Source organism: Candidatus Zixiibacteriota bacterium, from assembly GCA_017999435.1.
GTDB lineage: Bacteria > Zixibacteria > MSB-5A5 > GN15 > FEB-12 > JAGNLV01.
In genome coordinates, this window is the sequence record JAGNLV010000006.1 from 1 (window position 1) to 57,671 (window position 57,671).

Consider the following 57,671-nt stretch of genomic DNA (forward strand, 5'->3'; position numbering starts at 1 on the left):
CTCCACCAAATCCCGCGACCGGGCCCGGCGACAAATCCGGGCCCGGTCTTTTTTTGTGCACGGGGAGAAAAAGATCGAGTTTTCCGCTCAAGTCGGCGCCCCGGGGCGCCGATACTTCTTATGGAGAATGACCAGGGCCCGCTGGTCGGGCCGCGCGGGAAGTGCCCCGGAGCCGCAAGGCGCCGGGCGCGGAGCGAAATGGGCATTCTCTACCGTAGGGGCGGATTCATATCCGCCCTTCTTTTTTTGCCCATCGGAGGCAGTGCTGTGGGGGGCTCAGCGGCGCCTGAGCATCTCGCGGACAAAGCGGTTGTCGGGAAACCGTTCCGCCATCTCTTTCAGCAGCGCCCCGGCTTCGGCCGTCCGTCCGGCGGCCGTCAGACCCGAATACAGATTCAAGTATCCCTCGGCCTGGTGCGGCGCCAGCTCGACGGCCCTGCGGGCAAAGGCGATGGCCGACTCGATGTCGTTGCCGTTGCCGGCGATGTAGGCCAGTTGAACAGCGGCCGCGGCGCGCTGGCTGTTGAGTTTGTCGCGGCTGTTGCGGAAGTCGTGGCGAAACGCCTCGTGGTCCATTTCGATCGGGGGGCCCTCCGCCTCGAGCGCGCGGCGGGCGAAACGGCTGGCGGGCGCGAGTGCGCCCCGGTTCAAAAGCAGCTCCGCCCCCATCTGCAGCAGGTAGATGTCGTCCCGGGCGCGCTGCGCGGCGCGGGCGATTTCCCCCGCCAGCGAGTCATCGGACACGGCCGTGTCGGCGGCGAGGGCGCGCACCAGAACGAGGTTGGGACCGGCGGCATAGGGGGCGCGGGCGAGCGCCTGCCGGGCCATACCGATCGCGCCGCGGAGATCGCCGCGCGCCATGGCCACGTGCGCCAGGCTCGTCCAGCCGGGAGCGTACCACGGGTTGAAACGCACCTCCCGCTGGAAGTACACCTCGGCGGAGTCCGCCTGCTCGAGGGCCAGGAGCACGGACCCGATGTTGGTGTTGACGCCGGGGTAGACCGAGTCGACAGCCGCCGCCATCTGGTAGTGCCGCCAGGCCTGGACATAATTCCCCTTCTGATACTCATACCCGCCCGCCTCGACCAGCGGGTGGATGGAGTAGCCGGTGACCGGCGGCCCGGGCAGGGCGAACGAAACCAGGGCCGCGAGGATGCCGCCTCCGAGAGCGGCGCCGCAGCGGAGACGGCTCTCGCGCCAGAGGTCGGGCAGTCGGGCGAGGGCGAACCCGGCCAGCGCGAAGTACACCGGTTCCAGCGGCAGGCGGAACCGGGTCGCGTAGAAGAAGACCGCGCCGCTGAGGATCGACAGGGCGACAAACAGGAGTATCCAGCGCAGCGGCCGCGACGCAAGCGCGCCGGCGGCGAGGCCGGCCACGGCCAGACCGAAGACGAGCGCGAAGCGGACCGGGTTGAGACGGAGGACGGCGATCCGACTGATGAACGGTTCGAGGTCGCGATTATTGGAGACCGGAGCGTTGCTGAAGAAGAGGAAGAATTTCCGCGCGTAGAGGCGGAGGAAGGCGCCCGGGTTGTCTTTCATCCAGGCCAGTGCCCGATCGGTCCAGTAGGCGGACACCTCGCCCGGAGTGAGGTCGCGGCCGAGGTCGCTTTCGGCGATATACTCGGTCTGTTCGAGCCGCCAGTAGGGACCCATGGGCGGCGGCAGCACCGCCGCCGCACCGTCGGCCTCGGGGTTGTTCCCGATGTAGAGGTTGATGCCGCCCGAGGTGGCGATGAGAGCGGGATCATCGGCCTTGAGGTAGTTCCGGAGCGTGATCGGGCCGATGACGAGGAGCAAACCGAGGGCGAGCGCCCCGAGGTGGGGGACCGGGGCGGCGATGCGGCGCCACCGGACCGCCAGCACGAGAACCGCCACCGGAACCATCACGAGGGCGTTGGGCCGGGTGATGGCGGCGAGGCCGAGGAGGACGGCGAACGTGAGGGCATCGCGGACGGCGCGCGAGTCATACCAGGTCACGAAGCCGTGCAACGCCGCCAGCAGGAGAAGGGTGTAGAGCGGATCGACCAGCAGTTCCGGCTCGAAATAGACGGCCATCATACAGAGAGCATGAACCAGGCCGGCGAAAAAGCCGGCTTTCGCGCCGAAGAGCCGGCGCGCCAGCAGACTGGTGAGAGCGACCGAGGCCAGGCCGATCGCCAGGCCGAAGAGCCGCCCGATCCAGAGAGAGTCGCCCAAGACCGCATACAGGAGGGCGAGGCAGAACACATAGAAGGGGGCGCGGAAATAGGTGGTGTCGCCGAAGACATCGCCGGCGGCAATATCCTGCGCCCAGTGGTGATGGTAGTTGGCGTCGACCGTGAGCTGCGACCAGTCGCCGGTGGCGTGGTACTGGAAGAGATAGACCACGCGCACCAGGAGGGCGACAGCGAGGACGACGAGAAGCCCCCAGCGGTCGAAAAATCCTCGCGACCGATCAACCATGCCGCAATATAGGCCGGTTGTTAAAGGAACGCATGCATCAAATTCGGCGCGGCCCGGACCGCCCCTGCGGCCGGGGCCGCAGGCGGCGGCCGCCGGCTCTATTCACCGGCCGCTGGCCCGCCGGAAAGCCAGGGGCGGAAAAGGGGGTGGCTGGTGACGACCCCGAACGCCGGCAAGAGGCGGGAGGCGACCAGTTCCCGGTTCCACAGGAAGACGCCGAACGCGAGTGCCTGGAGAAAGTACTGGTTGAGGCCGAGGCCATGGGCGATCCCGCCGGCGTCCCCCCCGTACAAGAAGGGCCCGACCGCAATATTCAGCGGATCGGCCAGCAGAAAAATGAGAGTCGCCCAGTAGGCGAGGGAACGCCCGGCCAGCGGCGCGATTCGGGCGAATACGCTCCGCCCGGTCAGCAGCAGGTAGCCCAGTAGCACGGTCACGAGGTTGGGCAGGCCGGCGATGAGCGCCCAGTGAATTCCCGCGCGCAATTCGACCGCGGTCCGGTAAATCACTTCAAAGCCATACCAGTGCACACGAAACGATCCGTATTCGCCAAACAGCGCCGCCGTGGCCGCATGGAGGCTTTCGTGGACGAAGGCGAGCAGGGCAACGGCAATCACGAGACCGATGAGATTCACCGTGAGACCTCCTCCAGCGAGTAGTTGTCGTTTAAAAAGTCCGCTCAATGATCATGTACGCGGATGAAGCCGAGATGTTCAAATGGGGGAGGCAATCGGCGGTAATTGGGGCGGAGGACAGGGGGAAGGTTGACGAGGCGATCCCGTCATCGCCGGCAGTGATGCCGGGCCGGCCGCCCCTGTTCACTCTTCCAGCGTGTACCGGGTGATTCGGTCGAGGCGGAACGTGCGGTCGGCTCTGGCTTTCTCGCACCAGCCCTCGATGTAGTAAGCGTTGCGCAGCCTGTGAATGCGGCGCGGCTGAATCGTGCGGCGCTGCGGCGCATTCGGCCGCGCTTCGTAAACGATCGTGATCCGCTGATTGAGGCGGACCGCCCGGTCAAGAGCGGCGAACTCCTCGGGGAGGCGGATGCTGTCGTCGTGCCACTCAGCCATGCGATAGGCCGCGAGGTTTCTTCCCCAGTCTTCCTTCTTGCCGATCCCCTCGAGACCGGGCGCCGCCAGACGGAACAACGCGGCAACCAGAAGGGCATCGGCCAGCGCCCGGTGCTCCTGAACCTGCGCAAAGCGAAACCGGCGGGCGAGCGCCTCGAGTGAGTAGGAGGGAAGGCCCGGGACCGTGCGGTGGAGGATGTCGACCGTGTCGACAATGATATTCTCCGGGTAACTGATCCCGGCGCGGCTGAACTCCATGCCGAGAAAGGAGATGTCGAACGGGGCGTTGTGGGCGATCAGGACCGTGTCGCTCCCGCAGAATTCCTTGAATTGCTTGAGGATATCGGCCGCCAGGGGCGCCTCGGCGACCATCTGATCAGTGATCCCGTGCACCCGGATGACATCGAGCGGCATAGTCCGCTCGGGATTGATGAGCGACTCGAAGGACCGGCCCCCCTCGACCTCGAGCTCGAACCTCACCGCCCCGATCTCGACGACCCGGTTGACCGGGGCCCAGAGACCGGTGGTTTCGGTATCGAACGCGACAAACACCTGGCGGCGCAGGTATTCATTCAGGTCTGACTTGTCGAACATCCGGTCCCTTTCACCTGGAGGTCGCTCCCGCAGTATAGACCATGCGAATCAGGTTGACAATGCCGTTTCTGCATCTATCTTGGAGGCGCCAGAGGCGGAATTCACTCCCTGGCGGCGAGAGTATGAGCTACCAGACGGCAAACATCACGCTGCGGACTCCCGATCCGCGCCCGGTCACGACCATCATGACCCGGTACCAGCCGACCTCCGCCTCGGGTCTCCCCGACACCTGAGCGGACAATTCACGCACAATTGAGGATCGAGTCGCCGATCCGCCGAAGCGGCGGGCGTGGCGTGAGTCAATCAGTTCGCCTCCGCATGGGCGCCGGTCTGGAGCGCCCGGCGGGGAAGCGAATGTGTCGGGACCGCGGGAGTCCCGGCCTGCAGAAGATGAGACCGCGAATCAATGATGTTTGGGAAGCAGAGGTTTCGATATGCCGATTGTGTTGAATGGGTCCGGGTTGACCATTGAGAAGCTGGTGCGGATCGCCCGGCACAATGAAGCGGTGGAACTGGCGCCGGAGGCGCTCGAGCGCATCAAGGCCTGCCGGGCAATGCTGGAGCGCAAGATCGAGGCGCGCGAGATCATGTACGGCATCAACACGGGAATCGGGGAGTTTTCGGAAGTTGTGCTGTCCGACGACCAGGTGCAGGATTTTCAGAAGTACCTGATTTACAACCATGCCGCAGGGATCGGGGAACCGATGGGGCTGGAGGCGGTGCGCGGGGCGATGGCGTCGCGGGTCAATGTCCACGCCCACGGCAACTCGGGCTGCCGGCCGGAAATCACCCAGACCCTCGTGGCCATGCTCAACCGGGGAGTCACCCCCTATGTCTGTCTCAAGGGATCGGTCGGGGCGTGCGGCGATCTCGCGCCGATGGCGCAGATCGCCCTGCTCATGATGGGAGAAGGGAAAGCCTACTACCGCGGCGAACTGCTTCCGGGGCGGACGGCGCTGGAGCGGGCGGGGATCCCGATCCCGGGGCTGAAAGCGCGCGACGGGCTGGCGACGATCAACGGGTCGAACGTGATGACGGCCAAGGCGGCGCTGTTTCTGCACGACGCCAACCGGTGGCTGAAGCAGGCGGAGATCGCCTGCGCGATGTCGCTGGAGGCGCTGCGGGCGAACATGAAGCCGTACACGCCCAAGCTGCACGAGATCCGCGGATTCGCGGGCGCCGTGCGGTCGGCGAAAGCGATTCGCAAAGTGGTGGAAGGGGGCGACCTGGCCGAGGGACGGGTTCCCTGCAAGGTGCAGGACGCCTACTCGATGCGGTCGACGCCGCAGGTGATCGGCGCGGCTCACGACGCCCTCGCCTACGCCCGCGCACAGGTCGAGATCGAACTCAACGGGGTCGGCGACAACCCCATTTTCTGGCCGGAGGAGAATCTCCAGCTCTCGGGCGCAAATTTCCAGGGGACGCCCGTTTCGGTGCCCATGGACATGGCCGGATACTGCATCACCATGGTGTCGGTCCTCTCGGAGCGCCGGATGAACCGTCTGAACAACCCGGCCCTGTCGGTCGGACTGCCCCCCTTCCTCACCAAAGGGGCGGGGATGTTCTCCGGGCTGATGCTCTCCCAGTACACGGCCGACAGCCTGATTGTCGAGCAGCGAATACTCTCGATGCCGGCGTCGGTGCAGTCGATCCCGGCCGCCGCCGATCAGGAGGATTTCGTCTCGATGGGGATGAACACCGCGATCAAGAACGACCAGATCCTGGAGAACGCCTACGGGGTGCTGGGGATCGAGTTCATGGCGGCGGCCCAGGCGCTCGATTTCCGCGACTACAAGTTCGGCGTCGGCACCCGGACCGTGCATGACATCGTACGCCGCCACGTCGCGTTCCTCGACATCGACCGGCCGCTCTACCCGGACCACACGGCGATGCGGGAGGTGGTCCGGTCGTGCGAGATTCTGGACGGTGTGGAGGCCGCGGTCGGAAGTCTCGGATAGCGGCGCCGCCGGGACGGGCTTATGCCTCACCGGGCGCGGCAGGCTCAGGCCGGGCCTGCCGCGCGCGGGGGTGAGGCCCTTGCGGCAACCGCCGCTAGTGGCTCTCGTGGAAAGCGCGGATTTGGTCGAGGGTGAACTTGTTCAGCTCAATCGCCCGCGCCTTGGACCGGTGTGAAGCCGGCACCATTTTCAGCGCCTCCGCTTTGCCGGCCGCCTGCACCCGGGCGTAACCGGTGTGGTCGCCCGCCATGCACCCCCAGTCGAATTGCTGCAGCACCGCAGCGCCTTCGGCGGCCACGCTGTCGAGCGCCGCGAGACAACCCTCCTGGGTGTGCGGAGAAATCACGAGATACCACGTTTTCCCCTCGGCAGCGGCCGGCGCCGCCGCCGGGGCGGCCGATGCCCCCTCGTCTTTGCTCATGACGCCCGGGGCCGCCGCCAATGACACCAGCGCGGCGCCGAGGGTGAGTGCTGCAAACCTCCGGGTGAACATGACGTCCTCCTTGGTTAGGGTTCTCATACGAATGACAACCGATGTCGGGCAGTTTTGCCGATGAATCCGCCTGGCGCATCGCCATCCTGTCTTGCGCCCATACTCGCTCCCGGGCCGGCCTGGACAGCGGCCCATATCTCCGCATGCAAAAGACACTGACGGTGTGAGTGCGCCGGACGCAGGACGGTTGACCGTGCCGGCGATACTGGATAGAATTAGTCTCTGTTGGCGGATTTTGTCAAGCGATATTTTGGGGGGCTCCCCCGGCGGGGTGGCCCGGTGCGGGCGCCGCCGGAGTCGGCCCGCCGACTGCCGTCCGTTCGGAGGGCGCCCCTCGCTGTGCCGCAAGAGGTTGCGGTGGCTCCGGCGCACCCTCCCCGTAGGTCTCCGTCAGCAGCGGTTAAACATTGCGGAGGTCTGCGGCCAATGTCAAATTGAGGGGGTGAACCAGTGAATGACGTGGATTGGGAGACGGAGCAGACTATGGCGAACCGATGCGCATGGGTGTTCGGCGCGGCGTTGGCGGCGGCGGTGACGGCTGCCGGGTGCGGGGGAGGCGGGACCCTGGCTATCGTGGCCGACCGCAGCGACGGCTTGGCGGCCGATGGCGCGGCGCGGGACTGGGATGCGCTCAGCGCGCGGTACATCGAAGCCGACCGCGTCGTCGTGGGGGCGGCCACCGACGGCGAACGCCTGTTCGTGCTGCTGCGGTTCCGCGACCCCCAGTACGCGGCCCAGATCAGGAGCGAGGGGCTGACGCTCGCGCTGGATCCGACGGGGGGGTTCGGCGAGCGGTTCGTGCTTCACTATCGGGGAATGCCGGCGGGCACCGACGGCGTGCCGGCGGCGTTGCAGGCCGAGCTTCGCCGCCTGCGGTCAGCGGCGCCCGGCGACACGCTCCGGGCGGAAGAACTTCGGATTGCCATCCGCGATGAAATTGAGACCAAACCGATTCCGGCCACCGGGGAGGAGGGACCATCGGCCGCCGCCGGTTTCGACCAGGGTTTCTTCGTCTACGAGTTCCAGGTGCCGCTGGGGAAGTCGGCCGTTCGGCAGTACCGGGTGCCCGCGGCGCCGGATGCGGAAGTCGGGGTGGTGCTGGAGTGGGGCGGGCGGGCTGAGGCGGATCTGCTGAACGAAATTGCGGGCGGCGGGCTCATGGTGGACGGTCCGCTGTTTCCGACCGCCGACGAGCCGCCGCGCCGCGACGGGGCGGAGGATCCGGGCAAATCGCGTCTCGGCCGGCATGAGATTCGATTGCGGGTCAGCCTGGGCGGGCGCTAAAGCCCGCGCCGCTGCGCCTCCGGGAGGGTCGCCTGCTCGGCGGCCTGCAGGTAGTAGTGCAGCCGCCTCTGCAGACGCCGGAGAACATCGGGGTACTGCTCGTTCACCATGGCCTCTTCCTGTCCGAGAAAGTCGGGGTCGAACAGGCCGGGCTTGCCGCCGAGGTGTTCCAGCAGAAAGAAGTCGGGGACGAGATACCCTATCCGATACGAGCTGTTGAATATGGCGAAGCCGGAGTCGGCGGGGGGGACTCGGAGGATGTCCCGTCCCCAGCTCTCGTGCGTGTAGTCCCCTCCGAGGAGTCCCATGAGGGTGGGGAGCAGGTCGCACTGCCCCGAGTAGGTGGCGATCGTGCGCCCCGAGTCGCCCAGCAGCGCCGGGCCGTAGATGAGCAGGGGAATGTGGAGGTTCACGGGGCTCAGGGAGTTGCTCGCCACGCCCCAGAGAGCATGGTCGGCGGTGAAGACGAAGATGGTGCTGTCGAAGACCGGCCGGTCGGCCGCCTCTGCCATGAACCGGCCGATCGCCCAGTCGGCATAGATCTGCGCATTGTAGATCCGCGAGAGCCGGTCGTCCCCCTGATAGCGGCGCACGGAGGAGTCGGGCAATTCAAACGGACTGTGATTGGAGAGCGTCAGGATGGTCAGTTGAAACGGCCGGGGGAGGGTGTCGGCCAGCTCGAGCGCGCTGCGGAGCAGGAGGTGGTCCGGAATCCCCCACTTGGAGAACGACCGCTCCCGCCCAAGATCCTCCTCGCCGAGGATGCGGTCGTACGCTTTCGTCCGCAGAAATCCCCCCATGTTGTCGAAGACAAGGTCGCCGCCGTAAATGAAGGCATTGACGTAGCCGCGGCGGCGGAGAATCTCCGACAGCATCACGAAGGGGTGGCGCGCTTCATAGCGCTTGAGGATTGACCGGCCGGGGACCGAAGGAAAGGAACCGATGGCGCCGGCGATGCCGTACGAGGTCCGCGTGCCGGTCGCGAAGAAATTCGAAAAGAGGATCCCCCGGCGGGCAAGCGAATCGAAACAGGGCGTGAGGTTCTCCGGGGAGCCGAGCACGCCGGTATTGCGGCCGGAGAAACTCTCCATGAGGACAAGGACGATGTTGGGCCGGAAGCCGAATTTCGGTTCCGGCTGATGCGTGGTCCGCCGGAGCGACCGGCCCGGCTCCAGCCAGGTGTCGCCGGGCAGGTCGAGCATGGCCCGGACGGTGTCGATGGCCTCGGAGAACTCGGTGAACTCCCAGCGGTCGGGCGGCCGGAGGGCGGAGAGCCGGCCGTCGTGCTCGGTCGCGGTGCGCCCGAGGGTGTACACGCCGTTGAGGGCGAGCTGGTTGATGAAGTGATTGTGGCTGAAGTAGGCCACTCCCCAGTCGATGGGGGCGAGATCCACCCGGCCGCGAATACCCAGCGCCGCCAGCAGCACGAGCAGCACCGTGTAGCCGGTGGCGACCGGCCAGCGGCGCACCAGCGGGAGCGGCCGGACCAGCCGCCGGACGACGAGCAGGCCGAGCGTGAGCAGCCCGGCCAGGGCGACCCACACCCCGGTCAGCGACCAGAACGAGGAATCGAACAAGACAAGGTTCCAGGCCGTTCGCCCCTCGGTGAGGTAGTCGATGACGTGGAAATTCAGGTGGTTATCGAATTCCTCGAAGAAGCGGATGTCGCCGAGCAGGAGGAGGAAGAGGACGCTGCAGACGGCCACCAGGTAAATGATGGCGAGGCCGAGGCGCGGGCGGCGCATGAGAAAGGGGAGTCCTGCCACCAGCGGCAGGAGAACGGCAGCAATGACCACCGTGTCAAAGCGCAGGCCGACGGCGAAAGCGAGGAGGAGGGGACCGAGGCCGGCGGCGCGCACCTCGTGCGGGAAATGCAGAAGGAAGACCAGGCGCGCGGCCGCGAACACGATCAGACCGACCAGGTAGGCGCCGAAAAGAAACGCCACGGCCCGGGGCGGCGCGAGCGGGGAACGCGGGGTGTCGGTCGGGCTATCGGCCATGACGCAATTAACGGCGCACGGGCGTCATGTCAAGCCGCCGCGCGGCCGGCCCCGGCAAAGAGGCGACTACTCGTCCTCAAGAACGACCGCGGTTCCATAGGCGACGATCTCGGCGGCGCCGGCCATTATCTCGGCCGTGGCAAAGCGGGCGGCGACGATGCCGTTGGCGCCCAGGCCGCGGGCTTCCTCAATCATCCGGTCCAGCGCCTGTTCCCGGGCCTCCGCGATCAGCTTCGTGTAGTTGTTGACTTCGCCGCCGATGATGTTGCGAAAGAGGGCGGCGATGTCGTGGCCGAGGTGGCGGGCGCGGATCGTGTTCCCCCGCACCAGCCCGAGCGTCTTGGCAATGCGCTTGTGCGCAATGAACTCCGAGGTAGTAACTATCACCTGAGGACCCTCCGATACCGGTCGCGCGTGAACGCGAAATAGCGCTCCCGTCCGTACGACACCAGCAGGATGACGACGCCGGCCGCGCCGACGGAGACGCCCACCTTGACCCACAGCGGGATCAGGGGATCATAATACATCCCCCGGAAGGCTTCGTAAAGGCCAAAGCCCAGGAGAACGATGGCACCGAGCGAGAGGAATATCCACCCCGCCCCGCGCTCGAGTTTGCGGTAGAGCGATTCCCAATACTGCTCCCAGACCTGCGGCGGCAGGTCGGCATACTGAGCCATACCGGTCACCTCTTTGAGTTTGCGGAATTCCTCCAGCTCGGCCCGAAGATCGGGGTCTTCGGCAAGGGCTGCCTCGACCGCTGTCCGCTCCTCATCGGACAGCTCGCCGTCGAGATAGCCGACCAGGAGCTCTCGGATCTCGTTACGCATGGCAGTGCCTCATTTCGGTGGCGAGTTTCTTTCGGGCGTAGTACAACCGCGACATGACCGTGCCGCGCGGGATTCCCAGCAGCTCCGCGATCTCGTCGTACGACATGTTGCGGAAGTGCTGGAGGACGATGATCTCGCGGTCGTTGTAGGGCAGCCGCATGAGCGCCGCGCGCAGTTGCCCCACCAGCGCCTTGCGGGCGTACTCCTGTTCGGGCGTGCTCTCGGTGGTGAGCAGGTAGGAGACGTCGTCCAGGTCAACCGAGCGACGGTTCTGCAGCGCGCGGCGCCGCAGCCAGGATCGGGACAGGTTGGCGACAATGGCGTAAAACCACGGCGCGAACGGCCGAGTCCGGTCGAAACGGTCGAGCGACCGGTAGGCCCGCAGAAAGGCCTCCTGCGAAATGTCGTAGGCGTCATCCTTGTTGCCGACCAACCCCAGCGCCCAGAGGTAGGCCTGCTTTTTGTGCCGCTCCACGAGCTGCCCGAAAGCTTTCTTATCTCCGGCGACACATGCCGAAATCAGGGTAGTGTCCGTACGCATGGCGACCATGTCTCGTTTCAACCGTGCGATTGTTCCTTCCAGATCATTACGAACTGGGGGGCGGGAATATTCGAAAATCGCGCCGCAAAGGAGCGACCGGCGCGCGGGGGGGCCGATAGGCCCCGGGGAAGCTCGCGGTAACGTGCGGTAACGCAATGGGTTGGCCGGCCGAACAAGAAAACGGGGCGAAACCGCCCCGTGAGACAACGGATTGGCTGACGCGCCCTATTCCTCGGCCCCGTCACCCGCGACCGCCATGATCTCCACCAGCTTCAGATCAAACAGAAGGGTCTTGCCGGCGAGGTGGTGATTGGCATCGACCGTAACATTGCTGTCCCGATCGATGGCGGTGATGACGAGAGTCACCGGCTGGCCGTCGGGCGTCTGCATCTGGAGCTGCATCCCGAGCTCCGGCTGGATGTTGTCGGGGAAGCTGTCGGCCGGGTAGGTGTGGGTGAGTTCGGGCCGGTGGGGTCCGTAAGCCTCTTCCGGCGGGATGGAGACGGACTTGGTCTCGCCGACAGCCATTCCGACGACGGCGTTTTCAAAGCCGGGGATCACCTGCCGTTGGCCGATGACGAAATCGATGCCCTGGCCGGCCGTCGTGCTGTCAAACACCACGCCGTCATCGGTCTTTCCCACATATTCGATTTTCACGCGATCGCCGATCTTGGCGGTCTGCGGGCTGCTGCAGCCGATGACGAGCGCGAGCGCGCCTGCGAGAACGCATGCCGACAGGAAAACTCTCACAAGAACCTCCTCAGGAGTGTGACCGGTTCGAGGCCCGCCGACTGCGGGAATGCCGCCGGCGCCGATTTCTCCAAAACTACGGTACGGACCGCCATCGGGCAAGAAGATTTCCGGCGCCGGCACACGGCGGAGCGCCGGCCGATTCCGCGGCCGCGAAAAAGCTGCGGCGCCGCCCCGGCCGGAGCGGCGCCGTGCGGTATCGAGCCGAGGTGCGCAATCAGACCTTGTCGGCCTGCACCTGCGACGTGCAGTGCGGGCAGCGCGTCGCGGCCTTAGGAATGGTCGACAGACAGAACGGACACTCCCGGGTGGTCGGGACCGCCGCCGGAGCCGGCGTCTCCATCTTGCTCTTGAGACGGTTGACATTCTTCACGAGCAGGAAGACGGCGAAAGCGACGATGAGGAAGCTGATGATGCTGTTGATGAAGAGGCCGTAGTTGAGGGTGACCGCCCCGGCCGCCTTGGCGAGGGCGGGAGTGGCGTAGGGTCCGGCTGTCGCACCCTCCTTGAGCGTGACAAAGAGGCTGGAGAAATCGACATTGCCGAGCAGCAAGCCGATCGGGGGCATGATGACGTCATCGACAAGCGACTTGACTATCGAGCCGAACGCGGCGCCGATAATGATACCGACCGCCATGTCGACGACATTGCCGCGCATGGCGAATTCTTTGAATTCTTTGATCATGGCCATGAACTGTTCTCTCCTTCACATAAAGGGCCAAAGAACACAGGCAACGGTGAGCCAAGAGAAATATCCGGAGCCGCTCCTCGGCGATGCAACTGAAAACTTGTCTCCGGCCGTCCATAAAGCTCTCCGGCCGGCGGGCGCCGGGACGGGAGCGCTTAGCGGCCCGGCGGTTCGGGGAGGGCGACCATGCGGTCGATTTCCTGCCGGATGGCGGCGCCGTCGAGCCGCCGCACCGTGATCACGGTCCGCTTTCCCTTGCCCCGGGCGACGGTCTTCTCCGCGACGAAGTGCTGGTCGGCCAGGCGGGCGATCTGGTGCAGGTGCGTGATCACCAGGACCTGGCACGAGACCGACAGTTTCTTCAATTTGCGGGCCACCTCGTTGGCCGTCCGGCCGCCGATGCCGGCGTCCACCTCGTCGAACACGAGCAGACCGGGTCCCAGCCGGCCATGGCGAAGTTCGGCGGACTTGAGGGCCAAAAGGACCCGCGAGATCTCGCCGCCGGAAGCGGTCTTGACGAGCGACCGGAGGGGTTCGCCGGGATTGGCCGAAAACAGGAAGCGGACCAGTTCCAGGCCGGTTTCGTGCGGCCGCACGGCGCGATCGCCGAGGATCACGCCCCCCTCGTCCTCTTCGTATGCGAAGTCGCACAGGAAACTGGCGTGGTCGACGGCGAGCTCCGCGAGTTCCTCAATGACGAGGGTGCGCAGATCGGCCGCCGCTTGGCGGCGGGCGGCCGTGAGCCGGAGGGCGTGGTCGGCGTATGTTGCGGCGCACTGTTCAGCCTGCCGTTCCAGCGCCGCGATGAGCGAATCGGTGTCGGGACGTTCCTTGAGTTGTTCACGAATGCGCTCGAGCGCGGCCAGCACCGCCTCCTCCGACCCGCCGTATTTCCTCTTAAGGCCGTAGAGCTCATCGAGGCGGAAGTTGATTTCCTCGAGCCGCGCCGGGTTGTCCTCGATCGAAGCGCCGTACTGCTCGAGGTGGCGGCGAAGGTCCTCGAGCTGGAAGTCGATCTCGGCGAGCGTCTCGGCCTGCTTTTCCAGGGCGGGGTCGACCGCGGCCATCTTATCCAGCTCCCGGCGCGCCAGTTGGAGGCGGTCGAGGATGCTTTCGTCGTCGCCCCCGATCGCGTCGGTGATCCTGGTTGCCGATTCCATGAGGCTGCGGCCGGCATCAAGGATGCGGCGTTCGCGCTCAAGTCCTTCTTCCTCGCCGGCCCGCACCTGCGCCTTCTCGATCTCCGCCTGCTGGAACATCAGGAGCTCGCGCTCGGCGGCCAGTTGGTCGCGGCGGCTGCGCACGCGGCGCAGTTCCTCGGCCGTCTCGCGCCACTCGCGGAACAGCCGCCCCGCCTCGCCGCGCCCGGGCTCGAGGCCGGCGAAGCGATCGAGGAACAACAGGTGGTTGTCCTCGTTCATGAGCATCTGCCCGGCGTGCTGGCCGAGGATTTCCGCCATCGGCGCGGCCCGCTCGCGGAGCTGGGCCACAGCGGCCGGGGCGCCGTCGATCGTCAGCTTCGAGGTCCCCGCCGTCTCCGCGATCTCGCGGAAGACCTCACACCGGGTGCGGGTCGCGGGATCTTCGAACACCGCCCGGATGGCGGCGGTGGGGGAGCCGTGGCGGATGAATTCGCGGTCGGCCCGGCCGCCCAGGGCGAGGGCGAGGGCGGTGACGATGACCGATTTGCCGGCCCCCGTTTCGCCGGTCAGGGCGATCAGACCGGGGCCGAACTCTAGCTCGGCGTCGTCGATCAGCGCGACATTGCGGATGGTCAGCGAGCGCAGCATCATTGCACCCGGCGGTGAATCTCCGCCATCAGCCGCGCGATCGCCTCCCGGTCCCCGGCCGCTTCCGCCTCGGCGAGCTGCCGTTTCAGTTCGGGAAGGCTCGCGCGGCTTCTCTGCGTGAGGAACTCCTTCAGCATCTTGCGGGCCTCGGCCTCCACTTTGTCGGGCTCCCATTCGATGGCGGCGACCGCAGCGATGAGCGACTGAAAGGCCTCGTCCTGCGCGGTGTCGACCAGTCCGCGGGCGTCGATCTCGCCGGTCACGCGGTACTGCCGGGCCATGGCGGCATAGAGCCGGGTCAGTTCGGGGGCCTCGAAATCCTCCGGGGCCACGCGTTCGAAAACCGCGTCAATGGCGCCCGGGTTATGGAGCATGAGGGAGAGCAGGTGGAGGGCGAGTGGATCGTATTTCCGCGCCCGCTTGGCCGGCGCGGTCTCGGCGGCAGCCGCCTCCCGCGGAGCCGCCGAAATGAGCAGGTCGGGATTGAGGCCGAGCACCGTGGCCGCCTCCTCCCAGAAGAGGCTGCGGCGGGTGGGATCGGCGATGCGCGCTCCGAGGGCGGCGAATTCTTTGACCAGCTTCTCCCGCCCGATGATGCCCGCGCGGCGCACGTCGATATCCTGCGTTCGATATGTGATGTATCCAACCGCGGCGCGGCGGAGCTGCTCGATTTTCTCGCGGCCGTGCGCGCGCGCCACCGAATCGGGGTCCTCGCCCGGCGGCGCCACCACAACCTTCACCTCCAGCCCCGCGTCGTAGAGCACGTCGACCGAGCGGAGGGCCGCAGCCCGGCCGGCCGAGTCGGCGTCGAAAAAGAGATAGACGCTCTCCGCAAAGCGGGCCAAAAGCCGGGCCTGCGGCAAGCTGAAAGCGGTTCCCGACGAGGCCACGACGTTCTTCACGCCCGCCTGCCAGAGGGAGATGACGTCGAAGTAGCCCTCGACTACGAAGACGGCGTTTTCGCTGCGAATGGGATCGCGGGCGAAATTGAGATTGTACAGGACACTGCCCTTGGAGTAGAGCGCCGTCTCCGGCGAATTCATGTACTTGACCGTCTCGCCCTTCTTCAGCGTTCGCCCGCCGAACGCAATCGGCTTCTGGCTCAGGTTGAAAATGGGGATCATGAGGCGCTGGCGAAAACGGTCGTAGTGCTGGCGGGACTTGTCGGAATACAGGGCCAGTCCGCATTCGACGAGATCCTCGGGGGAGAGGCCTTTGGGACGGGCGAAACGGAGGAGGCTGTCCCACTCTTCGCCGGCCAGGCCGAGCTGGAACTCGCGGATGGTATCGCGCGTGATGCCGCGGCGCTTCATCAGATAGTCCTCGAGCGCCGCCCGGTACCGCGGATTAAACAACTGCTTCTGGAAGAACTCGAGGGCGACGCTGTTGGCGTAGGCGATCTTCTCGCTCGCCTCCCGGCGGCCGTCGCGCTCGCGGTCCTCGCGGATGTGAATGTTGGCTTTCTGGGCGAGGAACTGTACGGCCTCGACGAACGACATCCCCTCGTGCTCCTGGAGAAAGGTGAACACCGTCCCCCCCCGCTGGCAGCCGAAGCAGTAGTACATCTGCCGGTCGGGGGAGACGGAGAAGGAGGGGGTTTTCTCGGTGTGGAAGGGGCAGACGGCGACCAGGCGCCGTCCCTGGCGCTTGAGGCGGACGTACTGGCCGATGAGAGCGACGATATCGGTGGCCTGGCGGACCTGCTCGATTGTGTCGGGCGCAATCATGGGCTACTCTTTGAGCTTGACGATGGTGACCCCGGCGCCGCCTTCGTTCCAGTTGCCGAGCCGCACGGAAGCGACCTCCGGATGTTCCCGGAGATACTCGGTGATGCGTTTGCGCAGGGCGCCGGTCCCCTTGCCGTGCACGACATACACCTGGTGCAGTCCGGCCACGACCGCCCGGTCGAGGTAGCGTTCGAGTTCTTCGATGGCCTCGTCGCCGGTCAGGCCGCGCAGGTGGATCTCGGGGGACTCGACCGGCCGGGCCGACACCCGCGCGCCCGTCGCCTCCGGCCGCGCCGGCGCACCGCCCTCTTCGAGCCGGCGGAGATGGCGGATCTCGACGGTGGTGAAGACATTCCGCACCTTCACCCGGGCCCGGTCGTCGCCGAGGAGTTCGTCAATCTCGCCGGCCTGGCCGAGGGAGACAATCTCGACGCGGTCGCCCTTTTCGAACCGGCCCGGCTCCGGCGCCGGGGTCTCCGAGGCTTTCTTCAGCGACGAAAGTTCCTTGGCCCGCTCGCGCAGGGAGCGGTGAAAGTTCTTGACCTGTTGCGGCTCGGCCTGCGAGCGGCGGATATCGGCCACCAGCTGCTCGACCTCGCGGCGGGTTTGCTCGATGAAAGCCTCCGTCTCGGCGAGCGCCCTGCGGCGCGTTTCCTCCACATTGGTCGTGAGTTCATCCACGCGGCTCCTGTAGGTGTCCTCGAGGCGGCGGGCCTCGGCGAGCCGGTCGGTCAGTTCGGCGCGGTCTTTGCGGACGACGGCCAGCTCGCTCTCCAGCGAGGAGATGAGCGCGGCCAGCGATTTTTCCCCCGACCCGACGAGCCGGGAGGCGCGCTCGGTGATCTCCTCGGACATGCCCAGCCGGCTGGCGATTTCGATGGCGTAGGACGACCCCGGCGTGCCGAGCTGGAGGCGGTAGGTCGGGGCGAGCGTCGTGCGGTCGAACTCGAACGAGGCGTTCTCGATTTCAGGGTTGTCCATCGGGAGCGTCTTGAGTTGCGAGAAGTGGGTGGTGACGATCATGCGGGCCCCCTTGCGGATCGCGTGCAGGATGATCGCCTCGGCCAGGGCGGCCCCCTCCTTGGGGTCCGTGCCGGCGCCGATTTCATCGAACAGCAGCAGCGTGCGTGGCGAGGCCTTGCGGACGCCGTCGATGAGGTTGCGGACGTGGGAGGAGAAGGTCGACAGGGACAGCTCGATGGACTGCTCGTCGCCGATGTCGGCGCAGACATATTCGAAAATGCCGACCGAGGATTTATCCGCGGCGGCAATGTGGAGCCCCGATTGCGCCATGAGCACGGCCAACCCGACCGTCTTCAGGCAAATTGTCTTTCCGCCCGTGTTGGGCCCGGTCACGAGGATTGCCTGGCGGAGGTCATCGAGGGCCAGGCTGTTGGCGACCACGGCCTCGGGCTTGCCGAACTGGACCGCGAGGAGCGGGTGGCGGGCATCGACGAGACTCAACGAGGACTCCGGCCCGAGCGCGGGCTTGTTCCCGCCGACCGCTTTCGAATATTTGGCGCAGGCGTACAGACTGTCGAGCCGTCCGATCAGCCGCGTGTTCTCCAGGAGCGCCTCGCCCCGGCGGGCGATCTCGGCGGTGATGGCCCGCAGGATGCGGTCGATCTCCAGCCGCTCCTCCTGCTGCAGCAGGTTGAGCCGGTTGTTCAGTTCGACGGTCTCCGGCGGTTCGATGTACAGCGTGGCCCCCGTCTGCGAACGGTCGTGGAGAATCCCCATGTTGGCCCGGTAGGAGCTCGACGGCACGGTGATGACGTAGCGGCCGTTGCGCATCGTCACGATGTCGTCCTGCACGCCGGCCTGGTGGGGGCGGTCGGCCTGAATGGCGGTGAGGCGGGCGACGAGGCGCCGCTTGGCGTCGCCGAATTCCGCCCGCACCTGCTTGAGCTTGGGCGACGCTGAGTCCTTCACCTCGCCGTTCTCGTCAATGGCGCGCCGGATCTCCGCCTTCAGCTCGGGGAAAGCGCGGACCTGCTCGAGGTAGGCGGCGATGAGCGGGAACTTCGGGCGCCCCTCCCGGTCGTACCCGTTCAGGGCGATCGAGACCTCGACCAGTTCGAGGACGCGGAGGATCTGCTCGGGATCGAGGAATACCCCTTCCACCTGGGCGCGGAGAAGTTCGGGGCGGCAGTTTTCCATGCGGGCGAGGGGGAAGGCCATGCCGAAGCTGACGATATCCCTCATCTGCGAGATTTCGCTGCCGCGGCGCTCGATCTCAGCCGGGTCGTACAGAGGCCGTATGCGGTTGACTTCATCCGCACCATAGGGGGTGAGGCACCGGCCGGCGACCTGGGCGATCACCTTCGGATATTCCAGTATGTCAAGAGTATGCTGGTCAATCATTTCGCGTTCTCGACGGCGGCGGCAGGCAAAGAAAAAGCCGACCGTCGGTCGGCTTAAATATACCGCTCGGACCGCGAAAGAAAAGCCAAATCACGGCTGGGCGGGGTCCGAGGTGGCAAAGAAGCGGCGCATCTGGTGAAGCACCTCGTAGACCTCGGACCGCTGGGCATCGGTCGTCTTCTTGTTGCTCGTCTGCGCCGTCAGCAGAGCCGTCTCTATCTTGGCGATGAAGGTGCGGTTGCGCGGGTGCACCGGCGCGGTGCCTTCGAATACCAGGGGAACGGTCTTGGCGACCATCGGCCCGAAGAATGACTGCTCAAAGGCGGTATAGAACGAGGCCGGCATGGGCAGGAGGAACAGCAGGAGTGTGACAAACCCGACCAGCAGCCACCCGCGGAGGAAGCCGATGAGCGCGCCGCCCATCTGGTCCTTCTTCCCGATCGATTTGATGTTGGCGACTTTGTAGAAGACCATCCCCATCAGCTTGAAGGCGGCGTAGGAGAGAGCGATGAGCACGGCAAACGACAGAAAAGCCGCAACCAGAGGCGACCCCCCGACTTTCTCATAGACCCAGACAGCGAAGCGGTCGATGTAGTTGACGGAAACGACAATGGCGATCAGGAATACCAGGAACGCCATCAGCTCCCGGACGAGCCCTTTTTTCGAGCCGACGATGACCATCGCCAGCAAGAGCACGAAGAGCACAATATCAACCCAGTTCATCCACTGCGACTCCTGTCAAGAAGTGGGTGCGATGTAACCTGGGAATAGCGTAGGGGATTTTTAAATCACTTGGCAAGCATTTTCGCGGCCAGCTGGTTGACCAGCTTGCCGTCGGCCTGCCCCCGCACCTTGGGCATGAGCGCTTTCATCACGCGCCCGAGGTCGGCCGCCGACTGGGCCCCGGTCTCCCGGATCGCCTCGGCGATGAGGGTGCGCAGATCGTCTTCGGATAATTGTCTGGGAAGGTATGCGGTGATGAGGTCAAGCTCCCGCTGCTCCTGCTCGACCAAGTCCATGCGGTTGCCGCGCTGAAACTGCTCTATCGACTCGCGGCGTTTCTTGGCGGCGGTGGAGAGGACCGCGATGATATCCTCGTGGGTCAGCTCCGCGCCCTTGTCGATCTTCTTGTACTTCAGGTCCGACTTCAGACCCCGAAGGACGGTGGCTTTGTGGCGGTCACCGGCCTTCAGGGCCGAAGTCAGATCCTTGTCTATCGTTTCAAGCAGACTCATCGATGACTTAGTACCTCGATAGTCTTCTCAACCGTCTCTGTTTGCGTCGCGCGGCAGCCATTTTGCGTTTCTTGGCTTCCGACGGCTTCTCGTAGTGCTGATGCTTCTTGATGTCGCTCAGTACTCCGGTCTTTTCGCAAAACTTGTTGAAGCGGCGAAGGGCTCTCTCAAAAGACTCATCGTCTCGAACTCTGACGCCCGGCAATTAGATACACCTCCTTTTTGGTGCCTGTTAAAGATTACCGCCGGCACAACGGTCGGCGAGCTATCCCCGCATCCGGGCATAGTACCACTCTATATCGGTAAGATACACACACTTATACAGTTGTCAACGACAATCGCAGAATAAAAGGCCCGATTCAACCGGTTTGTTCCGGCCAAAGGAAACAATCGGAGGCCGATGTCGATAGAAGAACTACGATGCCGTTTACTGTCGCCCATGCCGCCGCCGGCCTGCCGCTGAAAGCGGTCCTCCCGCGCCGACTCTCCCTGTCCGGCCTGATGGCCGGGGCTATGGCCCCGGATCTCCTGTATTTCCTTGTGATGACGACGGTTGACCGGGGGCTGTCGCACTCCTGGCCGGGGCTGTTCCTGTTCTGCCTCCCGGCCGGGACAGCGTTCGCCCTGGCCTTCCACGGTTTGATCAAGTACCCGCTCCTGACCAATCTGCCCTCCCCCTGGGACCGCCGATTTTCGGGGCTGGCCACGGCCCGGTTCCACCCGCACGGGGTGCGTGGGTGGAGTGTTGTTGTCCTCTCGGTCGGCATAGGCGCGCTCACCCACTTTTTCTGGGACTCTTTCACACACCCCGGGGGGGAGCTGGCGCGGGCGTTGCCGTTTCTCCAGGCGCAGGTTCGGGCATTCGGACAGGTGATCCCCGTGAGCCGGATCGCCCAGCATACGAGCACACTGCTTGGGATATCAGCCCTCCTGTCTGGGTCTTGGCGGGGGTGGCTGCTGCCGGCGCCCGCGACCGGGGCGCGCTTTCGGACAGCTCGCGATAAATGGCGTTTCTGGCTGGGCAGCGGTCTTTTCGCGACCTTGTTCGCCCTGGCCGTCACCTGGGCGTACCGGACCTACTGGCCCGACCGGGTGGCCACGACATTCACGACTTTCGGCCTGGCCGGCTGGGCCGGGTTTTTCTGGGTGGTGGCGGTGTGCGGGGCGATCTCTCGCTTTCTTCCGGGGCGAGGTCGATCAGGCCCGGCCGGAGACCGGGCCCGCCAGCCAGTTGGAGCGTGGCGCAGTCAAAGCTGAGTTCTTCCACTTCATTGGGCGGGCGTATCGCGCGGGAACTCGATTTCTCATTCGTCAGGGCGCCCGGTCGTCTTATTCCTCCACAAAGTGCACCCGCTCGCTTCCCTCGTTCGAGAGGAAATGGTAGTGGAGGTGGGGAATCTCCTGGCCGTAGCCGTTGTTGATCTGGATGCGGAAGTGGTTTTCCAGCCCGAGCCGGCGCGCCACCAGCTTGGTTTTCTCATCGAGCATGGCGAGCACCTCCGGCGGAGCTTCAAAGAACGACGGCGTTTCCGTTTTGGGGATTATGAGCAGGTGCACGCGGTCTTTCGGGCGGTGATCGGCGATGACAATGCAGTCGTCATCCTCGTAGAACACCTTGGCGGGAATTTCGCGTCTGATGATTCTATTGAAGATTGAGGCCATCGTTGTCATGATCCTTGTAACTTGTTGACTGTTAGTCGGTTGCTATTGTCGGCGCAACCCAGCGGGCAGCGCGGCCACCCTAAAGTATTATACGGGGCGGACGGAGCAAGCGCCGATCGGAGCGGGGGCAGGCAAATGATGGTTTGGCCGATTTCCGCCTCTTGCGGAGTTTGCGGGCATCATATATTTTAGTAAATGGGAGATTATATATGAGAATAGTAACGCCTTAATATACAAGGAGGATGGCCATGTCAGGTCATTCAAAGTGGGCGACCATCAAACGCAAAAAAGGCAAACTCGACGCCGAGCGAGGCAAGATTTTCACTCGGCACATCAAAGAAATCGTGACCGCGGCGCGCGAGGGAGGAGGGGATCCGGACGGCAACCCGCGTCTGCGCACCGCGATTCAGGCCGCCAAGGCCTCGAACATGCCCGCTGACAATATCAAGCGAGCCATCATGAAAGGCACCGGCGAACTGCCGGGCGTGAGCTACGAGTCGGTGGTGTACGAGGGGTATGGTCCGGCGGGGGTAGCGATTTATCTCGAAGTCCTCACCGACAACCGCAACCGCACGGTCAGCGAGATTCGCCACTTCCTCACCAAGTACGGCGGGAACCTGGGCGAGAACGGCTGCGTCGGTTGGATGTTCCATAAGAAGGGCGTGATCGAGATCGACAAGACCGCGGCCGATGAGGACACCGTCATGGAAATCGCGCTGGAAAACGGGGCCGAGGACGTGCGCACCGACAGCGGCTCGTTCGAGGTGGTCACGCCCGCGGAGGCGCTCGAGACCGTCCGCGCCGCCTTCGAAAAGAAGGGAGTCCCGATGGCGTCGGTCGAGGTGACCATGATTCCTGAAACCACGGTGAGACTGGAGAAAGAGGGAGAGGCGTCGTCGATGCTGAAGCTCTACGAGCTGTTGGAGGAGCACGACGATATTCAGAAAGTGTACTCGAACTTCGATATCGACGAGAGGCTGATGGAGCAGCTGGCGTAGCCGGGCGGAGAGGAGAGTTTGCAGCGCGCCGGGCAGCAGGCCGAAGAGGGTCTGCGGCCCGGCGCGTTCTTTTGTGCGTCGGCGCCGCCAGGCCGCCACGATCCCGGGAGCACGGGCACAGTGGGGGATCTGCGACAGCGCGGGAGGGAGATTGTCGCCGCGCCGCGACAGCGCCCGGAGGCGGGTCGCCGGATCGGCCGACGCAGCCGCGCACAGCGGACCATGCGACGTCTCGACGGTCCGGAAGAACCGCCGACCTATTTCTGCGGCATTCACGAGCCTGAGCGGCCGCCCGGACGCCGGCCGCGGGAAGCGGCGAGCTCTTCCATGCGCAGACTTCCCCCGGTGCGTGCGATCCGGCACAATCGTTGCTTTGGCGGAAGGCGAAAGAGGCAACCAAACGGCCGGCGCTGGTCCGGCTGTGCCGACAACACTAACTCCGGTTTGGGAGGTTCTGATGAAGACATACTCGTGCAATGCAACTCGCCGCGCGGCAGCGAACTCCCCACCGACCTCTCGAGCGTCGGCGAGAGGTACGTTTTGGAGGCTGACTCCAGCGGGCTGTGTTCGAGCAAGGACGGCTTGCTCCATGTCGACTTCACGTTCTCCACGAAGCCGAATTCCCTCACCTTCACCCAGGGGATTGCGCACCCCACGTACTGGCACTCGGTGACCACGAGCACTCTCACGCTCAAGACTCTCGACGGGACGGGGTATTTCGCGGTGCAGTTTCTCCTCGCCCGTCAGTAGCGACGGGGCTCTTCGGCGGACTCCGGCACAGGCCGGGGTCCGCGCGGCGACGAGGGCCGGGTGGAACCGATCTTGACGGCGCCGGTCGAATCGGCGTACCTTAGCCTCGCTGTGACAAGAGGAAGACTGCAAGGAATCAGCGGCATCCTGTGCGATATCGATGGCGTCCTTTGGGACAGCCAGGATCGCAAGAGGCCGACGCCGGGGGCGCACGAGGCTATCCGCTGCATCAAGGAAGAACGGCGTCTCCCGGTGCGCTTCGTCACCAACACCACCACCCGCAGCCGCGACACGCTCTACCGGGAAATCCGCCAGCGGGGCTACCCGATTGAGCGGGACGAGATTGTCGCGCCGACCACGCTGGGTGCCGAGTGGCTTCGCAGGAAAGGACGCCCCAGCGTCTTCCTGGTCATGCGCGAGGACACGCAGGAGGAATTCGCCGAGTTCCCGCGCGACGATGTGCGGCCCGACTACATCGTGATCGGCAACAACCGCGACCGGTGGGACTATGCCCTGGTGAACCGGATTTTTCTCATGCTCGTCAACGGCTCCGAGATGCTCGCCCTGCACAAGCAGCGTTACTGGCAGAGCGGGGACGACATCGCGGTCGATATCGGCTGTTTCGTGACCGGGCTGGAATACTCCAGCGGGAAGCGCGCGACCGCGATCGGCAAGCCCGAGCCGCTATTTTTCCAGGCGGCGCTCGAGGCGATCGGGGTGGCGCCGGCGGAAGCGATCATGGTCGGTGATGATATCGAGACGGACATCGGGGGGGCGCAGCGGGCCGGGCTGCGGGGTGTGCTTGTGCGCACGGGCAAATTCCGCGAGTACCTCGTGCGGCAGTCAACGGTGGCCCCGGACCTGGTGATTGCCTCGCTGGGGGACCTGCCATCGCATCTGTAACGGGGTGGTGGCTGCCGCGCATAAGCCGAATGTGACTTGGGCACGGCCAGATTTAAGTTGAATTCGGGCCGGCTTTGCCTTACTTGAGCCTATGCGCGTGCTAGGCATCGATCCCGGACTGCAGATCACCGGGTACGGGGTGATCGAGGACGGCGGGGGAGCGCCGGTGGTGCTCGAAGCCGGTGTGATCCGGACGACGAGCGGGCATGATATGTCCTTGCGCCTGCATGAGTTGTCGTGCGAGATTAAAGGGGTGATCGAGCAGTTCCGGCCGGATATCATCGCTGTTGAGGAGCTGTATTCGCACTACGGTCACCCGCGCACGGCGATTATCATGGGGCACGCCCGAGGAATCGTGTTCCTCAAAGCGGCCGAGGCCGGGGTCGCGGTGGTCCCGTACGCCTCGACGCGCATCAAGAAGTCGCTGACGGGCAACGGCCGGGCGAGCAAAAGGCAAATGCAGATGATGATCCGTTCGGCCCTGCACCTTCCCCGCCCACCGGAACCCCCCGATGCGGCCGATGCGCTGGCGGTGGCGCTGTGCCACTGCCGGGCGGCCGCGCACCACGAGGTGGCCGTATGATCAGCCGCATCTCCGGGCGGCTCGTGAACATCGAGAACGACACCGCCCTGGTGGAGACGGGGGGCCTGGCCTACGAAATCATGCTGCCGTCGGCCCTGGCCGAGCGGCTGCGCGACGACGGGAAAGTCGGCGGGGACATCAGTCTCGAGACGCTGTACTATATCGATGCCGGGGAGCGGAAGTCGGCCCATTTCCCCCGCCTGGTCGGTTTCGTCAACCCGATCGACCGGGAGTTTTTCTCGGTTTTGACCCATGTATCCGGTTTGGGGGTAAAAAAGGTTCTGAAGTCGCTGGTCATGCCGATCCGCGACATTGCGACGGCGATTGAGAACAAAGACGCGGCCCAACTCAACCGGCTGCCGGGGATCGGCGCGCGGCTGGCGAACAAGATTATCGCCGAACTGCACGGCAAGGTGGCGAAGTTTGCGCTCTCCAAGGAGGACCAGGCGCTCTCCAAAGCGGCGGAACCGGTCGAGCCGCTCGGCGAGGAGGCCCGCGCGGTCCTGCTCCAACTGGGGTACTCGCGGAGCGAGGCCGACCGGATGGTGGAAGGGGCGCTCAAGCACGGTCTGAAGGCGGCGCGGGTCGAGGATTTGATCACGGTGATTTTCCGCAACGAACAGCAGAAGAAGGCGGCTGAGTGATGGCGCGCGAGCGGATCGTGTCAGGCGAGCAGATTATTCCCGACGAGGACAAGGCGCTGGTGACGCTGCGGCCGAGCCGCTTGTCGGAGTATATAGGACAGAATAAGTTACGAAACAAACTTAAGGTCACGCTTGATGCCGCCCGGGGTCGGGGGGAAGCGGTCGAACACATGCTGTTCTATGGGCCGCCGGGGTTGGGCAAGACTACGCTGGCGTACATTATCGCCAACGAGATGGGGACCAAACTGGTGGCGACCGCCGGCCCGGCGCTCCAGCGGGCCGGCGACCTCATGGGGATTCTGACCAATCTCAACGAGGGGGATATCCTGTTCATCGACGAAATCCACCGCCTCACCCCGGTGATCGAGGAGTTCATCTATCCGGCGATGGAGGATTTCAAGGTCGATTTCGTGGTGGACAAGGGGGCGTTCGCCAAGGTCATCAACGTGCCGCTGAAACCGTTCACGCTGATCGGGGCGACGACGCGGGCGGGGTTTCTGTCGGCGCCCCTGCGCGACCGGTTCGGGCTGTACTACCATCTCGATTTCTACCCGCCGGAGGAGCTGGCCGACATCGTCCTGCGCTCAGCCCGCCTCCTGGAGGTGGAGATTGAGACGGAGGCGGCGGCGACGATCGCCCGCCGGGCGCGGGGCACGCCGCGGGTCGCCAATCGGCTCCTGCGGCGCGTACGCGACTTCGCCGAGGTCAAGGCGGCGGGGGTAATCACGCCCGAGGTGGCGGCCGCGGCATTGGACGCCGAGGGGGTCGATTCGCTCGGACTGGATGCGCTGGACCGGAATCTGATCCGCGTGATTATCGAATTCTACCACGGGGGGCCGGTCGGTATCGAGGCGCTGGGGGCGACCCTGAACGAAGAGATCAACACGCTGGTCGATATGGTGGAACCGTACCTGCTGAAAATCGGGTTTGTGCGGCGTACGCGCCAGGGGCGAGTGGCCTCCGAGGCCGCCGCGAAACACCTCGGCGTCACCCTGCCCCGCACCGGTCGCCAGGGAAGGCTGCTGTAGAAAAGAACACGATGCAATCCGAACCCTGGATCGAAGTCGACCGCTATCTGACCGCTCTCCACGTTCCCCCCGATCCCGTGCTGGAGTCGGCCCTGGCGGCCAGCCGGGAGGCGGGCCTTCCGTCAATCCAGGTCACGCCCCTGCAGGGGCAATTGCTGCAGGTGCTCGCGCTGGCGTGCGGGGCCCGGCGGATCCTCGAGATCGGCACTCTCGGCGGTTACAGCACCATCTGGCTGGCCCGGGCCCTTCCGCCCGGCGGGCGGCTGGTCACGCTCGAAGTCAACTCTTCGCACGCCGAGGTTGCCCGCGCCAACATCGCGCGGGCGGGACTCGCCGGGACGGTCGAAATCCGGGTCGGACCCGCGCTCGCCTCGCTGGAGGCGATCGCCGCGAGGGGGGAGGGGCCGTTCGACCTGACCTTTATCGACGCCGACAAGGAGGGCACCCCGGAGTATTTCCGCCGGGCGCTCGACCTGTCCCGGGTCGGGGGTTTCATCGTGGTCGACAATGCTGTGCGCCATGGGAAAGTGGTGGAGCGCGACAGCGATGACCCGCGGGTGGCCGGCATGCGGCGCTTTCTGGAATTGGCAGCCGCCGAACCGCGCGTCAAGGCGGCGACGGTCCAGACGGTCGGCGCGAAGGGCTACGACGGCTTTACGCTCGCGCTGGTGACGGCGGAGAGGCGCGGAGGGGGCGGGAATGGATGACGATATCCGGCTGCTGCTCGAGGCGCTGGGCAGTCAGATGTTCGACCCCCGCCACGACCCGCGCGCCACGGTGGCGGTGCTGATCACCGAGACGGTGCGGTTTCGCGACAAGCTCAAGGCCGAGACCGGCGAAATCCTGACCATCGAGGACACCCGCCTGGCGGTCGAGGCGCTCCAACAGTACCTCGAGAACAGGACGATGCCGTCCCACCTGACGCCGGAACAGAGGCAGTTGGCGCAGATTTACGTGGACCGGCTGACCGTGTTCGGGGGCTAGCGGGGTGGCGCCTCGGCGCCCGCTTTGCCGCGGCGAGATTCCACCCGGCGAGGATGCTCGTTTCTATCGCCGCCGTCTTTCACCGCTGTTCACCGCCCTTATCAATTTGTTTCGCAGGCAGCCGCGGTTGCGTATCATGGGTGGCGGCGGCCGGGACCGGTTGCGCCCGGCGGCCGGACGCCGTATGGATATCAGCCAGTTCGACTACCACCTTCCGCCGGAGTTGGTCGCGCAGTTTCCCTCGCGCCGGCGGGACGAATCCCGGCTCATGATTGTCGACCGGGCCGGCGACGGCTGCACGATTGTGCCGTTCCGCCGGATCGCCGACTACCTGGAGGACGGCGAGGCGCTGGTGGTGAACGATACCCGGGTATTCAAGGCGCGGCTCCGGGGCAACCGCTCCAGCGGCGCGCGGGTCGAGGTGTTTCTGGTGCGTCCGCTTGACAGGGGGGATGGAGACGCCTGGCTGGCGCTAGTCAGCCCATCGCGGAGGCTCCGCGAGGGGGAGGACGTGCTGTTCGGCGACGATCGGATAAGGCTGCGGGAATACCAGGGCAAAGGCCGGTGGGCGGTGGGATTTGCCTCCCGGGCGGCGCGGGAGAGGATCATCCGCCGGCACGGCCGCGTGCCACTGCCGCATTACATTCGCCGGGAGGACGGCCCGGCCGATCTCCGGCGTTACCAGACCGTGTTCGCCGACCGCGCGCGGACGGGGGCGGTGGCGGCGCCGACCGCCGGATTTCACTTTACCCGGCCGCTCCTGCACGATCTGGCCGGCCGGGGGGTCCGTCTCGTCCGACTCACCCTCCACGTGGGGCCGGGGACGTTCAAACCGGTGTCGGCGGACAACATCGACGACCACGTGGTGGACCCGGAGTGGGCGGAACTGCCGGAGAGCGCCGCCCGGGTGTTGAACGGCGTCCGGGATGGGGGCGGCCGAATCACGGCCGTCGGGACAACCTCGGTGCGGACGCTCGAATCGGTCGTGCGGGGGGACGGGCGGTTCGTGCCGCTGGCCGGGATGGTCGATCTCTACATCCGGCCGGGGTACCACTTCCGCGGCGTGGACCGCCTGATCACCAATTTCCACCTCCCGCGTTCCTCGCTGCTCATCCTCGTCGCGGCGTTCGCCGGACGGGATCGGATCCTCGAGGCCTATCGGTACGCGATCGCGCAGCGGATGCGGTTCTACAGCTACGGCGACGCGATGCTCATCCTCTGAATTCGCTTTTGTCGGGACCGGGCGGCGCGTATATTCCCGCCCGTGGCCGGACGCCATGGCCGGCGTCCCGCCGAAACCGGAAAGATGCGCGACCGCATGATCACCGCAGCCGTCATAGTCGCCGGCGGGCAGTCGCTCCGCTTCGGCGGCGAAGTCCCGAAGCAGTTTCGGGAAGTCGCCGGGCGGCCGCTGTTGGCCTGGACCATCAGCCGCTTCGAAGCGGCCGGCTCCATCGACCGGATTGTGGTCGTGGCGGCCGAAGACTATCTCGGCTACGCCGGAGAACAGGTTGTGGACCGGTACGGGTTCGCGAAGGTGCAGCAGATCGTCTCCGGCGGGACCGAACGCCGGGAGTCGGTGTGGAGAGGGCTGGAAGCGCTGCCGATCGCCACCGGTTTCGTGGCCATCCATGACGGCGCCCGGCCGCTGGTCCGGCCAGCCGACATCGACCGCGTCGTCGGCGCGGCGAAGCGGGACCGGGCCGCCATCCTCGCGGTCCCGGTGCCCGACACGCTCAAGCGTGTGCGCGACGGCTACGTGATCGCAACCGTGGACCGCAGTTACCTGTACGGCGCGCAGACGCCGCAGGTGTTTCAGTACGATCTCATCATGGCGGCGCACCGGGAGGCGGCCGGCGCGGCCGGGCGGTATACCGACGATGCGTCGATGGTGGAGAGCCGCGGATTCAAGGTGACGGTGGTGGAGCCGAGCGGACCCAACATCAAAATCACGACCCCGGAGGATCTGGTCATCGCCGAAGCCCTCCTGGCCAGGGAGGGGCATGGCTGACCTGCGCATCGGGCACGGGTTTGACGTCCACGCGTTCGCCGACGACCGCGAGCTGGTGGTGGGCGGAGTGATTATCCCGCACGAGCGCGGGCTGGCCGGCTGGTCGGACGCCGACGTTCTCCTGCACGCCATCATGGATGCGCTCCTGGGGGCGGCCGGCCTGCCCGATATCGGGCAGCAGTTCCCGCCGGGCGATCCGGCCTACCGCCAGGCCGACTCGGCCGTGCTCCTGTCGCGGGTCGGCCACCTGGTGCGGTCGGCCGGGTATACCCGCATCCTCAACATTGACGCGATCATCATGGCCGAGCGCCCCAGGATGAACCCGCATATTCCGGCGATGCGCAAGGCAATCGCGGAGGTGCTGCGGATCAAGGAGGCGCAGGTGAATGTGAAAGCCACGACCACCGAGCAACTCGGTTTCGTCGGGCGGGAAGAGGGGATCGCCGCGAGCGCGGTGTGTCTGATAGCCGGCGATGAATGAGAACCCCGAACAGATCGGCCGCTACCTGGACTACCTGTTCACGTTCGGCCCCGGGCTGGTGTACGTGACGCTGTTCGCGGCCTGCTTCATGGAGAACGTGTTCCCGCCTTTTCCCGGCGACAGTTTCATTGCGGCGGCCGGGGCGCTGGTCGGGGCGGGGCGGCTGGATTTGTACCTGAGTTTCGCGCTAGTGCTCGCGGGGGGGATGAGTTCGGTCATGCTCATGTACGGTGTGGGCCGCCGCTACGGCCGCGAGTATTTCCTGGTCAAAGACTACAAGTATTTCTCGGCGGCGGACATCCTGGCTTTCGAAAGGCACCTGGCGCGCTGGGGGGGGCTCCTTCTGGTGTGCTCGCGGTTCGTGATCGGCCTGCGGAGCGCTATCGCGCTGGGGGCGGGCATCGCCCGCTACCCGGTCCGGCGCATGGCGGTCTACTCGCTGCTGTCCTACATCGTGTTCACGGCGGCCCTCTTCTACCTCGCCATGGTTGTTGTTGATAACCTCCAGCGGATTGCCGACTATTTCCGGACGTACAACATGATTGTTTGGCCGATCGTGGGGCTGGCGACGGCTGCCCTGGTAGCGTGGAAAATCCAGCAGGTGAGAACGAGGTCGAAATGAAAGTTCTTATACTCGCGGGCGGCGACTCCTCCGAACGCGACGTGTCGCTGCACTCGGGCGAGGCAATGTGCAAAGCCGTCCGCCGCCTCGGCCACGAGGTGCGCGCTCTGGATCCGGCCACGGGGCAGTCGCTTCTGGACGGCGGGGGACATTTCGCCCTGGCGGAGGCCGCCAAAACCGACTTCCGGTCGCTCGCGGTCGACGCCGCCGCCCTGCTGCGCGCCCTGGCCGCGCCCGATCTGCGCGATGTTGATATTGTCCTCTTGGCGCTCCACGGCGGAACGGGCGAGGACGGCACGATCCAGTGCCTGCTCGACCTCGCCGGAGTCCGATACACGGGTTCGGGCATGCGGGCCTCGGCGATTGCCATGGACAAGGCGCTGACCAAGCGGCTGGTGTCGACGGCGGGAGTGCCGACGCCGCCCTTTGCCCTCGTGCGCGCCGGGCAGGGGCGATCGACGGACGAGGACGAAGCGCGCATCCGCGGGCAATTCGATCTGCCGGCGATTGTCAAGCCGAATGCGAGCGGGTCGACGGTGGGGCTGACGCGGCTCGAATCCTGGGACGGGCTGCCCCGGGCGATCGCGCAGGCGGCGCAGGAATCACCCGAAGTGCTCATCGAAAAGTATATCCGGGGACGCGAGCTGACGGTGGCGGTGCTTGACGGCGAGCCGCTCCCGGTGGTCGAAATCCGGCCAAAGAAGGGCCTCTACGATTACGAGGCCAAGTACACCAAGGGAATGTCCGAGTACCTGGCGCCGGCGCCCGTTCCCGATGCGGTGAGGGACCGCCTGCAGGCCGAGGCGGCGGCGGCCTACCGCCTGCTCGGCTGCGAGGGGCTGGTGCGGGTGGATTACATGATGGCGGCCGACGGGTCCTGCTGGTTCCTGGAACTCAACACCCTCCCCGGGATGACCGAGCTGTCGTTGTCGCCGATGGCGGCCCGGGCGGTGGGGATCGACTTCCCGCAGTTGATCGACCGCATCATGTCGTCGGCTTTGAAGAAGGCACGGCGCCGCCGTGGATGACCTCCGGCCGAAAGCGGTGCTCTTTGATCTCGGCTCGACCCTGATCGAGTACGAAGCGGTGTCGTGGGACGAGCTCTCCCGGCTCTGCGCGCTGGAGGCGCGCGAGTGGCTGGTCGACGAGGGGTACGCTGTGCCGGAGGAGGAGGAATTTCACGTTTCGTTCGAGCGCGCCAAGGCGCCCCTGCGGCAACGGGCGTGGGAGACGCTGACCGAATGGACGGTTCCCGAGGCGGCGCGGGCGCTGTGCGCCCAGCTGGAGATTCCCTACAGCGACGAACTGGCCGCCCGGTTTTTCGAGGAGTTCTACCGCCCGGTCGACCGGCTTCTTTACGCGTACGACGACGCGGTGGCCACGCTGGAGAGAATCCGGGCGGCGGTCCCGGCGGTCGGACTCATCTCCAACACCGTGTTTCCGGAAGACGTGCACCTGCGGGAACTCCGGCGGTTCGGGCTGAGCCGCTTCTTCGATTTCACCATCTTCTCCTCCACCTTCGGCAAGCGCAAGCCGCACCCCGACATCTTTGTCCAGGCGGCCAACCAGGCCGGGTACGGGCCGGCGGAATGCGTCTACATCGGCGACCGGTACGTGGAGGACATCGAGGGACCGCACGGGGTGGGGATGCCGGCGATTTTGAAGATGAAAGCGGGACGGGAGTATCCGGCGGAGATGCCGCTGGCCCGCCGTCGGATCGGAGCCCTGGCGGAACTGGCCGACCATCTTCGCTTTTAGGGGTTTACGAGCAGCCGCGGGCCGGCTATATTGTCGCCTTGCGGGCGCAAACCGAAGCTGATGACGCGAGAAGACCGCTATAGAGGAAATGAGGATATCGTGGACAGGACCGAGCAACTCCTGAAAGAGATCACCGAAGCCAACGGCGTGTCGGGGTATGAGGAAGAAGTGCGCCGCCTGATGGCGCGCGAGTTGAGAGAGACTGCGGATCGGATCGAGTATGACCGGCTGGGCTCGATCATGGGTTGGAAGAAGGGAACGGCCGACCGCCCGCGGGTCATGGTGGCCGGGCACATGGATGAAGTCGGGTTCATGGTCAGGGAGATCACATCCGAGGGGTATATCAAGTTTCTCCCCCTGGGCGGCTGGTGGGGTCACGTGGCCCTCGGTCAGCGGATGCGGGTCATCACCCGCAAGGGTCCGGTGATCGGGGTCGTCGGCTCCAAGCCCCCGCACATGCTGGAGGCCGAGGAGCGCAAGAAAGTGCTCGAGCTGAAAGACATGTTCATCGACGTGGGGGTGCAGGAGGGATTCAACGCCAAGGAGGCGCTCGGCATCCAGCTCGGCGACCCGATCATCCCCGATTCCGATTTCACGATCATGGGGAATCCGCGGATGTATCTGTCCAAGGCGTTCGACAACCGCATGGCCTGCGCGGTGGTGATCGACGTTTTCCGCGCGCTCAAGGGCGAGGGGCACCCGAACACGCTCCTCGGCGCCGGTTCGACGCAGGAGGAGGTCGGGCTGCGGGGGGCGCAGACGCTCGCCCACCTGGGCGACCCCGACGCGGCGCTCATTGTCGATGTCGGCATCGGCCAGGACATCCCGCCCGACGGTTTCAAGAAGGCCGAGAAGCTGGGGGGCGGCCCGGGCATCCTGCTGTTCGACGCCTCGATGATTCCGAACCGCCGGCTGCGCGATCTCGTCACCGACACCGCGGAGGAGCTGAAAATTCCGTACCACCTCTCCTACATGGAGCGGGGCGGGACCGACGCCGGGCGCATTCACATGTCGCGGACGGGCGTCCCGTCGGTGGTGGTCGGCCCGCCGGTCCGCTACATCCACAGCCACAACGGCATCCTCAATCGCGACGACTACGACAACACGGTCCGGCTCATCGCGGCGGTGGTGCGCAAACTCGACGCCCGGACGGTGGCCGGTCTCACGGAGGTCTGATCCATGCCCCTGCGATTCCGCAACACGCTGAACCGCGAGAAGGAGGAGTTCCGGCCGATCGAGCCGGGGAAGGTGCGCATGTACACGTGCGGGCCGACGGTGTATGGGTTCGCCCACATCGGCAATTTCCGCACCTTCATGTTCGAAGACTTGCTCCGCCGGTACCTGAAGTACAAGGGGTACCGGGTCTTCCAGGTGATGAACCTGACCGACGTCGACGACAAGACGATCCGGGACTCGCAGAAGGAAGGCGTATCGCTTAAGGAGTTCACGACCCGCTACGCCAACGCGTTCTTCGAGGACCTCGACACGCTCGGCATCGAGCGGGCGGAGGTCTACCCGGCGGCGACTGACCACATTCCCGAGATGGTGGAGATCATCAAGGAACTCATCGCCAAGGGGCTGGCGTACGAGGTCGGCGGCAACTGGTACTTTCGCATCGAGCGCTTCCCGGCCTACGGCCGGCTGGCGCACATCGACCGGGCCAATCTGAAAGCCGGGGCGCGGGTGGCGGTCGATGAGTACGAGAAAGACTCGGTCTCGGACTTCGCTCTGTGGAAGGCGTGGGACGAGAAGGACGGCGACGTGTACTGGGAGACGGAGCTCGGCAAGGGGCGTCCCGGCTGGCACATCGAGTGTTCGGCGATGTCGATGAAGTACCTCGGGCGCCACTTCGACATCCACAGCGGCGGGGTCGACAACATCTTCCCGCACCACGAGAACGAAATCGCCCAGTCGGAGGGGGCCACCGGCGAGCCCTTCGTCAACTACTGGCTCCACGCCGAACACCTCATAGTCGAGGGGCGGAGAATGGCGAAGTCGTTCGGCAATTACTACCTGCTGCGCGATCTGCTGGCCCGGGGGCACAGCGGCGCCCAGACGCGCTACGTGCTCATCTCGACCCACTACCGCCAGCAGCTCAACTTTACGTTCCAGGGGCTCGAGGCGGCCAAGAGCGCGCTGGAGCGCTACAACGACTTCATCGCCAATCTCGAGGACTACGCCGGGGGCGCGGCCTCCGGCGGCGCGGCCGAGGCGATCACCGCCCGCATGCTGGCCGGGTTTGAGGAGGCGCTGGACGACGACCTGAACATCTCGGGCGCGCTGGCGGCCGTGTTCGATTTCGTCCGCGACATCAACCGGCTGCGGGCCGAGGGAACGCTCGCGGCCGAGGAGCGGGACAGGGCGCTGGCGGCGATCCGGCGGGTCGATACGGTGCTGAATTTCACCTACGAGCGGGGCACGGACGAGGCCGTGGGGCCGGAGATCATGGCTCTGGTTGAAAAGCGGACGGCGGCCCGCGCCGGGCGCGATTTCGCCGCGGCCGACCGCATCCGCGACGAACTGCTCGCCCGCGGCTACGTTCTGGAGGATACGCCGCAGGGGCCCAAAGTGAAGCGGAAGCAGCCGGGACCCCGGTAAAACCTTGACACTTTCGGCCCGCGGGCGCGTACATTAACGGAGTTGCACGCCGGTGTAGCTCAGCTGGTAGAGCAACTGATTTGTAATCAGTAGGTCGGGGGTTCGAATCCCTTCACCGGCTTTGATTGCGGCAGGGTGCGGGCGGCGAAGGCAGGACCCGGGGGGAGCGGCGGACAACCGCGCGCCGGCGGCCGGGAACCCCGGGTTTGCGGAAAACCAAATCGGGCGGAAGATCTATGAACGTTATCGACAGTCAGGATCTGACCAAGGTCTACAGCGGCGGACTCCGCCAGCGCGGGATTGTGGCCCTCGAGGCGGTGAACATCTCGGTGGCCGAAGGGGAGATCTTCGGCCTCCTCGGTCCGAACGGGGCGGGCAAGACGACGTTTCTCAAGGTCGTCCTGGGGATCACCCGGCTCACCTCGGGCAACGTCATCGTCAGCGGGCACAAGCCCACCGACGCGCGGTCGCGGCAGCGCCTGGGGTACCTGCCCGAGAACCATCGCTTTCCCAGCCACCTGACCGGCCTCGGCCTGATGATCGCGACCGGGCGGCTGTTCAGGATGAGCGCCGCCGAGACCCGGTCGCGCGCCGCCAACCTCCTCCACCTGGTGGGCATGGACCGGTGGGGGGACACCAAGCTCAAGAAGTACTCGAAAGGGATGCAACAGCGCATCGGCATCGCCCAGGCGCTCGTCTCCGACCCGGATATCCTGCTCCTGGACGAGCCGACCGACGGCGTCGACCCGGTCGGCAAGGTCGAGATCCGCGAGGTGCTCCGGACGATCCGGGCCGAGGGCAAATCGATCGTGCTCAATTCCCACCTTCTGTCGGAGGTGGAGTCGGTGGCCGACCGGGTGGCGATCCTCAACCGCGGGCGGCTCGTCAAGACGGCGACCGTCGAGGAACTCACCAGCCGGCGGAGCCAGTTTGAAATCGAGGCCGCGATCGGCAACCTCCTGTTCAGTCTCCCGGAGGGCATGGGCAAGATCATCAAACTCTCGGCCCGCGGGATGATCGTCGAACTGGAAAGCGAAGAGGACATCAACTGGGTGATCGACGAGCTGCGCATCAAGAAAATTCCGATCCGGATGATCCGCCCCATGCGCATCACGCTCGAGCAATCGTTCATCGAGACCATCACGACCCCCGAACCGCCATCCACGGAGGCCGGCATATGAGAGGGCTGCTCCAGGATACGTTCAAGGAAATGGTCGAGCGCAAGCTGATCTGGATTTACGTGGCGGTGACGGTGATCGCGGTGCTGATGACGATCGCCTCCCACTCGATGAAGATCGAAATCAACATGAATTCCGGAAGCGAGGATCCCATCGCGAGCCTGGCCCAGAAAGTGGCCGTGGGGGCGATGGACACCTACTTTTCGTTTCTCGTTTTCCTGACCGTCATGGGCACGGCCGGCCTGATTCCGTCGATGCTGGTCCGGGGGCGGGCGGAGTACTACCTGTCGAAGCCGGTATCGCGCGCCGCGCTGCTCCTGTACAAGCTGTTCAGCATCTGGGCGGTGTACGGCGCGACGATCGTGGCCGGCGGGCTGGTGACTTTCCTGGCATTCTACGCGGCCTGGGGGTTTGCCGACGTCCGGCTGCTCTACATCTTCGCGCTCAACATGGCCGCCCTCTTCGTCTGGCTGAGCGTGACCGCTTTCTCCGGCATCCTGACCGGATCGTTCGCGGTGAGCATCATGATGGCGTTCGTGATGTGGATCGCCCAGGTCCTCCTGCAGTACCACGAGGCCGTGCAAAATGTCATCGACAGCCGGTTCGTCACCGGGATCGTGAGCGGGCTGTACTACGTTCTGCCGAAAACGAGCCAGCTCGGCGAGGTCACCCAAAGCCTCGCCCTCGGGCGGCCGGTGGAATCCTGGTTGCCGCTCTGGTCGAGCCTGCTCTTTGCGGTCGTCCTGGTCGGGATTACGGTGGCGATGTTTGAGCGAAAGGACTACTAGCCGGCGGCCGCCCGGCCCGGCGGCGCGGCCGGCCACCCGGCTGCGGAGAGACAACGATGAGCGAGCCGCACGACAAACCCGATATCCTCGAACCGTTCCGCATCGCCCGACGGCTCGAGACCGAGGGCCGGGCGTTTTTCGAAGAGGCCGCCCGCAAGGCGGAGAGCGACCTGGTCCGGCAGACCTTCCAGTTTCTCGCCGCCGAGGAAATCCGCCACATCGAGAAAATTGACAAATTCGTCCGGTCGCTGGAAATATCGGAGGGCCGGGAGGTGCCGGAGATCGAGGATTCCAACGCCGAAGCGAAGCTGGCGGAATTCAACAACCGCCTCGCCGCGCTCCGGGACACCATCTCCCCGAGCGCCTCCGACGTCGAGGCCTACCGGTTTGCGATCAAATTCGAAAACGGAGCCGAGGAGTTCTACCTCGAGAAAATGAACGAGGCGGAGGACCCCCGGATCAAGCGCTTCTACAAGTGGCTGATCGACGAGGAGACGATGCACGCCCGGCTGCTGCGGTCCTGCCTGAATTTCGCCTGCGATCCAGCCGAGTGGTTTCGCCGGCACCGGTAGCCGCGCAGCCGGCAGCGGGGCGGTTCCTGCCGGTCAGCCGGGGCTTTACACCGCCCCGCGCGCGCCCTATATTCTCCCTGCGTTGACTGCGGAATGCAAACCAAGGAGTAATGCCATGACCCCGCTTGATTACCTCACTGCGCACGAGAAAGACCGCATGGACCAGTTGTTCGAGTTTCTCCGCTTCCCTTCGGTCTCGGCCAAATCCGCGCACCAGCCGGACATGCAGGCGTGCGCCCAGTGGCTCGCCGACCACTTCACGGGCCTGGGTTTCCGGGCGGCGGTGCACCCGACCGGCGGGCACCCGCTCGTGTACGCCGAATACGCGGTTGACCGGCGCCTCCCGACCGTCCTCTACTACGGCCACTACGACGTCCAGCCGCCGGAACCGCTCAATCTCTGGCAAAGCCCGCCCTTTCAGCCGGAAATCCGCGACGGCATGATCTGCGCCCGCGGCGCCACCGATGACAAGGGGCAGTTGTTCGCCCACATCAAGGGACTGGAGGCGATCCTCAGGAGCGAGGGGCGGCTGCCGGTAAACGTGAAATTCCTCGTCGAGGGAGAGGAAGAGGTCTCGTCGGCCAATCTGCCCAAGTGGCTGAAGGCGAACAAGAAGCTTTTGGCCGCCGATATCGTCGTCGTCTCCGACTCCAGCCAGTTCAGCAAGACGCTGCCGGCGGTCACCTACGGTCTGCGCGGCATCGTCGCCATGGAGCTGTTCGTTCTCGGCCCCAAGCGCGATCTGCATTCGGGCACGTTCGGCGGCGCGGTCGCCAACCCCGCCAATATTCTCTGCCAGATTGTCGGACGGCTGCACGACGCGAACGGCCGGATCACGGTGCCGGGGTTCTACAAAGACGTCGCCCCGCCCGCCAAGTGGGAACGCGCCCAGTTCAAGAAGCTGCCCTTCAGCGAGGCGCAGTACATGAAGATGGTCGGCATTCCGGCGCTGCACGGCGAGCGGGGGTGGAACACCTTCGAACGCACCTGGGTGCGGCCGACGCTCGATGTGAACGGGATCACGGCCGGGTACCAGGGGGAAGGGGCGAAGACAGTGCTGCCGTCGTACGCCTCCTGCAAGATCACCTGCCGGCTGGTGCCGGCGCAGAAGCCGACGGATATTCTGCAGAAGGTCGAGGCGTACATCAGGAAGATTGCGCCGAAGTCGGTGCGGATCGAGCTGAAGAAATCCGGGGGGGCGCCCGCGGTCGTGGTGCCGACCGACGGCCCGTGGCTGGAGGCGGCCGCGCGCGCGCTCAAAAAGGGTTTCGGCAAGGCCCCGGTGTTTATCCGGGAAGGCGGCTCGATTCCGATCGTGGGCGATTTCAAGGAAATCCTCGGCCTGGACACGCTCCTGCTCGGGTTCGGCCAGAACGATGACAACACCCATTCCCCGAACGAGCATTTCCGGGTTGTGGATTTTGAGCGGGGCTGCCGGACCGCGGCCGTGCTTCCCCACGAACTCGCGCGCGCGGCCGAGGCGAAGTGATGGATCTCGGCCTCAACGGCAAACGGGCGCTGGTCACCGGGGCCTCCTCGGGACTCGGCCTGGCGTGCGCCGCGGCCCTGGCCGCCGAAGGCGCGGCCGTCACGATCAACAGCCGGAACCGGGAGCGGCTGGCGGCCGCGGCCGAGAAGATCGCGGCCGCGACCGGGGCGCCGGCGACGCTCGCGGTTGGCGACGTCGCCGATCCGGACGACGTCCGGCGGATCGTGCAGACCGCCGGGGAAGTCGACATTTTGGTCTCCAACTGCGGGGGTCCGGCGGCGGGGCCGTTTCTCAGCCACTCGCCGGAGGCCTGGCGGCACGGGGGGGATCTCGTGCTCTTCTCGGCCATCAATCTGACCCGGGAGGTGATCGAGGGGATGAAAGCGCGCGGGTGGGGGCGGCTGATCTACATCACCTCGGTCGCGGTGCGCCAGCCGCTTGACGACCTGATCATCTCCAACACCTTCCGGGCGGGTCTGACCGGTTTCATCAAGACGATCTCCAACACCTATGCCCGCTTCGGCATCACGGCCAACAGCGTGTGCCCCGGCTACACGGCAACCGACCGCCTGTGGGAGCTGGCCCGGGGCCGCGCCCTTCAGGCCGGCACCACGCCCGAGGAGGCGATGAAGCAGATGGGCGCGGGCGCTCCGGTGGGTCGGGTCGGAAGGCCGGAGGAACTGGGGGCGACGGTGGCGTTTTTGGCGAGTGTCCCGGCCGCCTTCATCACTGGAGCTGCGATCCCGGTCGACGGCGGGACGTACAAGGGGCTGCTGTGACGGGCGGCGGGCGCCGCCCCCGCGGGGCCGGAGCCGCGAAGGACGCTTCTTGGGACTGACGACCGACCCGGCCGCGGCTGCGCCGGCGGGCGCGAGCGAGGATCACCGCGGGTTTGCCTCGCTGGCCTTCGCGCTGTTTACCCACCAGGTGCTCGGGGCGCTGACGTTTCCGGCGGCGCGCTTCGGCCTGGCCACGATCGAGCCGTTCACCTTCGCCTTCTACCGCTTCGTCCTCTCGGCCGTGGTGCTGTTGGCGATCGTTCGTTTCCGCCGCTGGCGCGTGCCGATCGAACGCCGCGATTTCAAGAAGATCGCCGGGCTGGGCTGTCTGGTGGTTCTGTTCAACCAGGTCACCTATCTGGTCGGGCAGAGCCTGACCACCGCCAGCCACGGCGCGCTGCTTTTTGCCACGACGCCGATCTGGATCTTCATTCTGGCGATGATTCACCTGCGCGAGCCGTTCCGGTGGCGGCGGGCGGTCGGGGTGGCGATCGCGGTCACCGGCGTGATCATCATCATGAGCGCCGGTGGAATCCACCTCGGGCTGAACTACGTGGCGGGGGACGCGATCATCCTCTTCGCGGTCGTGGTCTGGGCCTACTACACGGTATGGGGGAAACCGCTGGTCCGCAGGTACGGGGCAGTGCGGGTCACCGCGTACGCGCTGGCATCCGGTTCGCTCCTGTACTTCCCGTTCGGGCTCTACCGCGCGGTCACGTTCGACTATGGCGGCGTCGTCGTCGCGGCGTGGCTCTCGGTGGGCTACGTGGCGATCGGCACGTCGGTGGTGGCCTACATCCTCTGGTACTGGCTGCTCAAACACATGGAGGCGTCGCGGCTGGCGGTCTACCACAACATCCAGCCGATTGTCGCCTCGCTCGTCGCCTGCGTGTTTCTCAACGAGCCGCTGGGCTGGCCGTTCGTGATCGGCGGGGCGGTGGTGCTCGGCGGCGTGATTCTCACCGAGGTCTAGCCCCGGCCGCCAGCCGGCCTACCGGCCTTCCCAGCTCATGAAGCTCTTGTAGTTCTGCGAGGCGGCGAACCCGGCCGGATCGGCGAGGAACTGGAGCATGTTGTCGATCATGTAGATGTGGGCCTGCTCCTCATCGGCGATCCGCGTGAGCATGTCTTTCCGAACCGGGTCGGAAGTCGCCGCCGCCGCTTCGCGGTACATCTTCTCCGACTTGATCTCCACCTCGCGGGCCTGTTTCCAGACCTCGCGTTTGGTGTCGCCGCCGAGCTTCTCCCGGCCTTCCTGAATCATCTCGCGGAAGATGCTCTTGAGGGTCATGACCGTTTTGCCGCGCGGGGCGAGGTCGGCCGGCGACGCGTCTTCGCCCCCCTTGAGTTTCTTGAACACGTGGTAGTGGCGGTGCTCCTCGTCGGCGAGGGTGAGGAAAATCTGCCGGACATGCAGGTTGGCGGCCTGGTCGGCACTGTTCCGGTAGTACGCACGGCCGTCGAGCTCCATCTGAATGGCGAAATCGAGTATATCCATATGACCCCTGTTCCTGGGTGTGGGTTTGTCCGTGGGGCAGAGGGCGGGGGCCGGACCGGCCCCGCCGCCTAGGCCTCCTGCGGATTCTTGAGATTTTCGGCCGAGAACGCTTTCTCCAGTTTCGGATCAGTGAAGACGCCGTCCCGGCGGATCAATTTGCCGTCGAACCAGATCTCGCCGCCGCCGTAATCGGGCCGCTGGATGCAGACGAGATCCCAGTGGATGGAGGACTGGTTGCCGTTGGGGGCCTCGTCGTAGCACTGGCCGGGGGTGAGATGGAACGAGCCGGCGATCTTCTCGTCGAACAGCGTGTCCTTCATCGGGTGCAGGATGAACGGGTTGACGCCGAGCGAGAACTCGCCGATGAAGCGCGCCCCCTCGTCGGTGTCGAGAATCTTGTTGAGCTTGGCCTGGTCCCCTTCGCAGGCGGCCTTGACGATCTTCCCGTTCCGGAACTCGAAGGCGATGTTCTTGTAGAGGACTCCCTGGTAGAGCGACGGGGTGTTGTACTGGAGGGTGCCGTTGACCGAGTCGCGGACCGGGGCGGTGTAGACCTCGCCGTCGGGGATGTTGCGCTTGCCGTCGCACTTGACCGGCGGAATCCCCTTGATCGAGAACCGCAGGTCGGTTCCCGGCCCCTTGATGTGGACCTGGTCGGTGGCCGCCATGAGGTCGCGCAGCAGGTTCTCGGCGGCACTCATTTTCGGGTAGTCGGCCGTGCACACGCGGTAGTAGAAATCCTCGAACGTCTCCTGGGAGGTTTCCGCGAGCTGGGCCATGGCGTTGTTGGGGTACCGGAGGACAACCCACTTGGTCCGTTTGACGCGCTCCTCCAAGTGGACCGGTTTGTAGAACAGGTTGTTCATCTTGTCCATCTGGGGCTGGGGGAGATCGGCGGTGTCGAAGGGATTGTCCGATCCGCGCAGGCCGATGTAGGCGTCGGCCTGTTTCATGAGGTGGAGGTGCAGCTCCGCCTGGGCCTTGAATTGATCATCCCCGGCCGCCCGGATCCACTGGCGCAGAAGGGACTCATCGTTGTAGTACCAGAACGGAACGGCGCCCTTCTCGGTGGCGTAGCGGATGATGTGTTTGCCCAGCTCGAGGGTGTCTTTCCCCTTGATCTCGAGGTAGAGGACTTCCCCTTTTCTCAGCTCGACCGAATAGTCCAGCAGGAGTCGGGCGAGAGCCTCATTGCGTTTGTCTTTCACGGAGCCTCCTTTGGCTTGGCCTTGATCGTCTTTTGTCGGGAGTATAAGGAAATCCGGCGGTCGGGGCAACGGGCGAAGCGGCGAAACCTTTTGCCCGCCGTCCGGTTTCTAGACATATGAAAGCCACCGCGCGGGTGTTTATCGGAACGGCGGGATTCAGCTACAAAGACTGGCTGGGAAATTTCTACCCCCAGTTCGTGCCGCCGGCGGATTTCCTCAAATTCTACGCCTCCAAATTCCGGACCGTCGAGATCGACTCCACTTTCTACCGGATTCCGTCGGCCGAGACGGTCGCCAAGTGGGCGCGCCAGACCCCCGAGAGGTTCGTGTTTGCCGCCAAGTTCCCGCAAACAGTCACCCACGAGGGGCCGCCGGCCAGGCGGGTGGAGGACGCCCGCGTCTTCATCGACACCATGCGCGGCCTCGGCGACAAACTCGGACCGCTCCTGCTGCAGTTTCCGTACTCATTCAAGCCGGCGGAAAAGAATCTGCTGGCCGATCTGCTGGCAGCGGTGCCGGCCGACATCCGGGTGTCGGTGGAGCTGCGCAACGGCGCGTGGCTGTCCGAGGACGATCTCTTCGCCCGGCTGCGGCAGCAGAACATCGCGCTGTGCCTGATCGACCACCCCTGGATGCCCCGCCTGACCACCTGCACGGCTGATTTCGTGTACATCCGGTTCCTCGGCGACCGCAAGAAGATCGAGGAGGATTTCAGCTATGTGCGGGACGACCGCGCCCAGGAGCTCGCCTGGTGGCGCGAACTCATTGACCGGGTGGCGGGGGAGGGCAAGGATCTCTACGCGTACTTCAACAACCACTACTCCGGCCACGCCCCGAGCACGGCGTTCCGGCTGATGGAGATGCTCGACGGGATGGCGCCCGACGACACCCGGCCGTGAGCATCCGCTTCCCCGCCTAGCCGCTGCGCCCGTTCCCGACCGCCGCCTCCTCCGGCTGCCGATTCCGCACCGCTGATCGAATCAGCAGAGCGAGGAGGAGCGCATAGAAGGGCGCGTGCTCCAGCGCCGGCAACCACGCGAGGGCGGCCGAGTCGCCCCCGGCGGCGGCCAGCACATGCGCGGCCGGCGGCGCCAAAGCGGTGAGGACAAGGAAGGGGAGATTGCGGTAGAGCACGACAAACGGGAGGATCCACACCAGGGCGGCGGCGTCGAGGGCCGGGGCGAGGATGACGCCCGCCGCGGCTGCGATAAACAGCCGCCCGCTGACCCGCGGCACGCGCTCTCTCAAGGGGTAAGCCGCGATCCCCACCACCGCCAGCAGAAGACCGGCCGCGATCACCCGCGCCGCCTCCTCCGTGGGGGACAGCCACGCGATCAGGCGGTAGGCCGAGCTGTTGAATTCCGGCTGGGTCAAAAACTGCCGGATGGTCTCCGCGATGTGTGTGCCCGCCTTCGGTCCAAACGGGAGGTACAGCAGCACCCCGGGAAACACCAGTCCAGCCAGGAAGAAGAGCCGCTTGCGCCCGACAAAGTGCATGAAGATCACGGCGGCGAAAAGCAGCGCGCCCGGTTTCACCAGCGTGGCCAGCGCCAGCAGAAGGCCCGTGCCGGCCGCATCGTCGCGCCGCAGGCGGACCAGGCTGAATACGAAAAAGGGCATCGCGAGGATGTCGACGTGGTGAGAACGGAGGAACTCGAGCATCACCAGCGGCGAGAAAGCGTAGATGAGGATCGACCAGCTGTGAAAGGGACGTTTCTCGATTAGCGGAGCCGCGAGCATGATCACGCCGAGCAGCGTCGCCAGCTCGGCCAGCAGCGACAGGAGGCCGAATCCGTGCAGCGACTCGCTGTGCAGGAGATAAGCGGCAGCAAAGAGGTATTGCGCCAGCGGCGGGTGCGTCGAGGCGCGGTCGTGCCCGCACATGCGGGGGTAGAGCGCATCGTCGGCCAGCGCCTCTCCTTGGCTGGAACCCGGCGGGACTGCGTACGGGTTGTAGCCCTCGGCCACCAGCTTGCCCTCCCACACGCAGCGGAAGACGTCGGGCGGCGCCGGCGCAGTCGTATCGGCTCCGATCACCGCAGCCGCCCGGACCAGAAGGGCCGCCGCCGCGAGCGCCAGCAGCGTTGGGCGGTCGCGTCCGAACAGCGACAGCGGCCGGGCCAAACGGAGCATGAGCAGATACACGCCCCCCAGTCCGAGCGCGATCACAGCTACGCGCTGCGGCGCGGCAGGATCCTCCGCCGGCGCCAGCAGGAGCCCGTAGAGCAGGAGCGCCACCCCGGCCGGCGCCACGGGGAGGATCTTCACGGAGCGCCTCTCGATCCACATTCGACAATCAGGTCCATACAGTCTCGTATCGCCGCACCCGCTTGCGCGCCTCCGGGTCACGGCGGTGTCGCGGGTGGCTGCGGAGGCGACCGGCCGGGGCGGCCGGGAGGGCCGACCGCTCGATTCGCCGGGCGGCGGCGCCCGCCAGCGGTGTCCCCGGCGTGCCTTTGGGTCGCTGGCGCTGACGGGGGGCAGAGTCAGGTCCTGTGCCGTAACAGCGGGGGGCGCGGCGCGGTTCCGAAAGCCGGCCGAGGCCGCGATTGACTAAAGCGGCCGGTTGGTGTATGTTCGGTCTCACCGTCCGGCCGCCTCCCGGCCGGGCGGCGGCCACGGAATCTGAAAATCAATCGGGGGATTATATCGGGATGAACCGGTGACGACGCCACGGACAGCCATACCGGCCCGCGTTACGCTGTTGTATACGAACATCGGACGTGGCCACCCCTTTTACCTCGACGGCATCACGGAGGCCCTCATCCGTTCGCAGGCGATCAGCCTGGTCCGGCGCGAGCTCGACGTGTTCGAACTCTCGCGGGGGGCGGCGCGACTCGGGTGGCGGGCGGCCCGGTGGCTCTACCGGAGAGGCTCCTCGGGCGGGGCGACGGGGGTTCTCTACCGTCTCATCCGGCGGGGGAACAACTACAATCGGGAGACGCCCGCGCTTCGCTTGCTCGGGCGGGATATCCGGGCCGCTCTGCGGGAGGATCCCAGCCCCGTGATCGTGGCTCACCCCACTCTGGTCGGAATTCTCCGCCACCAGCCGCACCTGATCTACCAGCACGGCGAGCTGGTCACGCCGGATGAGGCGGTGGTGCGCGGGGCGGCGACCGTGCTGGTGCCGACGCCCGAGGCAGCGGAACCGTTCCGCCGGGTCGGGGGCTATGCCGCCGAACAGGTGGTGGTGACGGGGCTGTGCATCGAGCCGGCGCTCATCCGGCTGGCCGCCGACGCCTATGGCGGACGGGTCGCCCGCTATGCGGCGGCCGGGGAGCCGATGGTGGGGGCGTACTTTTCCTCGGGGGCGGAACCGACCGCCCACGTCACGCGGCTGATCGCGGCCGCCTGTTCGGCGGTTCTGGAGGGCGGGCGGGTGATCCTCTTCGCCCAGAGCGGCGGGCGGTTTGCCCGCCGGGCGGCCCGGGCTTTCGCCCGCCGGTCCATTCCCTTCGCCACCCTGGACTCTTCCGACCTGATCCCCACCGATCTTCCCCGGGCGCTCATCGTGTGCCACGCCAGCCGGCGCGAGGAAAACATTCTCACCGCCCGCTTGTTTCCCCTGTTTGACTACTTTGTCGGTCCCAGCCACGAACGGACCAACTGGTCGCTCGGTCTCGGGCTGCCCATGTTCGTGGTCGGCCCCGACATCGGTCCGTTTGCGCCGCTCAATCGCCGGCTTCTCCTCCAGGCAGGGACGGCGGCGGCGCTCGAGACGCCGATGGACGCCCACTTGCTCGGTCCGCGACTCGCCCGGCTCCGGTCGCGGGGGGATCTGACCGCCATGGCCCAGGCCGGGTGGGGGCAGCGCGAGATCAACGGCTTTGCCCGGATTGCCGCCTTTTTAGTTAGCAAATACGGCACGATCTAGGTATACTGCGGCCCGACCGGGTATCGAACCTGTCGCCGACGGAGAGTTTCTTCTCATGGCCAAGTTGATTGGGACCGACGGACTGAAAGTCTACGCGTTCGATCTGCCGCCGGGCAGTTACGTGGTGGGCCGAAACGCCGACTGCGGAATCTGTATCCCCGATCGGACGGTCTCCCGCCGCCACGCCGAGCTCGAGGTGGAAGCGGCCGGGGCGAACATCTGGGTCGCCGACCTGGGCAGCCACAACGGGACGAGCGTCAACGGCCTGCGGATCTCGGCCCGCACGGCGGTCAAGCCGGGCGACATGATCATCTTCGGCCAGGTGGAATTCCGGCTGACCGACGACCCGGATGCCGGCGTCCGCTCCAATCTCACGAGGCTGTCCGCAGTGGAACCGGAGCGCTCCGTCTATCTCGATATCAGCGAGGCCCTCAAGCCGCTCCCGGCGCGGGTGACCGACCGACCCGAGGTGGTCCCGACGATTTTTGAGATGGCCAAACTGCTCGTTCTGCCCGAGCCGGAGCAGGTGCTCCTGGAGCGCTCGCTCGGGCTGATCGCCCGGCTCATCCCGGCCGACCGGCTGGCGGTGCTCGTCCGCGGGGAAGGCGACGAGCTGTACACGGCGGCCACGCTCCTGCCGGAGGGGAAGGACATGGGGGAGTTCCGCCTCTCCAGCACGATTGTGCGGGAGATCCTGACCGACAAGCAGTCGATCGTGGTGGGCAACCCGATGGAGGACCCGCGATTCGCGCAGCAGCAGTCGATCATCCTGTCGGAGATGAAGTCGGCCATGGCGGTGCCGCTCTTCGACGAGGGGAACGTCCACGGAATCCTCTACGTCGACACGACCAACCCGCTCCACCGTTACAGCGACGAGTACCTCCGCCTGCTAGCGACGTTCGGGAACATCCTCGGGGCGCGCATGCTCAGTTACACGCTCCAGCGCGAGCGGCAGGAGAAGCACGTGATGGAAGCGGAACTGGCGCGGGCGGCCTCGATTCAGAAAAACCTGCTGGTGCAGGCGTATCCCACGCCCGGTGGGTACGACCTCCATGCCTTTCAGGAGCAGAGCCGGGCGGTCGGGGGGGATCTCTACGACATCGCTGCGCTGCCGGACGAACACGTGTTGTTTCTGGTGGCCGACGTGAGCGGGAAGGGCATGGGGGCGGCGCTGCTCATGTCCAACATCCTTGCCTCGTTCCGCATCCTCTACGACCAGGCGGATTTTGACCTGTGCCGCATGGTGCGGCTGGTATCCACCCAGATGTACCGCTACAGCGCCCCGGAGAATTTCGCGACCCTCTTCGTCGGGGTCATCGATGCAGCGACGCACGAGATCCGGTTTGTCAACGCCGGCCACAACCCCCCGATCGTCGTGCGGGCCGACGGACGCCACGAACACCTGCCGGCTTCCGGAATCATGATCGGAGCCATGCCCTTCGATGCCTGGTCGGAGGAGCGCGTCACGCTGCAGCCGGGGGAATCGCTCGTCGTCTTCACCGACGGTGTCACCGAGGCCGAGCGGGCGGACGGATCGCTCTTCGGGGAGGACCGGCTCGAGGCGGTGTTGACCGGGGCGCGGGGGCAGGCCCCGGCCCACCTGTGTGAAACGATAATGAAGGAGATCCGGCGGTTCGTCGAGAACGCTCCGCAGTCGGATGACATCACGATGCTTGTTGTGCAAAGGAAGGCATGATGCTGCAGCCCGGACAGGAATTTGCCCATTTCCGGATCATGCGGGAACTCGGCGCCGGCGGCATGGGAGCCGTGTACCTGGCCGAGGATCTCAAACTGCACCGCGAGGTGGCGCTCAAGATCATTCTGGCGGAGTACTTCAATGACGCCGAGCGGCTCGGGCGTTTCCAGCGGGAGGCGAAGATGGCCGCCCGCATCGCCCACCCCAACGTTATGGGCATCTACGACATCGGGAGCGCGCCCGACCCCGACACCGGCCGGGACCTCGAGTACATCGTCATGGAGCGCGTGAAAGGCATTCCCCTGGGCGAGTATTTCCAGAGCGCCAAGCCCGACATGGGCGGCGTGATCCGGGTCGCCTCGCGCATCGCCGCCGGACTGGCCGCCGCCCACAAGCTGAACATCGCCCACCGCGACATCAAGGCCTCGAACATCCTGGTCGACGACGAGGGGAACCCCAAGATCCTCGACTTTGGCCTTGCCAAGCCGGTCGACCCCGTCCAGTTCGACGAGGGCGACCGCACCGACACCGTGTCGCAGGAACTGACGCGCGCCGGCAAGATTGTCGGCACCGTCTCCTACATGTCGCCCGAGCAGGCCCGCGGCGACGCCGTCGACATCCGCACCGACATCTTCTCCTTCGGCGTCCTGCTCTACCGCATGGCCACGGGCGAATTCCCCTTTGCCGGCCAGTCGCAGGTGACGACGCTGGCGAAAATCCTCGAATCGAAACACGAGCCCCCCCGGCTGAAAAACCAGCAGATTCCGACCGAACTCGAACGGATCATCGACAAGTGCCTGCAGAAAGATCCTAATGACCGGTACCCGTCGGCCGCGGATTTGACGGTCGACCTGCGCAACCTCCGCCGGCAGTTCGATTCCGGCGTGACCGAGTCGATCTCGGGCGAGTACCGGGTGGAGAGGACGGTCCGGGTCGGCGGGAAGCGTCTGGCTGCGATCGCCGCCGGTCTTGTCGTCGTCGGAATTGTCGCGGTGATCGTCTGGCGCTCCGGCGGGGAGCGGCCGGGGGGAGCCGGCCCCGGCGGAATCTCGCCCTCGGTGACGACCCCCGGCGGCAACGCGGTCGCGGTCTTCGATTTCGAGAACAAAACGGGGGACACCTCGCTCAACTGGCTCCAGACGGGCCTGCCGGAGATCCTCATGACCGACCTGGCGCAGACCGGGTCGATCACGGTCATCAGCCGGGAGCGCGTGCTCGACCACTTGCGCACCGGGTCGGACCTGCCGGATGCCGACGAGATTTCGGACGACGTGCGGGCCGAAATCGAGCAGGCCCGGGACGAGATTCGCGAGGCGGTCAAAAGCGGGTCGCTCGACGGCGTGCCGGCGGTCAAGGATGCGCTGGAACTGGCGCGGGTGAGCGTGGCCGGACTGATGCGCCCGCACACCTACGCCGAGATGGCCCAGGCGGCCGGGGCGCTCGGCGCCTCCACGGTCCTCTCCGGGTCCTTCTTCAAGCTCGGCGAGCGTATCCGCATCGACGCGCGGCTCGAAGACATCGGCAGCGGGAAGATCGTGCTGGCGGAGAAGGTGATGGGGAACGATCCCTTCGCCCTCGTCGACAGCCTCACCGGCAAGATCGTCGCCTCGCTCAATGTCAAGGACCAGATGGCCGACCAGTCGGTGGCTAACGTCATCACCGGGTCGCCCGAGGCATACAGGCTCTACCGGGAGGGCATGGACCTCTTCGGGCTGGGGATGAACGACGAGGCGATCGCGAAGTTCGAGGCGGCCGCGGGCGTCGACTCGGCCTTCGCGCTGGCCTACATGCGGATCGCCATGGTCCATGTCTTCGAGGGACGGCTGCAGAAGGGGATGCAGTATCTGGCCCGGGCCGATGCGTTCAAGGAGAGTCTGCCGGTGCGCGAGCGGTCGCTGCTGGATATCTACACCGACCTGTGGCTCGAGCAGGAACTCGACGCCGCCTTTGTCAAGCTCCGCGCCTATGTCGAAAACTATCCGTCGGACAAAGAAGCCCGCGTCCTGTTCGGACTGGCCACCTGGGTGTTTAACCAGGACACCGCGGCCGCCCGCGCCCAGTACGACACCGTCCTTCGGGCCGACCCGGTCAACCTGCGGGCGCTCGCCTGGACGGGCGATCTCCTGCGCCAGTCGGGGCAGCTCGATTCGGCCGTTTACTACTACCGCAAGGTCAAGGCGTACCACCCCGATTCGCCCGAGGGGTACACGAACCTCGGCGCGCTCTATCGCGAGCAGGGGGACATCCCGGGCGCGGCCCAGGAATACCTTCTGATGTCGGAGGCGTTTCCGCGCCTGGCCGCGCCGTGGATGAATCTCAGCACGCTGGCCATCCGCCAGCGCGACTTCGAAGGCGCCGGGCGCTTCCTTGACGAGTACCGCGGGCGGACCGGGAAAGATCCCTACGGCCTCTACGAGTACGAGATGCAGTTGTCGGGCCTGGAGCAGTGGCGGGGGCAGTTCCGGTCGGCCCGCGACCATATGCGCGCGGCGCTGGACTACGCCCGGCAGACGAAAGACAGCAACTACGTGCGCAGCGCCTACAATACTCTCTTCTCATTCTACCGGCGTCTCCATATGGACGACAGCGCCCTGTGGTGCGCCCGGCAGACCGAGCCGTGGTCGACGGGCATCGCCCGCCTGAATGTCGCCATGAATTACGCCGAGGCCGCCCCGGCCGACTGCGGCCGCGCCCGCGCGTTCCTGGAGGAAGGCACCGCGGCTTTCAAGCAGCGCGTCCCGTCCGGCTTGTGGCCGGTGGCCGAGGCCGTGGGCGAGGCATTCGACGGCTACTGCGCGGGCGACACGGCCGCCGTCATCGCCGCGCTGCTGAAGCTCAGCAGTGCGCAGCAGCCGGGGCAGGGGGAGGGCAACCGCCGCGAGGCCGGCGTGCTCCAGGTGCTCACGGGACACTACCGGGAAGGGCGCGACATCCTTGTCCGGTCGCTCTCCGGCAAGGATGAGGTCGCCTCCGGAGCGACCTATCCGTATTTTCTTTACCTCGTCGGGGTGGCGGAGCAGGAACTGGGCGACACCAAGTCGGCCATCGCCCGTTTCGAGGAGATGCTGCGCTACTGGGGCAAGCCGGACATCGAGACCAAGGAGATCGCCGACGCGAGGCGGCGCCTGGCGGCGCTGCGCAGCTAGCCGCGGCGGGCCGTACGAACGCACAGCCGGGGGGATCCCTCCCCGGCTGTTTTGTCTCCGCGCCGGCCGCCGAATCCCGCTTGTCAAGGGCCGGCCGATGTCGTTAATTGCACGCCACTATGATTGCCCGAAGCGCCCGCTACCTCCGCCAGTTCGATCTGAATCTCTGGATCCTGTCTTTCGGGTGGTTCAACAGCTCGATGGGATTTTCCATCAGCCTGCCGTTCATCTCGATCTACTTCTATTCCGAGTTCGGCATGTCGATGACCGAGATCGGCGTCTTTTTCGGCGCTTTGGCTTTTGTCCGGTCGTTCTTCCAGGCGGTCGGGGGCGAGGCCTCGGACCGGATCCAGCGCCGGTGGCTGCTGGTGTACTCACAGTATGCCCGTGCGGTGTCGTTCTTGGCGATGGCGGCCTCGATTCATTTCCACCTCGGGTTCTGGGCGACGGCTGCGGCCCTCGCCGTCAACTCGATCCTCGGCGCCATATTCCAGCCCGCCGCCAACGCCACGGTCGCCGACATTCTGCCCAAGGCGCAGCACCTCGACGGTTACGCGATCACGCGGTCGGCGGGCAACCTCGGCTGGGCGGCGGGGCCGGCGATCGGGGGATTCCTCGCGGGCTGGTCGTACGCGGCGCTTTTTGCCGTCTCGGCCCTCATGGCGCTCCTGTCCGGGCTGGTGTTCCACCTGCTCCTGCGCGTGCCCGAGGCGACCCGGGCGGTCGACCGCTTCCGCCTCCGCGACATCCTGACCATCCGGGATGACCACCACCTCCTTCGCCACGCCGCCCTCCTGTTCCTGCTCTACCTCGTGGTGGCCCAGCTCACCGTGCCGTTCTCCGTCTACAGCGTGGAGATGGCCGGCATCAGCAAGGTCCAGCTGGGCACGCTGTACACGATCAACGGGCTGCTGGTCGTGGCGCTGCAGATCCCGGTCACGCGGCTGCTCAGCCGCTTCACGCTGACGGCGCAGATCGCGATGGGATCGTTCTTCTACGCGGTCGGGTATGGCTCGGTCGGGATACTGGTGGGATATCACTATTTCGCCCTGGCCATGGTGGTGGTGACGATCGGCGAGGTGATCATGTCGCCGCCGACGCTCACGCTGACCTCGCGCCTGGCGCCGGAGGGGCGCATGGGCCGCTACATGGGCGTGCACGGGTTTGTCGTCGCTTCGGGATGGTCCTTCGGGCCGCTCTACGGCGGCGTGATTCTCGACCATTTCCCCCACACCTGGTCGGTCGCCTGGATGATGATCGCGTCGCTGGCGCTCGTCTCGGGAGCCGGCTACCTGTGGTTCCGGCGCTGTCTCCCCGAGGCGGTGAACAAGGCGCGCTACGCGCCGCCGGTCACCGAATGACCGCGAATTTCCCGATCTGCGTGCGGCCCTCCGACTCGACCACCCAGTAGTACAAGCCGGTCGTCAGGATCTGCGTGTTGCGCGTGATGAGGTTCCACTCCTCGTGCGCGGAGGAGGCGTCGCCGGGACTCCGATCGTGCTCGATCCGTTTGATCAGGTCGCCGTCCAGCGAAAAAATGCTGATCGTGCATCTCAAGGGGAGGTTGGCGAAATGGAGCTTGCGCACGCGTTCGTCGGGACGGTCGGAGTCCTGCCGCCCCTCGAACCCCAGGCCCCGGTAGTCGCCGTCCAGACGGTAGGGATTCGGGTACACGTAAACATCGAGCCGGTCTTCAGCCACGGCGGCCGCCGCGGTCTGCGGGTATTCGAGAACGGCGTTGATCAGCGGGCTCGTCTCGAGCGGCGGCAGGCCGACCACGGGTGAGCCGAAGTCGAAAGCCGTGACCGCGGCGTAGTAGGGTACGGTCAGCAGCAAATCGTCGATGACGTACTCGTACTCGTAGTACTTGGGCAGCCCCTCGCCGTGCTCAAAGGTGAGGTCGTCGGGCCGCCACTCGGCGCGGTCGGCGGGAGGCCGGGGGCTGTCCGGGTATACCTTGTGAATCCCCCGGGACGAGGTCAGGTCGGACCGGTTGTTGTCCTGGCGGGTGAAGTAGTAGTGGCTGCCCTCCCAGGCGAACGAACTGCTCGGCGTGTAGCGGAGCGGGTCGAAGAGCGAATCGCCGTATTCAACGCGCAATTCGTCGAGCGTCAGGGGCGTCCCCTGGAGTACCCAGTCAGACCGGGTGGCGTCAAAGACATAGCGGTTGTAGTTCTCGTGGTCATACGACGAGAGAACGGAGAAACTGCCCGGGCGGTTGTCGCGCGCCAGGTACACCCGGTAACCCTCGAAATCGACGGCGTTGAGAAAGAAGTCCTCGGTGGTTTCCGAGTAGTATCCGTTCCAGCGGACAATCAGCCGGCCGTCGGACGGAATCACCCGGATGCGCGGGGCGACGGGGGGACCGGCGCCGCGGAAATCGGGCACCTCGTCGCCCACGTACCACTGGACGTCCCACCCGGCCCCGCTGCTGACGGCGCCCACGGTATCGTCGCAGTTGTACAGGCACACCGGGGTGCCGTCGGCAAGGCTCGCCTGGCAGTGAGCGCGTCCCGCGTACCCGTCGCTGTCGGTGTCGACGCCGGGGTTGTCGTAGACCCAGGATGCCCACTTGGCGTTGCCGGCGAGTTTGTCGAAACCCAGGTAGTTGTAGAACGGGGTCGGGTTGTAGGGGTCGAAGAGCGTCTCGAACGCATCCGCCTGGGTATGGAAGTCCTCGCCGCCGAGCCAGGCGAACGAGACCGGCAGTTTCTGCCCCGGATTGATGTCGAAGGGGCCGAAAGAGAGCAGGTAGCGGCTGTCGTAGCCGCGGGCGATTTCGGCCGCCTGGTCGGCCGGCGGGGGCATCCAGACGGCGTTGCTCGGCCCGATCGTCGCCGTGTAGTACAGGTCGTAGTCGAACTCCTCGTGGCGCAGCATGTAGTACTTGTTGCGGTCGCCCTCGGGGCTGCCGATGCGCCGGCCGAAGTTGCGGAACGGATCGCTGTCGGTGGGGCGGGTCCGCGGGCCGAAATCGCGCGAGGGGTCGGAGTAGTTGATGATCCACCAGTTGTAGGAGTATGCGAGCTCCGCGGCCGGGGTGCGCACGACCCGCACGCCGACGGCGCTCCGGGGAGAGCGATAGTCCCACTCGCCGCTGGTCTCGTCCGGGTCGCCGTCGTTGTCGGCGTGCCAGGCCACGTTGATGGTGTCGATGAACCCGCAACGTCCCTCGGCCGGGTGCGTCCGGTAGAACCCGACGACGTCGTCGTTCCAGCCGTCGGGGCCGTTGCGCGTCACGTGCCACACGTCGCCGTCGACATAGATGCCGATGTAGATGTCGCGGATCAGTTTCTGGCCGATGTTCTCCACCTGGTAGTCGAACAGGATGAAATCATCGGCATAGGCGTAACTCCAGGCCATTGAGCGCTGCGTGATCTTCACGCCGAGCGGCTTGTGCGGCCGGTTGTCCGTGTTGTCCGACTCCACGATTGCGGGATCGTCGAGCGTGTCGGCGTAGGTGCAGATGATATCCTCTTCGGAGAGCGCCTCCGGGTGGTACCAGGAGCTGTTGATGTCGATCGAGCGGTACTTGAATCCCAGCGGCGGCTGGAGATCCTCCCAGTCGTAGTCGACCGGCGAGAACTCCTCGGTGACGTAGAAATCCTCGTTGCCCACCGACACGAGCGTGTCGCGGCCCACGACCGCGCCGATCCAGACCGCGGCCACCCAGAGATAGACGAGGTCGGTGTTCTTGGGGTAGACGCAGGCCTGGATCGCCTCGCCCGTGATGGGGTCGGCGATGGTTGTGCCGAGCGTGCCGAAGGTGCCGTTGTTGGCGACCGCGAGCTGAATGTTCCCCCGGCTGTGGGCGATGTACATGATGGTGCGCCCCTCGGCCCGCTGGTGTCCGCCGTAGCGCGCCGCGAGGCGCTCCTTCGGCGTGCGCTCCCGGGCAGCCGCGGGCGGCGGCCACCACGCGGCGGCGAGGATCAGGAGGAAAACCAGACATCGTGCGGCGGAACCCAGAGGCGGCTGCATCGGCTTACCCGGTCACTTGATAACCGCCAGCTTGCCGATCTGCGTCTCCCGGCCCTCAGCCTCCACCGTCCAGTAGTACAGACCCGACACCACGAGCTGGGTGTTGCGCGTGATCAGGTCCCACTCCTCGTAGGGGGCATTGGGGTCCGACGGCGGCATGTCGTGCTCGAGCGTCCGGATCAGGTCTCCGTCGAGAGAGAATATCCGGATCGTGCAGCGGGGCGGCAGATTTGCAAAACGCACGCACCGCACGCGGTGGTCCGGCCGGTCATCCTGCCCCCGGCCCTCGAATCCGAGCGAGCGATACTCGGCGTCGATGCGGTACGGGTTGGGATAGACGATGATCGGGAGCTCCTCCGAGCGCGCCTTCTCAGGATCGGACAGCGGGATCACGTACTGGGCTCCCTGGGTGACGGCCGATTCGAGCGACGGCAGGCCGGACCGGGGAGATCCGTAATCGAGCGCGGTGACATTGATCCAGTACGGCACCGAGGGGAGGAGCCCCTCGATGTCGTACTCGTATTCGTAGTACTTGAAAAGACCATCGGGGGCCAATTCGTCGGGGTCCGCCTGGCGCGGGTCGTCAGTCGCCGGCTTGGGCTGGTCGGGATAGGCGCGGCGAATGGCGCCGGGGATTCCCAGCACCGAGCGGTTGAAATCCTGCGGTGTGAAATAGTACAGCTCGCCGGCGGGTGTCCGCAGCGGCTCCACCATGCTGTAGGCGAGGGGGTCGAAGTTGGCGTCGCGGCACGAGTCGCCGAACCGGCAGGCGAGTTCCTCGCGCGTGAGCGGAACCGGCGAAATCTCCCAGGTGCGGCGGTCGGGCAGCCAGTGGAAGCTGTTGTAGTTCTCCCGATCGTACCCGCACACGACGCTGAAACTGGTCTTGCGGTCGTCCCGTCCGATGTAGATGCGGTAACCCTCGAAATCCACCAGGCCCACGAACGGATCTTCGGTCGTCTCGGAGTAGGTGCCGTTGAAGCGGACGCGAACCTTCCCGAACGAAGGTATGAGCTGGAACTTGGGAGCCGGCGGCGGGGCCGCGCCCCGGAAGTCCGGCACTCCGTCCCCCGTGTACCAGTGGATGTCCCATTCCGCGCCGGCCGCGTCCGCGCCGGTCGTGTCCTCGCAGTTGTAAAGGCAGATGGCCGTGCCGTCCGACAGCCGCGTCTGACAGTGGGCCCGGCCGGCGAAGCCGTTGCTGTCGGTGTCGACGCCCGGGTTGTCGTAGATCCACCCCGCCCAGCGGGCGTTTTCGGCGAAATCCTCGAAGTGCAGGCTGTCGTAGAAAGCGTCAAAGTTGTAGGGCAGGTTGCTCAGGTTCTGGCGGTAGGTGTGGAAATTCTTGCCGCCTACGTAAGCGAACGAGAGCGGGAGGGTCTGCCCCGGGCGGATGTTGAAGGGCCCGAACGAGAGCAGATAGCGCGTGTCGGCGCCGTCGGCCCACTCCGCCACCAGCTCCTGTTTCGGATAGACCCACAGGGGATCGGTGGGGCCGATCGACGCCACCCGCGCCTGGTCGTAGTCGAGCTCCTGGTTGCTCATGATGTAGTACTTGTTGCGGTCCCCCTCCGGCGTCCCGGTGCCGCCCGTGCCGAAATCCCGGAACGGCTCTTTCCACTTTCCGGTATAGGGGCGCTCGCGCGGCCCGAAGTCGAGTTCGCCGCTGGCCGAGAACCACCAGTTGAAGGAAATCTCCAGCGTGTCGGCGGGCGTCCGCACGATGCGCATCCCGGTCACGTGGGGAACCGGGCGCGGGAAATCCAAATCCCCGTCGTTGTCCGCCAGCCAGGCGATATTGATGGTGTCCGCGTACGAGCAGGGGCCGATGACCTGCGAGTACTTCTCCAAATACCCGGTGAGGTCGTCGCTGTACCCGTTGGTGGTGGTCGGGTGGTACACGTCGGCATCGACGTAGATCCCCAGGTACACGTCGTTGAGCATCTGCGAATTCATGCTTGTGATCTGATAGTCGAAAAGGATGAAATCCTCGGCGTAGGAGTAGGACCACCCGTAGGAGTTCTCGGTCACCGCGATCTTGATGGGGATGTGCGGCTGGCCGTACAGGTCGGGCGGGATGCCGGCCGTAAACGTGTCGGTGTAAGTGGCGACGAAGTCCTCTTCCGAAACCGCGCCCTCGTATTCGCTGTCTTCGGGATCCACAATGGAGCGGCGGAGCAGGGGTCGGCGGAAGGGGAACATTTCGCGTGTCGACGACCACCCGTCGGCGCCCAGCGAGACGACCGTGTCCCGCCCCAGCACCGCCCCTACCCAGAAGGCGGCCGAGAAGAGATACTGGGTGTTCGAGCCTTTCGGGTACTCGCAGGAATACACCTGTCCGCCGCTGAAGCAGTCGCCGGTGGAGCCGAGCGTGAAGCCGGTGCCGAAAGTACCGTTGTTGTTGATGGCCAGCACGATTTCATTGACCCGGTGCGACGCCACGCAGAGCGGCACCTCGGGCTGTTGCGCCGCCTGCGACCGACCGCGCCGCTCCTCCGATCCGATGAACTCCGCGCGTCCCCAGGCGTCGGCCGCAAGTCCGGCACCGAGCAGACACGCAAGTGCAGATACCGTCACCGCTTTCCGCATATTTCCGCCACTGCTTCCCCGAAAGGGTTCGGCATGTCTTTTGAATGCCACCGGTTGAAACCGGCGCCGCCGCACGGAGCGGCCC

General features: G+C 65.8%; 52 protein-coding genes and 1 tRNA gene. 31 read left to right on the forward strand and 22 right to left on the reverse strand.

The window, feature by feature from the left end; all coding sequences use genetic code 11:
* Positions 1-276: 276 nt before the first annotated feature.
* From KA261_13265 to KA261_13275, 3 genes are all read right to left on the reverse strand, one after another.
* Positions 277-2,445: a glycosyltransferase family 39 protein gene (locus tag KA261_13265; GenBank protein MBP7698771.1), complete on the reverse strand. Its 2,169-nt coding sequence runs from the start codon at positions 2,443-2,445 to the stop codon at positions 277-279.
* A gap of 98 nt (positions 2,446-2,543) precedes the next feature.
* Positions 2,544-3,080 carry a hypothetical protein gene (locus KA261_13270; protein MBP7698772.1) on the reverse strand — a complete coding sequence of 179 codons (537 nt, stop codon included), beginning with the start codon at positions 3,078-3,080 and terminating at the stop codon, positions 2,544-2,546.
* A 183-nt stretch (positions 3,081-3,263) separates the two neighbouring features.
* Positions 3,264-4,109: a WYL domain-containing protein gene (locus KA261_13275; protein ID MBP7698773.1), complete on the reverse strand. Its 846-nt coding sequence runs from the start codon at positions 4,107-4,109 to the stop codon at positions 3,264-3,266.
* A gap of 434 nt (positions 4,110-4,543) precedes the next feature.
* Here KA261_13275 and KA261_13280 point away from each other — a divergent pair, with 434 nt between their 5' ends.
* Positions 4,544-6,067, forward strand: coding sequence for an aromatic amino acid lyase (locus KA261_13280; protein MBP7698774.1), 1,524 nt, complete (start codon positions 4,544-4,546; stop codon positions 6,065-6,067).
* Between the two features lie 94 nt (positions 6,068-6,161).
* Here KA261_13280 and KA261_13285 read toward each other — a convergent pair whose 3' ends face one another.
* The gene (locus KA261_13285; GenBank protein ID MBP7698775.1) at positions 6,162-6,587 is read right to left on the reverse strand and encodes a hypothetical protein; all 426 of its coding nucleotides are present in this window, start codon (positions 6,585-6,587) and stop codon (positions 6,162-6,164) included.
* Positions 6,588-7,043: 456 nt separating this feature from the next.
* Here KA261_13285 and KA261_13290 point away from each other — a divergent pair, with 456 nt between their 5' ends.
* Positions 7,044-7,844 carry a hypothetical protein gene (locus KA261_13290; GenBank protein ID MBP7698776.1) on the forward strand — a complete coding sequence of 267 codons (801 nt, stop codon included), beginning with the start codon at positions 7,044-7,046 and terminating at the stop codon, positions 7,842-7,844.
* Here the strand turns inward: KA261_13290 and KA261_13295 are convergent.
* The 12 genes from KA261_13295 to rpsU form a co-directional block, all read right to left on the reverse strand.
* Positions 7,841-9,844 (reverse strand): sulfatase-like hydrolase/transferase, encoded by a 2,004-nt coding sequence (locus tag KA261_13295; protein MBP7698777.1) that lies wholly within the window; start codon positions 9,842-9,844, stop codon positions 7,841-7,843. The two genes, KA261_13290 and KA261_13295, sit on opposite strands and share 4 nt — an antisense overlap.
* A 66-nt stretch (positions 9,845-9,910) precedes the next feature.
* Positions 9,911-10,231, reverse strand: a complete 321-nt coding sequence (locus tag KA261_13300) for a YbjQ family protein (GenBank protein MBP7698778.1) — start codon at positions 10,229-10,231, stop codon at positions 9,911-9,913.
* Positions 10,228-10,671, reverse strand: coding sequence for a zf-HC2 domain-containing protein (locus KA261_13305; protein MBP7698779.1), 444 nt, complete (start codon positions 10,669-10,671; stop codon positions 10,228-10,230). Before KA261_13305 ends, KA261_13300 begins: the two co-directional genes overlap by 4 nt.
* Positions 10,664-11,212, reverse strand: coding sequence for an RNA polymerase sigma factor (locus KA261_13310; protein MBP7698780.1), 549 nt, complete (start codon positions 11,210-11,212; stop codon positions 10,664-10,666). The genes KA261_13305 and KA261_13310 overlap by 8 nt, the downstream gene beginning before the upstream one ends.
* Before the next feature lie 225 nt (positions 11,213-11,437).
* Positions 11,438-11,911 (reverse strand): peptidylprolyl isomerase, encoded by a 474-nt coding sequence (locus KA261_13315; GenBank protein MBP7698781.1) that lies wholly within the window; start codon positions 11,909-11,911, stop codon positions 11,438-11,440.
* A 268-nt stretch (positions 11,912-12,179) separates the two neighbouring features.
* Positions 12,180-12,647 (reverse strand): large-conductance mechanosensitive channel protein MscL, encoded by a 468-nt coding sequence (gene mscL, locus KA261_13320; GenBank protein ID MBP7698782.1) that lies wholly within the window; start codon positions 12,645-12,647, stop codon positions 12,180-12,182.
* A 158-nt stretch (positions 12,648-12,805) separates the two neighbouring features.
* Complete coding sequence (recN, locus tag KA261_13325; GenBank protein ID MBP7698783.1) at positions 12,806-14,440, reverse strand: DNA repair protein RecN; 1,635 nt, start codon at positions 14,438-14,440, stop codon at positions 12,806-12,808.
* Positions 14,440-16,167: a DNA primase gene (locus KA261_13330; protein MBP7698784.1), complete on the reverse strand. Its 1,728-nt coding sequence runs from the start codon at positions 16,165-16,167 to the stop codon at positions 14,440-14,442. Before KA261_13330 ends, recN begins: the two co-directional genes overlap by 1 nt.
* A gap of 3 nt (positions 16,168-16,170) precedes the next feature.
* Positions 16,171-18,531, reverse strand: coding sequence for an endonuclease MutS2 (locus KA261_13335; GenBank protein MBP7698785.1), 2,361 nt, complete (start codon positions 18,529-18,531; stop codon positions 16,171-16,173).
* Positions 18,532-18,621: 90 nt separating this feature from the next.
* Positions 18,622-19,254: a CvpA family protein gene (locus KA261_13340; GenBank protein MBP7698786.1), complete on the reverse strand. Its 633-nt coding sequence runs from the start codon at positions 19,252-19,254 to the stop codon at positions 18,622-18,624.
* 65 nt (positions 19,255-19,319) lie between these two features.
* Positions 19,320-19,766 (reverse strand): GatB/YqeY domain-containing protein, encoded by a 447-nt coding sequence (locus KA261_13345; protein ID MBP7698787.1) that lies wholly within the window; start codon positions 19,764-19,766, stop codon positions 19,320-19,322.
* Positions 19,767-19,773: 7 nt separating this feature from the next.
* Entirely contained in the window at positions 19,774-19,971 is a 198-nt protein-coding gene (rpsU, locus tag KA261_13350) for a 30S ribosomal protein S21 (protein MBP7698788.1), read from the reverse strand.
* A 215-nt stretch (positions 19,972-20,186) separates the two neighbouring features.
* Between rpsU and KA261_13355 the strand changes: the two genes are divergently transcribed.
* Entirely contained in the window at positions 20,187-21,023 is an 837-nt protein-coding gene (locus tag KA261_13355) for a DUF4184 family protein (protein MBP7698789.1), read from the forward strand.
* Between the two features lie 72 nt (positions 21,024-21,095).
* On the opposite strand, the gene KA261_13360 is transcribed toward KA261_13355, so the two are convergent.
* Positions 21,096-21,428: an HIT domain-containing protein gene (locus tag KA261_13360; protein MBP7698790.1), complete on the reverse strand. Its 333-nt coding sequence runs from the start codon at positions 21,426-21,428 to the stop codon at positions 21,096-21,098.
* 248 nt (positions 21,429-21,676) lie between these two features.
* Between KA261_13360 and KA261_13365 the strand changes: the two genes are divergently transcribed.
* The 23 genes from KA261_13365 to KA261_13475 all read left to right on the forward strand — a co-directional run bounded on the left by KA261_13365 (position 21,677) and on the right by KA261_13475 (position 40,567).
* Entirely contained in the window at positions 21,677-22,426 is a 750-nt protein-coding gene (locus KA261_13365; protein MBP7698791.1) for a YebC/PmpR family DNA-binding transcriptional regulator, read from the forward strand.
* Positions 22,427-22,897: 471 nt separating this feature from the next.
* Entirely contained in the window at positions 22,898-23,176 is a 279-nt protein-coding gene (locus KA261_13370) for a hypothetical protein (GenBank protein MBP7698792.1), read from the forward strand.
* Positions 23,177-23,287: 111 nt separating this feature from the next.
* Positions 23,288-24,079, forward strand: coding sequence for a TIGR01458 family HAD-type hydrolase (locus tag KA261_13375; GenBank protein MBP7698793.1), 792 nt, complete (start codon positions 23,288-23,290; stop codon positions 24,077-24,079).
* 91 nt (positions 24,080-24,170) lie between these two features.
* Entirely contained in the window at positions 24,171-24,662 is a 492-nt protein-coding gene (gene ruvC, locus KA261_13380; GenBank protein MBP7698794.1) for a crossover junction endodeoxyribonuclease RuvC, read from the forward strand.
* Positions 24,659-25,306: a hypothetical protein gene (locus tag KA261_13385; protein MBP7698795.1), complete on the forward strand. Its 648-nt coding sequence runs from the start codon at positions 24,659-24,661 to the stop codon at positions 25,304-25,306. Before ruvC ends, KA261_13385 begins: the two co-directional genes overlap by 4 nt.
* On the forward strand, positions 25,306-26,334 hold the full coding sequence (gene ruvB / locus KA261_13390; protein ID MBP7698796.1) for a Holliday junction branch migration DNA helicase RuvB: 1,029 nt from the start codon (positions 25,306-25,308) through the stop codon (positions 26,332-26,334). Before KA261_13385 ends, ruvB begins: the two co-directional genes overlap by 1 nt.
* An 11-nt stretch (positions 26,335-26,345) precedes the next feature.
* Complete coding sequence (locus KA261_13395) at positions 26,346-27,041, forward strand: O-methyltransferase (protein MBP7698797.1); 696 nt, start codon at positions 26,346-26,348, stop codon at positions 27,039-27,041.
* Positions 27,034-27,318, forward strand: a complete 285-nt coding sequence (locus KA261_13400; GenBank protein ID MBP7698798.1) for a hypothetical protein — start codon at positions 27,034-27,036, stop codon at positions 27,316-27,318. The genes KA261_13395 and KA261_13400 overlap by 8 nt, the downstream gene beginning before the upstream one ends.
* 184 nt (positions 27,319-27,502) lie before the next feature.
* Positions 27,503-28,540, forward strand: coding sequence for a tRNA preQ1(34) S-adenosylmethionine ribosyltransferase-isomerase QueA (gene queA, locus KA261_13405; protein ID MBP7698799.1), 1,038 nt, complete (start codon positions 27,503-27,505; stop codon positions 28,538-28,540).
* Positions 28,541-28,624: 84 nt separating this feature from the next.
* Positions 28,625-29,329, forward strand: coding sequence for a 2-C-methyl-D-erythritol 4-phosphate cytidylyltransferase (gene ispD, locus KA261_13410; protein MBP7698800.1), 705 nt, complete (start codon positions 28,625-28,627; stop codon positions 29,327-29,329).
* Positions 29,322-29,810: a 2-C-methyl-D-erythritol 2,4-cyclodiphosphate synthase gene (locus tag KA261_13415; GenBank protein MBP7698801.1), complete on the forward strand. Its 489-nt coding sequence runs from the start codon at positions 29,322-29,324 to the stop codon at positions 29,808-29,810. The genes ispD and KA261_13415 overlap by 8 nt, the downstream gene beginning before the upstream one ends.
* Positions 29,803-30,432 (forward strand): VTT domain-containing protein, encoded by a 630-nt coding sequence (locus tag KA261_13420; GenBank protein MBP7698802.1) that lies wholly within the window; start codon positions 29,803-29,805, stop codon positions 30,430-30,432. The genes KA261_13415 and KA261_13420 overlap by 8 nt, the downstream gene beginning before the upstream one ends.
* Entirely contained in the window at positions 30,429-31,460 is a 1,032-nt protein-coding gene (locus tag KA261_13425) for a D-alanine--D-alanine ligase (protein MBP7698803.1), read from the forward strand. The genes KA261_13420 and KA261_13425 overlap by 4 nt, the downstream gene beginning before the upstream one ends.
* Positions 31,461-31,476: 16 nt before the next feature.
* On the forward strand, positions 31,477-32,190 hold the full coding sequence (locus KA261_13430) for an HAD family hydrolase (GenBank protein ID MBP7698804.1): 714 nt from the start codon (positions 31,477-31,479) through the stop codon (positions 32,188-32,190).
* Between the two features lie 60 nt (positions 32,191-32,250).
* The gene (locus KA261_13435) at positions 32,251-33,366 is read left to right on the forward strand and encodes a M42 family metallopeptidase (protein MBP7698805.1); all 1,116 of its coding nucleotides are present in this window, start codon (positions 32,251-32,253) and stop codon (positions 33,364-33,366) included.
* Positions 33,367-33,369: 3 nt separating this feature from the next.
* Positions 33,370-34,788, forward strand: a complete 1,419-nt coding sequence (gene cysS / locus KA261_13440; protein ID MBP7698806.1) for a cysteine--tRNA ligase — start codon at positions 33,370-33,372, stop codon at positions 34,786-34,788.
* Positions 34,789-34,836: 48 nt separating this feature from the next.
* Positions 34,837-34,909, forward strand: a tRNA-Thr gene (locus KA261_13445).
* A gap of 115 nt (positions 34,910-35,024) precedes the next feature.
* Positions 35,025-35,969, forward strand: a complete 945-nt coding sequence (locus tag KA261_13450) for an ABC transporter ATP-binding protein (GenBank protein ID MBP7698807.1) — start codon at positions 35,025-35,027, stop codon at positions 35,967-35,969.
* Positions 35,966-36,754: a hypothetical protein gene (locus KA261_13455; GenBank protein MBP7698808.1), complete on the forward strand. Its 789-nt coding sequence runs from the start codon at positions 35,966-35,968 to the stop codon at positions 36,752-36,754. The genes KA261_13450 and KA261_13455 overlap by 4 nt, the downstream gene beginning before the upstream one ends.
* Before the next feature lie 56 nt (positions 36,755-36,810).
* Positions 36,811-37,326, forward strand: coding sequence for a ferritin family protein (locus KA261_13460; protein ID MBP7698809.1), 516 nt, complete (start codon positions 36,811-36,813; stop codon positions 37,324-37,326).
* A gap of 115 nt (positions 37,327-37,441) precedes the next feature.
* The gene (locus tag KA261_13465; protein ID MBP7698810.1) at positions 37,442-38,815 is read left to right on the forward strand and encodes a dipeptidase; all 1,374 of its coding nucleotides are present in this window, start codon (positions 37,442-37,444) and stop codon (positions 38,813-38,815) included.
* Positions 38,815-39,594, forward strand: coding sequence for an SDR family oxidoreductase (locus tag KA261_13470; protein ID MBP7698811.1), 780 nt, complete (start codon positions 38,815-38,817; stop codon positions 39,592-39,594). Before KA261_13465 ends, KA261_13470 begins: the two co-directional genes overlap by 1 nt.
* Before the next feature lie 49 nt (positions 39,595-39,643).
* Complete coding sequence (locus KA261_13475; GenBank protein ID MBP7698812.1) at positions 39,644-40,567, forward strand: EamA family transporter; 924 nt, start codon at positions 39,644-39,646, stop codon at positions 40,565-40,567.
* A gap of 18 nt (positions 40,568-40,585) precedes the next feature.
* Here the strand turns inward: KA261_13475 and KA261_13480 are convergent, their stop codons facing one another.
* On the reverse strand, positions 40,586-41,092 hold the full coding sequence (locus KA261_13480; GenBank protein ID MBP7698813.1) for a ferritin family protein: 507 nt from the start codon (positions 41,090-41,092) through the stop codon (positions 40,586-40,588).
* Positions 41,093-41,160: 68 nt separating this feature from the next.
* Positions 41,161-42,300 (reverse strand): aminopeptidase, encoded by a 1,140-nt coding sequence (locus KA261_13485; protein ID MBP7698814.1) that lies wholly within the window; start codon positions 42,298-42,300, stop codon positions 41,161-41,163.
* Positions 42,301-42,416: 116 nt separating this feature from the next.
* Here KA261_13485 and KA261_13490 point away from each other — a divergent pair, with 116 nt between their 5' ends.
* A complete protein-coding gene (locus tag KA261_13490) occupies positions 42,417-43,199 on the forward strand; it encodes a DUF72 domain-containing protein (GenBank protein MBP7698815.1) in 783 nt (260 codons plus the stop codon).
* A 16-nt stretch (positions 43,200-43,215) separates the two neighbouring features.
* Here KA261_13490 and KA261_13495 read toward each other — a convergent pair whose 3' ends face one another.
* A complete protein-coding gene (locus KA261_13495; protein ID MBP7698816.1) occupies positions 43,216-44,568 on the reverse strand; it encodes a hypothetical protein in 1,353 nt (450 codons plus the stop codon).
* A gap of 394 nt (positions 44,569-44,962) precedes the next feature.
* On the opposite strand from KA261_13495, the gene KA261_13500 reads away from it, so the two are divergent.
* From KA261_13500 to KA261_13515, 4 genes are all read left to right on the forward strand, one after another.
* Entirely contained in the window at positions 44,963-46,174 is a 1,212-nt protein-coding gene (locus tag KA261_13500; GenBank protein ID MBP7698817.1) for a hypothetical protein, read from the forward strand.
* Positions 46,175-46,229: 55 nt separating this feature from the next.
* Positions 46,230-47,870 (forward strand): SpoIIE family protein phosphatase, encoded by a 1,641-nt coding sequence (locus KA261_13505; GenBank protein ID MBP7698818.1) that lies wholly within the window; start codon positions 46,230-46,232, stop codon positions 47,868-47,870.
* Positions 47,870-51,016 carry a protein kinase gene (locus KA261_13510; GenBank protein MBP7698819.1) on the forward strand — a complete coding sequence of 1,049 codons (3,147 nt, stop codon included), beginning with the start codon at positions 47,870-47,872 and terminating at the stop codon, positions 51,014-51,016. The genes KA261_13505 and KA261_13510 overlap by 1 nt, the downstream gene beginning before the upstream one ends.
* Positions 51,017-51,135: 119 nt before the next feature.
* Complete coding sequence (locus KA261_13515) at positions 51,136-52,377, forward strand: MFS transporter (protein ID MBP7698820.1); 1,242 nt, start codon at positions 51,136-51,138, stop codon at positions 52,375-52,377.
* Here the strand turns inward: KA261_13515 and KA261_13520 are convergent.
* Positions 52,367-54,997, reverse strand: coding sequence for a hypothetical protein (locus KA261_13520; GenBank protein MBP7698821.1), 2,631 nt, complete (start codon positions 54,995-54,997; stop codon positions 52,367-52,369). The two genes, KA261_13515 and KA261_13520, sit on opposite strands and share 11 nt — an antisense overlap.
* 12 nt (positions 54,998-55,009) lie before the next feature.
* Positions 55,010-57,586, reverse strand: coding sequence for a hypothetical protein (locus KA261_13525; protein ID MBP7698822.1), 2,577 nt, complete (start codon positions 57,584-57,586; stop codon positions 55,010-55,012).
* Between the last annotated feature and the right edge of the window lie 85 nt (positions 57,587-57,671).

What these genes read in the sequence shown, in the direction of transcription:
- KA261_13470 (MBP7698811.1), top strand. Translation starts at nt 38,815, where the DNA reads ATGGATCTCGGCCTCAACGGCAAACGGGCGCTGGTCACCGGGGCCTCC.
- KA261_13310 (MBP7698780.1), bottom strand. Translation starts at nt 11,212, where the DNA reads ATGCGTACGGACACTACCCTGATTTCGGCATGTGTCGCCGGAGATAAG.
- KA261_13360 (MBP7698790.1), bottom strand. Translation starts at nt 21,428, where the DNA reads ATGGCCTCAATCTTCAATAGAATCATCAGACGCGAAATTCCCGCCAAG.
- KA261_13465 (MBP7698810.1), top strand. Translation starts at nt 37,442, where the DNA reads ATGACCCCGCTTGATTACCTCACTGCGCACGAGAAAGACCGCATGGAC.
- KA261_13505 (MBP7698818.1), top strand. Translation starts at nt 46,230, where the DNA reads ATGGCCAAGTTGATTGGGACCGACGGACTGAAAGTCTACGCGTTCGAT.
- ruvC (MBP7698794.1), top strand. Translation starts at nt 24,171, where the DNA reads ATGCGCGTGCTAGGCATCGATCCCGGACTGCAGATCACCGGGTACGGG.
- KA261_13480 (MBP7698813.1), bottom strand. Translation starts at nt 41,092, where the DNA reads ATGGATATACTCGATTTCGCCATTCAGATGGAGCTCGACGGCCGTGCG.
- ispD (MBP7698800.1), top strand. Translation starts at nt 28,625, where the DNA reads ATGCGCGACCGCATGATCACCGCAGCCGTCATAGTCGCCGGCGGGCAG.
- KA261_13345 (MBP7698787.1), bottom strand. Translation starts at nt 19,766, where the DNA reads ATGAGTCTGCTTGAAACGATAGACAAGGATCTGACTTCGGCCCTGAAG.
- KA261_13525 (MBP7698822.1), bottom strand. Translation starts at nt 57,586, where the DNA reads ATGCGGAAAGCGGTGACGGTATCTGCACTTGCGTGTCTGCTCGGTGCC.
- KA261_13365 (MBP7698791.1), top strand. Translation starts at nt 21,677, where the DNA reads ATGTCAGGTCATTCAAAGTGGGCGACCATCAAACGCAAAAAAGGCAAA.
- KA261_13285 (MBP7698775.1), bottom strand. Translation starts at nt 6,587, where the DNA reads ATGAGAACCCTAACCAAGGAGGACGTCATGTTCACCCGGAGGTTTGCA.
- KA261_13385 (MBP7698795.1), top strand. Translation starts at nt 24,659, where the DNA reads ATGATCAGCCGCATCTCCGGGCGGCTCGTGAACATCGAGAACGACACC.
- KA261_13295 (MBP7698777.1), bottom strand. Translation starts at nt 9,844, where the DNA reads ATGGCCGATAGCCCGACCGACACCCCGCGTTCCCCGCTCGCGCCGCCC.
- KA261_13335 (MBP7698785.1), bottom strand. Translation starts at nt 18,531, where the DNA reads ATGATTGACCAGCATACTCTTGACATACTGGAATATCCGAAGGTGATC.
- KA261_13510 (MBP7698819.1), top strand. Translation starts at nt 47,870, where the DNA reads ATGCTGCAGCCCGGACAGGAATTTGCCCATTTCCGGATCATGCGGGAA.
- KA261_13265 (MBP7698771.1), bottom strand. Translation starts at nt 2,445, where the DNA reads ATGGTTGATCGGTCGCGAGGATTTTTCGACCGCTGGGGGCTTCTCGTC.
- KA261_13340 (MBP7698786.1), bottom strand. Translation starts at nt 19,254, where the DNA reads ATGAACTGGGTTGATATTGTGCTCTTCGTGCTCTTGCTGGCGATGGTC.
- KA261_13275 (MBP7698773.1), bottom strand. Translation starts at nt 4,109, where the DNA reads ATGTTCGACAAGTCAGACCTGAATGAATACCTGCGCCGCCAGGTGTTT.
- queA (MBP7698799.1), top strand. Translation starts at nt 27,503, where the DNA reads ATGGATATCAGCCAGTTCGACTACCACCTTCCGCCGGAGTTGGTCGCG.
- KA261_13305 (MBP7698779.1), bottom strand. Translation starts at nt 10,671, where the DNA reads ATGCGTAACGAGATCCGAGAGCTCCTGGTCGGCTATCTCGACGGCGAG.
- KA261_13425 (MBP7698803.1), top strand. Translation starts at nt 30,429, where the DNA reads ATGAAAGTTCTTATACTCGCGGGCGGCGACTCCTCCGAACGCGACGTG.
- KA261_13460 (MBP7698809.1), top strand. Translation starts at nt 36,811, where the DNA reads ATGAGCGAGCCGCACGACAAACCCGATATCCTCGAACCGTTCCGCATC.
- KA261_13520 (MBP7698821.1), bottom strand. Translation starts at nt 54,997, where the DNA reads ATGCAGCCGCCTCTGGGTTCCGCCGCACGATGTCTGGTTTTCCTCCTG.
- KA261_13290 (MBP7698776.1), top strand. Translation starts at nt 7,044, where the DNA reads ATGGCGAACCGATGCGCATGGGTGTTCGGCGCGGCGTTGGCGGCGGCG.
- KA261_13455 (MBP7698808.1), top strand. Translation starts at nt 35,966, where the DNA reads ATGAGAGGGCTGCTCCAGGATACGTTCAAGGAAATGGTCGAGCGCAAG.
- KA261_13435 (MBP7698805.1), top strand. Translation starts at nt 32,251, where the DNA reads ATGACGCGAGAAGACCGCTATAGAGGAAATGAGGATATCGTGGACAGG.
- KA261_13450 (MBP7698807.1), top strand. Translation starts at nt 35,025, where the DNA reads ATGAACGTTATCGACAGTCAGGATCTGACCAAGGTCTACAGCGGCGGA.
- KA261_13490 (MBP7698815.1), top strand. Translation starts at nt 42,417, where the DNA reads ATGAAAGCCACCGCGCGGGTGTTTATCGGAACGGCGGGATTCAGCTAC.
- cysS (MBP7698806.1), top strand. Translation starts at nt 33,370, where the DNA reads ATGCCCCTGCGATTCCGCAACACGCTGAACCGCGAGAAGGAGGAGTTC.
- KA261_13420 (MBP7698802.1), top strand. Translation starts at nt 29,803, where the DNA reads ATGAATGAGAACCCCGAACAGATCGGCCGCTACCTGGACTACCTGTTC.
- KA261_13395 (MBP7698797.1), top strand. Translation starts at nt 26,346, where the DNA reads ATGCAATCCGAACCCTGGATCGAAGTCGACCGCTATCTGACCGCTCTC.
- KA261_13355 (MBP7698789.1), top strand. Translation starts at nt 20,187, where the DNA reads ATGCCGTTTACTGTCGCCCATGCCGCCGCCGGCCTGCCGCTGAAAGCG.
- KA261_13415 (MBP7698801.1), top strand. Translation starts at nt 29,322, where the DNA reads ATGGCTGACCTGCGCATCGGGCACGGGTTTGACGTCCACGCGTTCGCC.
- ruvB (MBP7698796.1), top strand. Translation starts at nt 25,306, where the DNA reads ATGGCGCGCGAGCGGATCGTGTCAGGCGAGCAGATTATTCCCGACGAG.
- KA261_13330 (MBP7698784.1), bottom strand. Translation starts at nt 16,167, where the DNA reads ATGATTGCGCCCGACACAATCGAGCAGGTCCGCCAGGCCACCGATATC.
- KA261_13400 (MBP7698798.1), top strand. Translation starts at nt 27,034, where the DNA reads ATGGATGACGATATCCGGCTGCTGCTCGAGGCGCTGGGCAGTCAGATG.
- KA261_13280 (MBP7698774.1), top strand. Translation starts at nt 4,544, where the DNA reads ATGCCGATTGTGTTGAATGGGTCCGGGTTGACCATTGAGAAGCTGGTG.
- recN (MBP7698783.1), bottom strand. Translation starts at nt 14,440, where the DNA reads ATGCTGCGCTCGCTGACCATCCGCAATGTCGCGCTGATCGACGACGCC.
- mscL (MBP7698782.1), bottom strand. Translation starts at nt 12,647, where the DNA reads ATGATCAAAGAATTCAAAGAATTCGCCATGCGCGGCAATGTCGTCGAC.
- KA261_13515 (MBP7698820.1), top strand. Translation starts at nt 51,136, where the DNA reads ATGATTGCCCGAAGCGCCCGCTACCTCCGCCAGTTCGATCTGAATCTC.